The sequence below is a fragment of the Serratia nevei genome (assembly GCF_037948395.1).
GTDB lineage: Bacteria > Pseudomonadota > Gammaproteobacteria > Enterobacterales > Enterobacteriaceae > Serratia > Serratia nevei.
This window is the reverse complement of sequence record NZ_CP149940.1, coordinates 1,320,080-1,375,873: the sequence shown is the minus strand read 5'-3', so window position 1 is coordinate 1,375,873 and position 55,794 is coordinate 1,320,080. Positions and strand designations below refer to the sequence as shown.

At 62.1% G+C, this 55,794-nt stretch carries 55 protein-coding genes and 1 riboswitch (2 of these 56 only partly in view); of the genes, 26 read left to right on the top strand and 29 right to left on the bottom strand.

Annotated features, from left to right (window positions below; all coding sequences use genetic code 11):
- The 3 genes from V8N38_RS06490 to V8N38_RS06480 form a co-directional block, all read right to left on the bottom strand.
- Window positions 1-414, bottom strand: the start of a protein-coding gene (locus V8N38_RS06490; RefSeq protein ID WP_070914071.1) for a TauD/TfdA family dioxygenase. Its footprint begins 591 nt before the window's first position; 414 of the gene's 1,005 nt are visible here — the first part of the coding sequence; it begins with the start codon at window positions 412-414; its stop codon lies off the left edge, out of view.
- 169 nt (window positions 415-583) lie between these two features.
- Complete coding sequence (locus V8N38_RS06485; protein WP_244951297.1) at window positions 584-1,594, bottom strand: alpha/beta fold hydrolase; 1,011 nt, start codon at window positions 1,592-1,594, stop codon at window positions 584-586.
- A 24-nt stretch (window positions 1,595-1,618) separates the two neighbouring features.
- Window positions 1,619-2,023 carry a VOC family protein gene (locus V8N38_RS06480; RefSeq protein ID WP_047728359.1) on the bottom strand — a complete coding sequence of 135 codons (405 nt, stop codon included), beginning with the start codon at window positions 2,021-2,023 and terminating at the stop codon, window positions 1,619-1,621.
- A gap of 76 nt (window positions 2,024-2,099) precedes the next feature.
- On the opposite strand from V8N38_RS06480, the gene V8N38_RS06475 reads away from it, so the two are divergent.
- Complete coding sequence (locus V8N38_RS06475; protein ID WP_033637538.1) at window positions 2,100-2,555, top strand: GNAT family N-acetyltransferase; 456 nt, start codon at window positions 2,100-2,102, stop codon at window positions 2,553-2,555.
- Window positions 2,556-2,589: 34 nt separating this feature from the next.
- Here the strand turns inward: V8N38_RS06475 and pbpG are convergent, their stop codons facing one another.
- The 3 genes from pbpG to V8N38_RS06460 form a co-directional block, all read right to left on the bottom strand.
- On the bottom strand, window positions 2,590-3,519 hold the full coding sequence (pbpG, locus tag V8N38_RS06470) for a D-alanyl-D-alanine endopeptidase (protein WP_147839604.1): 930 nt from the start codon (window positions 3,517-3,519) through the stop codon (window positions 2,590-2,592).
- A 151-nt stretch (window positions 3,520-3,670) separates the two neighbouring features.
- Window positions 3,671-4,774 (bottom strand): adenosylhomocysteinase, encoded by a 1,104-nt coding sequence (locus tag V8N38_RS06465; RefSeq protein ID WP_147839605.1) that lies wholly within the window; start codon window positions 4,772-4,774, stop codon window positions 3,671-3,673.
- 45 nt (window positions 4,775-4,819) lie between these two features.
- The gene (locus tag V8N38_RS06460) at window positions 4,820-5,764 is read right to left on the bottom strand and encodes a GlxA family transcriptional regulator (protein WP_049201103.1); all 945 of its coding nucleotides are present in this window, start codon (window positions 5,762-5,764) and stop codon (window positions 4,820-4,822) included.
- 91 nt (window positions 5,765-5,855) lie between these two features.
- Between V8N38_RS06460 and V8N38_RS06455 the strand changes: the two genes are divergently transcribed.
- Window positions 5,856-6,533: a DJ-1/PfpI family protein gene (locus V8N38_RS06455; RefSeq protein WP_060420976.1), complete on the top strand. Its 678-nt coding sequence runs from the start codon at window positions 5,856-5,858 to the stop codon at window positions 6,531-6,533.
- Between the two features lie 50 nt (window positions 6,534-6,583).
- Entirely contained in the window at window positions 6,584-7,147 is a 564-nt protein-coding gene (locus V8N38_RS06450; protein WP_060420973.1) for a DedA family protein, read from the top strand.
- Window positions 7,148-7,163: 16 nt separating this feature from the next.
- Here V8N38_RS06450 and V8N38_RS06445 read toward each other — a convergent pair whose 3' ends face one another.
- Window positions 7,164-8,057: a LysR family transcriptional regulator gene (locus tag V8N38_RS06445; RefSeq protein ID WP_147839606.1), complete on the bottom strand. Its 894-nt coding sequence runs from the start codon at window positions 8,055-8,057 to the stop codon at window positions 7,164-7,166.
- A 112-nt stretch (window positions 8,058-8,169) separates the two neighbouring features.
- Between V8N38_RS06445 and V8N38_RS06440 the strand changes: the two genes are divergently transcribed.
- Together V8N38_RS06440 and ansP are read left to right on the top strand one after the other, a co-directional pair.
- A complete protein-coding gene (locus V8N38_RS06440; RefSeq protein WP_047728368.1) occupies window positions 8,170-8,607 on the top strand; it encodes a PACE efflux transporter in 438 nt (145 codons plus the stop codon).
- A gap of 436 nt (window positions 8,608-9,043) precedes the next feature.
- Window positions 9,044-10,510 (top strand): L-asparagine permease, encoded by a 1,467-nt coding sequence (gene ansP / locus V8N38_RS06435; RefSeq protein WP_049201110.1) that lies wholly within the window; start codon window positions 9,044-9,046, stop codon window positions 10,508-10,510.
- Window positions 10,511-10,548: 38 nt separating this feature from the next.
- On the opposite strand, the gene V8N38_RS06430 is transcribed toward ansP, so the two are convergent.
- Window positions 10,549-11,328 carry a 2OG-Fe(II) oxygenase gene (locus V8N38_RS06430; protein WP_060420961.1) on the bottom strand — a complete coding sequence of 260 codons (780 nt, stop codon included), beginning with the start codon at window positions 11,326-11,328 and terminating at the stop codon, window positions 10,549-10,551.
- 116 nt (window positions 11,329-11,444) lie between these two features.
- Between V8N38_RS06430 and V8N38_RS06425 the strand changes: the two genes are divergently transcribed.
- Window positions 11,445-12,344: a LysR substrate-binding domain-containing protein gene (locus V8N38_RS06425; RefSeq protein WP_100396147.1), complete on the top strand. Its 900-nt coding sequence runs from the start codon at window positions 11,445-11,447 to the stop codon at window positions 12,342-12,344.
- 197 nt (window positions 12,345-12,541) lie between these two features.
- A complete protein-coding gene (locus tag V8N38_RS06420; protein WP_147839607.1) occupies window positions 12,542-14,362 on the top strand; it encodes a hypothetical protein in 1,821 nt (606 codons plus the stop codon).
- Between the two features lie 32 nt (window positions 14,363-14,394).
- On the opposite strand, the gene V8N38_RS06415 is transcribed toward V8N38_RS06420, so the two are convergent.
- Window positions 14,395-15,147, bottom strand: coding sequence for an SDR family NAD(P)-dependent oxidoreductase (locus V8N38_RS06415; RefSeq protein ID WP_147839608.1), 753 nt, complete (start codon window positions 15,145-15,147; stop codon window positions 14,395-14,397).
- A gap of 151 nt (window positions 15,148-15,298) precedes the next feature.
- Between V8N38_RS06415 and V8N38_RS06410 the strand changes: the two genes are divergently transcribed.
- The 8 genes from V8N38_RS06410 (at window position 15,299) to V8N38_RS06375 (ending at window position 25,274) form a co-directional block, all read left to right on the top strand.
- Complete coding sequence (locus V8N38_RS06410) at window positions 15,299-16,063, top strand: arylamine N-acetyltransferase family protein (protein ID WP_049201122.1); 765 nt, start codon at window positions 15,299-15,301, stop codon at window positions 16,061-16,063.
- A 906-nt stretch (window positions 16,064-16,969) separates the two neighbouring features.
- Window positions 16,970-17,599: a response regulator transcription factor gene (locus V8N38_RS06405; protein ID WP_087762118.1), complete on the top strand. Its 630-nt coding sequence runs from the start codon at window positions 16,970-16,972 to the stop codon at window positions 17,597-17,599.
- Window positions 17,599-19,140, top strand: a complete 1,542-nt coding sequence (locus V8N38_RS06400; RefSeq protein WP_060440479.1) for an MASE1 domain-containing protein — start codon at window positions 17,599-17,601, stop codon at window positions 19,138-19,140. The genes V8N38_RS06405 and V8N38_RS06400 overlap by 1 nt, the downstream gene beginning before the upstream one ends.
- Before the next feature lie 84 nt (window positions 19,141-19,224).
- Window positions 19,225-20,529: an MFS transporter family glucose-6-phosphate receptor UhpC gene (gene uhpC / locus V8N38_RS06395; protein ID WP_147839609.1), complete on the top strand. Its 1,305-nt coding sequence runs from the start codon at window positions 19,225-19,227 to the stop codon at window positions 20,527-20,529.
- A complete protein-coding gene (locus V8N38_RS06390; RefSeq protein WP_060420945.1) occupies window positions 20,526-21,557 on the top strand; it encodes an ABC transporter substrate-binding protein in 1,032 nt (343 codons plus the stop codon). Before uhpC ends, V8N38_RS06390 begins: the two co-directional genes overlap by 4 nt.
- Before the next feature lie 67 nt (window positions 21,558-21,624).
- Entirely contained in the window at window positions 21,625-23,703 is a 2,079-nt protein-coding gene (locus V8N38_RS06385; RefSeq protein ID WP_087762115.1) for an ABC transporter permease, read from the top strand.
- Between the two features lie 11 nt (window positions 23,704-23,714).
- Window positions 23,715-24,761, top strand: coding sequence for a ferric ABC transporter ATP-binding protein (fbpC, locus tag V8N38_RS06380; protein WP_060438023.1), 1,047 nt, complete (start codon window positions 23,715-23,717; stop codon window positions 24,759-24,761).
- A gap of 246 nt (window positions 24,762-25,007) precedes the next feature.
- Window positions 25,008-25,274: a hypothetical protein gene (locus tag V8N38_RS06375; RefSeq protein ID WP_049201133.1), complete on the top strand. Its 267-nt coding sequence runs from the start codon at window positions 25,008-25,010 to the stop codon at window positions 25,272-25,274.
- A gap of 41 nt (window positions 25,275-25,315) precedes the next feature.
- Here the strand turns inward: V8N38_RS06375 and dusC are convergent, their stop codons facing one another.
- The 3 genes from dusC to rhlE all read right to left on the bottom strand — a co-directional run bounded on the left by dusC (window position 25,316) and on the right by rhlE (window position 28,786).
- Entirely contained in the window at window positions 25,316-26,248 is a 933-nt protein-coding gene (dusC, locus tag V8N38_RS06370; RefSeq protein WP_060440482.1) for a tRNA dihydrouridine(16) synthase DusC, read from the bottom strand.
- Window positions 26,249-26,332: 84 nt separating this feature from the next.
- Window positions 26,333-27,292 carry a D-2-hydroxyacid dehydrogenase family protein gene (locus V8N38_RS06365; RefSeq protein WP_147839610.1) on the bottom strand — a complete coding sequence of 320 codons (960 nt, stop codon included), beginning with the start codon at window positions 27,290-27,292 and terminating at the stop codon, window positions 26,333-26,335.
- A gap of 114 nt (window positions 27,293-27,406) precedes the next feature.
- Window positions 27,407-28,786: an ATP-dependent RNA helicase RhlE gene (gene rhlE, locus V8N38_RS06360; protein ID WP_147839611.1), complete on the bottom strand. Its 1,380-nt coding sequence runs from the start codon at window positions 28,784-28,786 to the stop codon at window positions 27,407-27,409.
- Window positions 28,787-29,083: 297 nt separating this feature from the next.
- Here rhlE and cecR point away from each other — a divergent pair, with 297 nt between their 5' ends.
- Genes cecR through V8N38_RS06335 form a run of 5 tightly spaced genes read left to right on the top strand, consistent with a single transcriptional unit; the run spans window position 29,084 to window position 34,802 of the window.
- Window positions 29,084-29,782: a transcriptional regulator CecR gene (gene cecR, locus V8N38_RS06355; protein ID WP_060418310.1), complete on the top strand. Its 699-nt coding sequence runs from the start codon at window positions 29,084-29,086 to the stop codon at window positions 29,780-29,782.
- Between the two features lie 18 nt (window positions 29,783-29,800).
- A complete protein-coding gene (gene hlyD / locus V8N38_RS06350) occupies window positions 29,801-30,787 on the top strand; it encodes a secretion protein HlyD (RefSeq protein ID WP_049201139.1) in 987 nt (328 codons plus the stop codon).
- 8 nt (window positions 30,788-30,795) lie between these two features.
- Window positions 30,796-32,532 (top strand): ATP-binding cassette domain-containing protein, encoded by a 1,737-nt coding sequence (locus V8N38_RS06345; RefSeq protein WP_147839612.1) that lies wholly within the window; start codon window positions 30,796-30,798, stop codon window positions 32,530-32,532.
- Window positions 32,529-33,683, top strand: a complete 1,155-nt coding sequence (locus V8N38_RS06340) for an ABC transporter permease (RefSeq protein WP_070914083.1) — start codon at window positions 32,529-32,531, stop codon at window positions 33,681-33,683. The genes V8N38_RS06345 and V8N38_RS06340 overlap by 4 nt, the downstream gene beginning before the upstream one ends.
- A 12-nt stretch (window positions 33,684-33,695) precedes the next feature.
- Entirely contained in the window at window positions 33,696-34,802 is a 1,107-nt protein-coding gene (locus tag V8N38_RS06335) for an ABC transporter permease (protein WP_147839613.1), read from the top strand.
- Between the two features lie 75 nt (window positions 34,803-34,877).
- On the opposite strand, the gene V8N38_RS06330 is transcribed toward V8N38_RS06335, so the two are convergent.
- From V8N38_RS06330 to moaA, 6 genes are all read right to left on the bottom strand, one after another.
- A complete protein-coding gene (locus V8N38_RS06330; protein WP_033637508.1) occupies window positions 34,878-35,588 on the bottom strand; it encodes a Bax inhibitor-1 family protein in 711 nt (236 codons plus the stop codon).
- A gap of 130 nt (window positions 35,589-35,718) precedes the next feature.
- Window positions 35,719-36,186: a molybdopterin synthase catalytic subunit MoaE gene (gene moaE, locus V8N38_RS06325; RefSeq protein WP_004939764.1), complete on the bottom strand. Its 468-nt coding sequence runs from the start codon at window positions 36,184-36,186 to the stop codon at window positions 35,719-35,721.
- 2 nt (window positions 36,187-36,188) lie between these two features.
- Window positions 36,189-36,434: a molybdopterin synthase sulfur carrier subunit gene (gene moaD / locus V8N38_RS06320; RefSeq protein ID WP_019453985.1), complete on the bottom strand. Its 246-nt coding sequence runs from the start codon at window positions 36,432-36,434 to the stop codon at window positions 36,189-36,191.
- Complete coding sequence (gene moaC / locus V8N38_RS06315) at window positions 36,431-36,910, bottom strand: cyclic pyranopterin monophosphate synthase MoaC (protein WP_049201144.1); 480 nt, start codon at window positions 36,908-36,910, stop codon at window positions 36,431-36,433. The genes moaD and moaC overlap by 4 nt, the downstream gene beginning before the upstream one ends.
- A gap of 3 nt (window positions 36,911-36,913) precedes the next feature.
- Window positions 36,914-37,429, bottom strand: coding sequence for a molybdenum cofactor biosynthesis protein B (moaB, locus tag V8N38_RS06310; protein WP_147839614.1), 516 nt, complete (start codon window positions 37,427-37,429; stop codon window positions 36,914-36,916).
- 24 nt (window positions 37,430-37,453) lie between these two features.
- Window positions 37,454-38,440, bottom strand: coding sequence for a GTP 3',8-cyclase MoaA (gene moaA / locus V8N38_RS06305; RefSeq protein WP_187181537.1), 987 nt, complete (start codon window positions 38,438-38,440; stop codon window positions 37,454-37,456).
- Window positions 38,427-38,571, bottom strand: a riboswitch (molybdenum cofactor riboswitch). (Overlaps the previous gene by 14 nt.)
- A 259-nt stretch (window positions 38,572-38,830) precedes the next feature.
- On the opposite strand from moaA, the gene yvcK reads away from it, so the two are divergent.
- A complete protein-coding gene (yvcK, locus tag V8N38_RS06300) occupies window positions 38,831-39,748 on the top strand; it encodes a uridine diphosphate-N-acetylglucosamine-binding protein YvcK (RefSeq protein ID WP_087762111.1) in 918 nt (305 codons plus the stop codon).
- A 6-nt stretch (window positions 39,749-39,754) separates the two neighbouring features.
- Here the strand turns inward: yvcK and V8N38_RS06295 are convergent, their stop codons facing one another.
- Entirely contained in the window at window positions 39,755-40,021 is a 267-nt protein-coding gene (locus V8N38_RS06295) for a VF530 family DNA-binding protein (protein WP_049201151.1), read from the bottom strand.
- 100 nt (window positions 40,022-40,121) lie between these two features.
- Window positions 40,122-42,134 (bottom strand): excinuclease ABC subunit UvrB, encoded by a 2,013-nt coding sequence (gene uvrB / locus V8N38_RS06290; RefSeq protein WP_087762110.1) that lies wholly within the window; start codon window positions 42,132-42,134, stop codon window positions 40,122-40,124.
- A gap of 1,106 nt (window positions 42,135-43,240) precedes the next feature.
- Between uvrB and V8N38_RS06285 the strand changes: the two genes are divergently transcribed.
- Window positions 43,241-43,951, top strand: coding sequence for an ATP-binding cassette domain-containing protein (locus tag V8N38_RS06285; protein WP_147839615.1), 711 nt, complete (start codon window positions 43,241-43,243; stop codon window positions 43,949-43,951).
- Between the two features lie 129 nt (window positions 43,952-44,080).
- Window positions 44,081-45,715, top strand: a complete 1,635-nt coding sequence (locus V8N38_RS06280) for a hypothetical protein (protein ID WP_142109439.1) — start codon at window positions 44,081-44,083, stop codon at window positions 45,713-45,715.
- A 53-nt stretch (window positions 45,716-45,768) separates the two neighbouring features.
- On the opposite strand, the gene bioD is transcribed toward V8N38_RS06280, so the two are convergent.
- The 4 genes from bioD to bioB are packed head-to-tail and all read right to left on the bottom strand — an operon-like array spanning window position 45,769 to window position 49,381.
- Window positions 45,769-46,449 carry a dethiobiotin synthase gene (gene bioD, locus V8N38_RS06275; protein WP_147839616.1) on the bottom strand — a complete coding sequence of 227 codons (681 nt, stop codon included), beginning with the start codon at window positions 46,447-46,449 and terminating at the stop codon, window positions 45,769-45,771.
- Window positions 46,442-47,209, bottom strand: a complete 768-nt coding sequence (gene bioC, locus V8N38_RS06270) for a malonyl-ACP O-methyltransferase BioC (RefSeq protein ID WP_147839617.1) — start codon at window positions 47,207-47,209, stop codon at window positions 46,442-46,444. The genes bioD and bioC overlap by 8 nt, the downstream gene beginning before the upstream one ends.
- Window positions 47,193-48,344: an 8-amino-7-oxononanoate synthase gene (gene bioF, locus V8N38_RS06265; protein WP_147839618.1), complete on the bottom strand. Its 1,152-nt coding sequence runs from the start codon at window positions 48,342-48,344 to the stop codon at window positions 47,193-47,195. Before bioF ends, bioC begins: the two co-directional genes overlap by 17 nt.
- On the bottom strand, window positions 48,344-49,381 hold the full coding sequence (gene bioB, locus V8N38_RS06260) for a biotin synthase BioB (protein WP_031299723.1): 1,038 nt from the start codon (window positions 49,379-49,381) through the stop codon (window positions 48,344-48,346). Before bioB ends, bioF begins: the two co-directional genes overlap by 1 nt.
- An 88-nt stretch (window positions 49,382-49,469) precedes the next feature.
- Between bioB and bioA the strand changes: the two genes are divergently transcribed.
- Window positions 49,470-50,744, top strand: a complete 1,275-nt coding sequence (gene bioA / locus V8N38_RS06255; RefSeq protein ID WP_060440490.1) for an adenosylmethionine--8-amino-7-oxononanoate transaminase — start codon at window positions 49,470-49,472, stop codon at window positions 50,742-50,744.
- 4 nt (window positions 50,745-50,748) lie between these two features.
- Here bioA and V8N38_RS06250 read toward each other — a convergent pair whose 3' ends face one another.
- On the bottom strand, window positions 50,749-51,150 hold the full coding sequence (locus V8N38_RS06250; RefSeq protein WP_038870940.1) for a YkvA family protein: 402 nt from the start codon (window positions 51,148-51,150) through the stop codon (window positions 50,749-50,751).
- 156 nt (window positions 51,151-51,306) lie between these two features.
- Here V8N38_RS06250 and V8N38_RS06245 point away from each other — a divergent pair, with 156 nt between their 5' ends.
- Window positions 51,307-51,789, top strand: a complete 483-nt coding sequence (locus V8N38_RS06245) for a kinase inhibitor (protein ID WP_060420913.1) — start codon at window positions 51,307-51,309, stop codon at window positions 51,787-51,789.
- 67 nt (window positions 51,790-51,856) lie between these two features.
- On the opposite strand, the gene pgl is transcribed toward V8N38_RS06245, so the two are convergent.
- Entirely contained in the window at window positions 51,857-52,852 is a 996-nt protein-coding gene (pgl, locus tag V8N38_RS06240) for a 6-phosphogluconolactonase (RefSeq protein ID WP_060423698.1), read from the bottom strand.
- Window positions 52,853-53,030: 178 nt separating this feature from the next.
- On the opposite strand from pgl, the gene V8N38_RS06235 reads away from it, so the two are divergent.
- A complete protein-coding gene (locus tag V8N38_RS06235; protein WP_142110730.1) occupies window positions 53,031-53,849 on the top strand; it encodes a pyridoxal phosphatase in 819 nt (272 codons plus the stop codon).
- Window positions 53,850-53,880: 31 nt separating this feature from the next.
- Here the strand turns inward: V8N38_RS06235 and modC are convergent, their stop codons facing one another.
- The 3 genes in view from modC to modA are tightly spaced (each overlapping or abutting the next) and all read right to left on the bottom strand, a layout consistent with a single transcriptional unit that may run on beyond the window.
- On the bottom strand, window positions 53,881-54,948 hold the full coding sequence (modC, locus tag V8N38_RS06230; protein ID WP_016928697.1) for a molybdenum ABC transporter ATP-binding protein ModC: 1,068 nt from the start codon (window positions 54,946-54,948) through the stop codon (window positions 53,881-53,883).
- Complete coding sequence (modB, locus tag V8N38_RS06225; protein ID WP_147839619.1) at window positions 54,949-55,638, bottom strand: molybdate ABC transporter permease subunit; 690 nt, start codon at window positions 55,636-55,638, stop codon at window positions 54,949-54,951.
- Window positions 55,635-55,794, bottom strand: partial view of a molybdate ABC transporter substrate-binding protein gene (gene modA / locus V8N38_RS06220; protein WP_038870956.1) — the end only. The gene runs 614 nt beyond the window's last position; the window shows 160 of its 774 coding nt (coding positions 615-774); the start codon falls outside the window, past its right edge — the gene reads right to left on this strand; it ends in the stop codon at window positions 55,635-55,637. Before modA ends, modB begins: the two co-directional genes overlap by 4 nt.

The window sequence follows — 55,794 nt, the reverse complement described above, 5'->3', positions numbered from 1 at the left end:
CAGACCGGTATACTCTTTTTTGGCTTCGCGTTTGGGGATCAGATTATTAATCAGCTCCTTCCCCTCGAAATACATCGAATAGGGCTCACCGATTAGCGAAGAAATACCCACCAACAGGTTTTCGCTGATATTCCCGGATTTGGCCGAAGGCGTGTATTGGTTCGGACAAGGGGAAAAGAAAACTTCTTTATCCACCGGCACATTTTTTAAAATAAGGTAAGGCCGTGGTTTGATTGACGCCTTTTGCTGGCTTAATGCGGCGCTTAATCTGTGGGGCAAATGGGTAATCATCGCCGTTCGTATAGCGTGAATATACGCATCACCGCCGGCGGGATCGTAAGCAATTTTATCTAATGCCGAAAATAACTCGTTTCGTTCCTGATCCGTCAATTGAAAGACGTTTTGGTAATCCATCCTGAGCATTCCTTGACAATAAGAATATCATTAGCAAGCCTAATGAAAGCGGCAGGATGTTAACACTTTGCAATCAAATTCATAAAGATTTATTAACTAATTTCGTGATCTTAATCACCACTCCTCCGTCCAGTTAATGGCGGAGAAGAAGTGATTAAGAAACAAACAGCTACGCGGATGCATCTTCATCAGACGCGCCAGCGAATACGCGCGAGAGGTAGCGCAGAACATGATCGTGGGCCTCAAAGACGCACGATAAATGCGTACTGCCCTCAAGCAAGCCAAAGGCAACATGCACGCTGCCATGCTGTTCGACGAAACGCTGCAAGGATTGCGCGCTGAACAACTCATCCTGCACCGCCGCCAGCAGCAAGGTCGGTAATCGCAGCGCCGCCAGTTGCTTTGCCGGGGTGCGTGGCGTCAACGCGTTAGCCATATTAACGCTGTATTGGCAGACAAAATCGGGGGCGGCGGCCAGCACGGCCGGGGGAAAATTCAGGCTGACCGCCCGAGACTGCCCAAACCACCGTCCACCGCTGAGTGCATTGGCCACAAAGGGCCATTGGCGCACCTGGGCAAAACGGGCCGCCACCGGCAAATCGCGGGCCATCCCGGAAAATGGCCCCAGCTCGGGCGCCAGCAGGGTCAGGCTGTCCGCCTGCTGTTCACAAGGATAGCGGGTCAGGTAGTTGAGCAACATCCCGGCGCCGCTGGAATGGCCAAGCAGGTGCCTGCGCGCTAACGGAAAACGCAGGCGCATTTCCGCCAGGATGACATCGACATCGCGCCAAATACGCTCAGGCCGCTCAACCGTCCCCCGCTCTCCCGTGGAATCGCCATGCCCGCGAATATCGACCAGGCACACCGCGAGCGTTGGCTCGGCAGCCAGCTGGCGCGCAAGAATGTCATACCCGGCGGCGCTGTTAACCCCGCCGCCGTGATAAACCACGATCACGTCTTCGCTCTCGGCAGTTTGCCGATACAGGCGGTAGCTCAATCCCTCAACGCTGCCGGACGACGTGCCCACCTGTGCCCCCGGCCACTCGCCGTAAGACTTCGCTTGCTCAACATAACGGTCAAAATCAATCAATTCGCACCTTTCCATGATGTTGTCGGTATTCCCCACGGCAGAGCCGCTGCCCCGGCGATAAGCATATGAAACAACAGCAGGAACTGCCATGCCTTTTGCACGCTCCCCTTAGCCTCAGGGCAAATCCCCCGCCGGGACATTGAGCTGCCAGGAGAGCCCAAAGCGATCGTTGAGCCAGCCGAAGCGGGCGCTGAAGCCGTAGTCGTCGAGCGGCATCAGCACCTTGCCGCCCTCCGCCAGGCGGTGGAAAGCCTGCTCCAGCGCCTCTTCGTTAGGCAGGTTGATGAACAGCGACACCGCCGGGGTGAAACTGAAATCATGGCTGATCGGGCTGTCGATAAACACCAGGTTCTGCCGGTCGAAATCGATGGCGGCATGCTTGATCAATCGCCGGCCGTCCGGCGTCGGGTCGTAATGCTGTACCTGCATGAGCCGAAAACGCGCAAACACCTGGCTGTAGAGGTCGATCGCCTGCTGCGCCTCCCCCTGGAACATGACAAAGGTCGAAACCTGACTCATAACATCCTCTCCGGCAATCGTTGTGGTATTAATGGAGGATAGCGGATTACCGTTGAAGCGGCGGAAAGGAGCAACCATGAGCATCATTCATCGCCTGGCGCAGCCGGACGATCTCAACGGCCTGTTGGCTCTGTATCGCGAGCTGCGCCCACAGGATGCGCCGCTGCGTACCGACGACGCACGCCGCACCCTGCAACGCCTGCTGGACGATCCGGCGATCCGTCTGGTGGTGGCGGCAGACGAGGAACAGCCGATCGCCACCTGCATGCTGGCACTGATCCCGGGGCTGGCGCACCAGGCGCAGCCGTTCGGCGTCATCGAGCACGTGGTGACGGCAGAGCCCTATCGCGGCCACGGCGTGGCGCTCGCGATGATCGAATACGCGCTGCAGCTGGCCTGGCGCAAGGGCTGTTACAAGGTGATGCTGCTGTCGGGGCAGCAACGCACCGGCGCGCACCAGCTTTATCTCAAAGCGGGTTTCGACGGCGATCGCGAGCGGGGATTTGTCATCAGGCGGCCCGAGGGCCGATAGCGGCCTGCTGCAAACGAGCAGGCCGCCAGGCGGGTCATTCGGTGGCGTTTCTCGCCAGACTGGCGTCTTTTTGCCGACGATAGTCGCGGGCGGCGGCCGGGATCGGCGTCACCTTGCCGGTTTCAATCCAGCTGCGCAGCCGGTTGGCGTCGGCGAAGTGGGTATATTTGCCGAAGGCGTCCAGCACCACCAGCGACACCGAGCGGTTACCGATTACCGTACGCATCGCCAGGCAGTGGCCCGCCTGGTTGGTGAAACCGGTCTTGGTCAGCTGGATGTTCCATTTCGGGTTATACACCAGATGGTTAGTGTTGCGGAACGGCAGCGTATAGTTCGGATCTTTGAAGCTGGCCATGCGCTCGGTGGTGGTGCTGAGCTGGCCAATCAACGGGTATTGCTTGGTGGCGATCAGCAGCTTGGTCAGATCGCGCGCCGTCGACACGTTATGGATAGAGAGCCCGGTCGGTTCCACATAATGGGTATTGGTCATGCCCAGCGCCCTGGCCTTGGCGTTCATCGCTTTGATGAAGGCGTTGTAGCCCCCCGGATAGTGGTGCGCCAGGCTGGCGGCGGCGCGGTTTTCCGACGACATCAGCGCCAGCAGCAGCATATCCTTACGGCTGATTTCGCTGTTCAGCCGCACCCGCGAATATACCCCTTTCATCTCCGGCGTCTGGTGGATATCCACCGCCAGCATCTCGTCGAGCGGCAGGTGCGCGTCCAGCGTGACCATGGCGGTCATCAGCTTGGTGATCGAGGCGATCGGCACCACCTCATCCGGGTTGCGCGCGTACATCACCTTATGGGTTTGCATATCGACGACCATCGCACTGCCGGAGGCCAGCTCTGGCTGGGTGGCGTGCAGGGCGGCGGCGTTGTCGCTGGCCAGCGCGCGCGGCGCAAAGCCTGCGCCCGCCTGCAAAGCGAGCAGGGTCAGAACCAAAACACGTATTTTCACAGGCATTACTCTGAAATGGGGGCTTGAACTCAGCGAATTATATGTGAGGGTTCAGCGCTTGGCACTGGGATTATAGGGCGGATTTGTGACAAATTCTGTCGGCCGAAAAACGACGCAGCCCGCGGGCGCTCTGGGATGAACGCCCGCGTAGAAAAAGTTACAGCGCCGGCTGCCAGGCCGACTGCGGCAGTAGGTACAGCCCCGGCGTTTGCCGCGCCCCCGCGCCGACGATATGGCCGATGCCGGCCGCCATCACCGCCAGCGTCACGTCGAAGGCGTTGAGGCTGTCGCCGTAGCCGGCGGTCAGGTTGAACATCGAACCGTTGGCCAGCAAATAGACCGTCTTCTCATTGAGTTGGTAAGCGTTCACATAAGGCATCGGCTCGTGGTGCGGCAGGCCCTTGAGGAAGCCGACGTCGATCTCTTCCGCCACGTGGCCGACGTTGAGGATAAACACGCCGTCCTGCGCCTGTTGCAAATGCTGCGCCGAGAGCACGTTTTTCGCGCCGGTCGCGGTGGCGATCACGTCCGCCTGCGCGACGGCGCTCGCCAGATCCACCACCTGCCAGCCGTCATAACGCGCCTGCAGCGCGCGCGCCGGATCGATTTCCGCCACCATCACCTGGCCGCCGTAAGCCCTGGCCGCCGCCGCCGTCCCCTGCCCGACCAGGCCGTAGCCGATCACCAGCACGCGCTTTTCGTGCAGCGTCAAATGGGTGGTCTGGAAGAAGGTGTGCCAGGCGGTCAGCCCAACCATATGCCGATTGTGCAGCCCCTCTTTCACCGGCAGATCGTCCCAGTTGAAGATCGGATAGCGCGGCGCCACGCCGTTCAAACGATTGATGCCCGATCCGGTGGCTTCCAGCCCGGCGACGATCTGCGGGCCGTTCGGCGATTGGTGCAAACGGGTGGTCAAGTCCGCCCCCATTTCGCACAGGTGAGTCGGCTGCCAGGCCAACGCGCGGTCGAAAGATTCCGACCACTCGCCGGCGCTCATGTCACGCCAGGCATAGGCCTGCGCGCCCCGTCGTTCGAGCCAGGCCACCACGTCGTTCTGCACCGTGGTGGGATTGCAGGTGGTCAGAAAGATCGCCGCGCCCTTGTCCAGCAGGCCGGCCACCAGCGGCGCCATTTTCAGATCCAGGTGCATATTGCACGCCAGCCGCACCCCGTGCAGGTCCGGCAACGCCGCCACCGCCGCCCGGGTGCGCGGCATATGGCGCATCGCCCAGTTCAATTCGCTCTCGAAATCCTGATACATCCGTTGCTCCTCTGGTGCGCCCCGCCGCCAGGCGTGGCAAAAAAGTTATCCCGCGCGGCCGAGCCGGCGGATCGCCTGCGGCGACAGGCCAAATACCCGGATAAACGCCCGCCTCATGCGCTCCGGATCGCTGAATCCCACCGAACGGGCGATCGCCTCCAGCGGCTCGGCGCTCTCTTCGATGCGCACCCTGGCCGCCTCCACCCGCAGCTGTTCGATCACCTTGGCCGGCGTCTGCCCGGTTTCGGCGCGGAACAGCCGACCGAACTGGCGCTCGCTCAGGCAGGCGGCGTCGGCCAGATCCGCCACCGACAGCGGCAGGTGCAAGTGCTCGCGCGCGAACGACAGCGCGGCGCGCATGCGATCCGACGACGGGTTCAACGCCAGCAACAGCGAGTACTGCGACTGCCCGCCGGGGCGCCGGTGGTAGACCACCAGCTGCCGCGCCACGCCCGCCGCCATCGTGGCGCCAAGGTCGTCTTCTATCAACGCCAGCGCCAGATCGATGCCGGCGCTGATGCCGGCCGAGGTCCAGATATCGCCGTCGCGAATGAAGATACGGTTGCTGTCGACGCGGATGCGCGGATAACTCTGCTGCAGCCGCGCCGCATGATACCAGTGGGTGGTGGCGCGCTTGCCGTCCAGCAAACCGCAGGCCGCCAGAATAAACGCGCCGGTACACACGCTGGCGATGCGCCGTGCCCGCCGGCTGTGGGTCGTCAGAAACGCCACCAGCGCCGGCGACTGCGCCGCCATCACGTTGCCGCTGCCGCCGGCCACCACCAGCGTATCGAAACGCTCGTCGCCGCATGGCTGCGTGGCGATCTCCACCCCGGCCGAGCTGGCGACCATCCCGCCCTGCGGCGAGATCGCCACGCAGCGGTAGGCCGGCGGATCGGTAAACTGGCTGACGTTATCAAACGCCGCCAGCGGGCCGGCAAAGTCCAGCAGGTTGAAACCGGGAAAAACCACAAAACCGATCGTTTTCATGATGGCGCTTTTTGAGGGTTATCTGTCATAACAGCCAAAAACAGGGCGGCTATTATGGCCCAGGTCCAACGATAAAAATGAGGCGAATGTCATGTCTGAACCACTCGTGATTGTATTTCCCATCTATCAAGGCGTCACCCAGCTCGATTTCACCGGCCCACTGCAGTTTCTGCGCCACATGCCGGGCGCGGAAATCGTCGTCGCTTCGGTAGACGGCGCGGATGTCGAATCGGAAGGCTTGCACTTCACCCAACTGCGCCCGCTGCCGGAGATCGCGCGCTGCGACGTGCTGTGCGTGCCGGGCGGCAGCGGCTGCACCCAGGCGCTGCAGGATGAAGCGTTCATGCGGCAAATCCGGCGGCTGGGCGCCGATGCCCGCTACCTGACCTCGGTGTGCACCGGTTCGCTGATCCTGGCGGCCGCCGGCTTGCTGCCGGGCAAACGCGCCGCCTGCCACTGGTCGATGCGCGACAGCCTGGCGCTATTCGGCGCCATACCCAGCGCTGCACGCGTTGAGCGCGACGGCAACGTGATCAGCGGCGGCGGCGTCACCGCCGGCATCGACTTTGCGCTGGCGCTGATCGCCGAACTGCACGGCGAAGACACTGCCCAGACGATCCAACTCTATCTGGAATACGCCCCGGCTCCGCCGTTCACGGGCGGCACGCCGGAACTGGCCCCGCCGCACATTTACGCCAAGGTACAGGCACAAATGGCGGAAAGCCTGGCGCAGCGCAGAGCGTTGGTGGCCCAGATCGCCCAAGGCTAGCGATCGGGCGTATACTTGCCCTTATGCGTCAGTCACATAAGGAGTAAGGAATGACCGATTTGGCCCACTACATTACGGACTACGGCTACTGGGCGTTGTTTATCGGCTGCCTGGCTGAGGGAGAAACCATCACGCTGCTGGGCGGCATCGCCGCCCACGAAGGGCTGCTGCACTGGCCGTGGGTGATAGCGGTGGTGGCGCTCGGCGGCACGTTGGGGGATCAGCTGCTGTACTTCACCGGCCGCCGGTTCGAAGGCCGGGTCATCTCGCGGCTCAAAGGGCAGGAAAAGCGCATCGCGCGCGCCAGAAGGCTGATCGCTCGCCACCCGATGCTGTTCGTTATCGGAGTGCGCTTTATGTACGGCTTCCGCATCATCGGCCCGGTGCTGATCGGCGCCAGCCGCCTGCCGCCGTCGCGCTTTGTGCCGCTCAACATCCTCGGCGCCATTCTGTGGGCGACGATCTTCGTCATGCTCGGCTATTTTGGCGGCCAGGCGATCGAAAGCTTCTTTACCGGCTTCAATAAAAAACTCTCCAGCCTGCTGTTTGTCGCGCTGGCGATTGCCGCCATCCTGCTGGTGCGCTTCTGGTGGCGCAAACGCCACGCGGAATAAGCCAGCGCGCCTGGCGTCAGCTCTCCTGCGGCGCCGCGCGCATCAGCTCGACCAGCTCGCGCGCCGCCTTGTCCAGCGGGCGGCTCTTCAGCCAGATCAGATGCATCGGCAAGCGCAGCTCGTTCTTGGTATTTTTGAATTTCAGCCGCACCAGCCGCCCCTGCGCCAGCAGCGGCTCGGCCAGCGACAGCGGGAAATTGCCCCACCCCAGGCCCGCTTCCACCATGTTCAGCGCCATCGGCAGGCTGTCGGTGCGCCAGTAGGCCTCCGCCACCTGCGGGCGCAGATCGCCGATCGGCAGATCGCGGCTGGCCACCATGATCTGCCGCACGTTGATCAGATCCTCGAGAAACAGCTCGCCCGCCGCGCCCTCCAGCGCCGGATGCTGCGGCGATACCATCGCCACCAGCGACTCCGCGCCGACGGAGTGGAACTGCTCCGCGCTGTTGATGTTGAGCCCGCCGAACGCGAGGCAGACGCCAATGCGCCCCTGATGCAGCATATGCAGCACGTCGTCCTGCGGCGCGCTGAGCACTTCGATGTTCAGCAGCGGATAACGTTGCGACAGCGTTTTCACCGCCGCCAGCAGGCCGGCGCCGTTGATGTCCGACGCCACGCCGATCGAAAGCGTGCTTTCCAGCCCTTGGGAAAGTTCGATGGCGTGCACCTGCAGCTGCTTGAGCTGCCCGGCGATCAGGCGGGCGTGCGGCGCCAGGGCCAACGCCAGCGCAGTCGGCGTCGGTTCGCGGTGCGAGCGATCGAACAGTACGAAACCGAGCTCCGCCTCCATGTTGGCGATGCCCATGCTGACGGCGGAGGGTACGCGCCGCAGCGCGCGGGCGGCGGCGGAAAACGAACCGCGATCGAGCACCGCCAGAAACAGTTCGATATTGTCGCTGGAAAAGTTCATCGTTTAACCTGTCAGTAAAACTGACAGCTCCTGACTTTTTCTATCAATGTGATTGACGCTATCTTAGCCGCCGTCGCCACAGAGGCAACTAAAAACAGATCGGGAGAAAACAATGCAAGGCGTCAAACGCAAACTGGTGTATGTCACCGCTTATGAACTTATCGGCATGACGATCTCGGCGCTGGGGCTGGCGCTGCTGTCGGGCCACGCGCCGAGCAGCACCGGGCCGCTGGCGGTGGTGATCACCACCCTCGCGGTCAGCTGGAACTTCATTTACAACTACCTGTTCGAGTGGTGGGAAAGCCGCCAGGCGTCGCGCACCCGTACCCTCAAGCGCCGCATTTTGCACGCAGTGGGCTTTCAGCTGACGCTGGTGGTGTATCTGATCCCGCTGATCGCCTGGTGGATGGGCATCACGCTGTGGCAGGCGCTGCTGCTGGACATGGCGCTGATCGTCATCATTCCTTGCTACACCTTCCTGTTTAACTGGGCGTTCGACAAGCTGTTCGGCCTGCCGGCTTCGGCTCTGCCGGCCGGTGAATCCGCCTAAAAAACCCCCTCGCCCCATTCGCCTGCGCACGCCCATCGCCGCGCAGGCGCCACCGCTTTATTTTCCGCCCGCCTTTGCCCCCACGCGAAATAACCTTCAAATCCCTTTAGTTTGCACGGTAATTATTATTCTGTGATTTCAATCACTTTTATCGTTCGATATTTCCGTGTTGATAATGAGACTCATCTTACTGAATAATATGCGCTTTTGTTTTCAGTTTAAAAAATACACACAATTGCTCACGCTTTGCGCACAGGTTTTTTTGCCACATTTATCGGGAAACGGTAGCATGCCACGCCGTTATTTAACGGCAGCTGTATACACAATAAACAGCGGAATGATGCTACGACCTCATTCTCATTACGATTGCTGATGGCAATCGTTTGCCCTGCAGCTCAGGGCGGAGTTCATCATAGACAGGTAAACAGGACGGATAATGCACTCACAAAAAAAGTCGGCGGACGATAAACACGCCGCCAGACGACGCTGGCTAGACTCCCATGAATCCGGTTATCACAAAAGCATGGGTAACCGGCAGATCCAAATGATCGCCATTGGCGGTTCGATCGGCACCGGCTTGTTCCTCGGTACCGGCGGCCGTCTCGAACTGGCCGGGCCGGCGCTGGCGCTGGTCTATCTGGTGTGCGGGATCTTCTCTTTCTTCATCCTGCGCGCGCTGGGCGAACTGGTGCTGCATCGCCCTTCCAGCGGCAGCTTCGTTTCTTACGCCCGCGAATTTCTCGGTGAGAAAGCCTCTTACGTCGCCGGCTGGATGTATTTCCTCAACTGGGCGATGACCGGCATCGTCGACATCACCGCGGTAGCGCTGTACATGCACTACTGGGGCACCTTCGCCGACGTGCCGCAATGGCTGTTCGCCCTCGGCGCGCTCGGCATCGTCGCCACCATGAACATGATCGGCGTGAAATGGTTCGCCGAAATGGAATTCTGGTTCGCGCTGATCAAGGTCGCCGCCATCGCGCTGTTCCTGATTGTCGGCGTGGTATTCCTCGGCACCGGCACCCCGGTCGCCGGCCACACCACCGGCATGCACCTGATCACCGAAAACGGCGGCATGTTCCCGCACGGCCTGCTGCCGGCACTGGTGCTGGTGCAAGGGGTGATCTTCGCCTTCGCCGGCATTGAGCTTATCGGCACCGCCGCCGGCGAGTGTAAAGATCCGGCCAAAATGATGCCCAAAGCGATCAACAGCGTGATCTGGCGTATCGGTCTGTTCTACGTCGGCTCCGTGGTGCTGTTGGTGCTGCTGCTGCCGTGGAACGCCTATCAGGCCGGCCAAAGCCCGTTCGTCACCTTCTTCAGCAAGCTGGGTGTGCCTTATATCGGCACCATCATGAACATCGTGGTGTTGACCGCCGCGCTGTCCAGCCTCAACTCCGGCCTCTACTCTACCGGCCGCATCCTGCGCTCGCTGGCGATGGGCGGCTCCGCGCCGAAGCTGATGGCCAAAATGAGCAGCCAGCAGGTGCCTTACGCCGGCATCCTGGTCACCTGCGGCATCTACGTGATCGGCGTGGTGCTCAACTATCTGGTGCCGTCGCAGGTGTTCGAGATCGTGTTGAACATCGCTTCGCTGGGCATCATCGCCTCCTGGGCATTTATCATCGTTTGCCAGATGCGTCTGCGCAAAGCCGTGCGCGAAGGCCGCGCGCAGCCGGTCTCGTTCAGAATGCCGGGCGCGCCGTTCACCTCCTGGCTGACGCTGGCGTTCCTGCTGATCGTGGTGGTGATGATGGCGTTCGACTACCCGAACGGCACCTGGACCATCGCCACCATTCCGGTGCTAGCGGTGCTGCTGACGCTGGGCTGGTTCGGCCTGCGCAAGCGCGCGCAGGAAGTGAAGCTGGAACAGCAGGCTCACGAAGAACAAAACCCGCACTGATTCGACAAACCGCCCTCCGGGGCGGTTTTTTTTATCCGCTATAATCGGCCGTAGAACGTCATTCTGGCGCTTTCCGACAGCATCACGTCCGGCTGCGCATTGTAGGCTAGCACCACCAGCATGCGCGTGATGTCGCCTTCGGTCGGCGTCACCCGGTGCATGGCGTTGCGCCCGCGAAACAGCACCAAATCCCCCTCCTCCATCGCCAGCCGTTTGGCCGCCCGCTCCCCGTCCAGCACCTGCGTGACCCCGGCATAGTTCATCTCGCCGCGATCGGCATCGCGCAGGTTCTCCACGTACTCGAAACGCCCGCCCGCCGCCGGTTTCTGGATCAGCAGCGTGATGGCGAACGACGAGTTGTCGAAGTGCCAGCCCAGCTCCTGGCCGGTGTGGGCGTAATGCAGGTTGATCGACGACAGCCGATCGGCGTAGGGATACAGCTGCGCCTCATCCAGCACCGCACAGAGGAACGCGCGAAACGCCGGAGCGTCGTACAGCGCACGCAGCGGCGACTGCGGCGGAATATCTTCGTCGGTAATGCAGCCCTTGGACGACACCACCAGCCGGTTGCGCGCGTGATCGGCCGGCAGCGCGTCGTCCTGCGGCCGCAGATACACGTTGTGTTTGCTGGTGGCGTAAAACGCCGCGTGGTGCTGTTCGGCGCCTTCCAGCCGCACCGTCGCCAGCGCGGCGGCGCGCAAAAATCCCGGCAGTACTAACGCACCGCTGCGTTCCAGCGTTTGCCGGCAACGGGCGCGGAACTCGGCGTCGTCGATGGGATGGGCGGACAGATCGATAATATCGGCAAGTTGCGGCATGACGTTCCCCTCGTGTGCGATAGCCGGATGCCTCTCACTGTAGCGAATGGCGCATTGCCGCCATAACAAAAATACGTTATGGATAAGCTAACCAATTCTTAGCGATAGCCCTGCCCATGCACTCACCGTCCCGCGCGCGCTTGCCCAAGCTGAGCGCCATTCTGGCGTTCGAAACCGCCGCCCGCACCGGCAGCCTGGCCCGCGCGGCGGATACGCTGGCGCTGACCGCCGCCGCCGTCAGCCAGCAGATCCGCCAGCTGGAGCAACATCTGGGGATCACGCTGTTCATCCGCGCCAAAAGCGGCGTCACGCTGACCGAACAGGGCGCGGACTACCTGGCCTACGTGCAGGAGGCGTTCGAAACGCTGCGCGTGGCGCAGCAGCACGTCGAGCGCCAGCGCGGCAAACAGGCGCTGACGGTATTCGCCCTGCCGGCGTTGGCCTCCAAGTGGCTGAACCCGGCGCTGGGCGACTGGCTGGCGCAGTGCCCCGACGGCGATCTGCGGCTGCACGCGACCCATGCGGCGGTCGATTTCGCCCATTCGGCGGCGGACTTCGCCCTGTGCTTCGGCGATCAGGACTATCCGCTGCTGGAAAAGGTGCGGCTGTTTCAGGATCGGGTGCAGCCGGTGTGCAGCCCGGCGCTGCGCGATCGCGGCGACTGGACGCAGCTACCGCTGATCCACGTCGACTGGGGCAAGGAGAGCCAGTTTCTGCCGGGCTGGCACGAGTGGTTCACCGCCGCCGATCGAATGCCGCCAGCGCGGCGCGGACTGACCTATAACCTGACTTCGCTGGCTATCGACGCCGCCGTGCAAGGGCGGGGGGTGCTGCTCGGCCAGCGGCGGCTGATCGCCCGTGAACTGGCGGAAGGCCAGCTGGTCACCCTGGCCGAACCGGCGCTGCCGCTCAGCAAACCCTACTACGTGGTTTACCCACCGCGCACGCTGGAAAAACCCGGCGCAGCGGCGTTTCTGGCCTGGTTGCAAACCCTCACATCTACAGACCAAACCTGAACCCCGGCGGCGATGTTTGCTGGCGTCAGGCACAACCCTGAACGCTTAAACCTCTCACCTCAGCCTGTTAATTTATCTCTGCCGACCGGGATCGCGAACCGATTCGCCCTTCGGCCACAATGCCACTTCCCTATGCCACCGCCCCTGCAATCGCCATATTGCATCGGCCTCTTATTGTCCAAAACGAGGGCTATTCCATGATTTCATTAAATGATTACGCCAACCTGCGCAGCTATGCCGGTAGCGAAACCGCGGTGATGCTCGAAAACCGCTACCACCACGGCGTATTTACCCGAGACGATGCGGATACCGCCAGCCAGGACAACGGCGTTACCCTGCTCGTCGATGCGCAAAACCGCCGCTGGAAGCGCATCATCAATGATGGCGATTACAGCATCGATTGGTGGCACCTGCCGGGCGATGAGCTGGATTACTCGCTGACCATTACCCGCGCGTGCAACTTCTTGCAGGTCAAAGGCGAAGAGTGGTGGCAGTTGCCTATCCCAACTACCCCGGCGGGGATTACCCTGGTGGGCCCCGGCGGCATTCGCCCTTGTAAAACCACCGCCAACCTGAAGCTATGGAAAAATTCCGTCGATTTTAAGGGCACCATTCTGGACTTCAGCGGCGCCACCAACATCGAGTGCGTACGCGTGCAATATTCGCTGGGAGCGCCGGCGATTTACAACCTGCGCATCGTGGGGGCCCCTGGCGCGGCGGCCAACCTGCGCGGCCTGTGCGTCTACAGCGATGCCTCTAACATGCACGGCTTGCCGGCCTGTCAGCTGCTGGTGCAAAACGTCTGGCTAACCAACCTGTACAAAGGCATCGTCTTCGGCAATAACGCCTATATCCAGAGCTGGCACAGCATCATGGTGCGCGGCTGTTTCTGGCCGATCTGGTCTGAAACCACCGCCAACGCCGGCGAAAAAATCGTCTTCTACAAATGCCTGTTCGGCGACAGCAGAAACTATTATCAGGGGGTGCATGCCCTGGCCTTCCGCGATTGTTCGTTCGACTACAGCGGCTTTAGCAATGAAACCGAACAGTTGGCCAATACCGACTATGGTTTGTTCGACCTTAAAGGCGGCACGCTGGACTTTAAAAATTGCCACTTCGAATGGGGCAACGCCAACTGCCGCAACTACCGGCCGGTCTTTACCAGCAACAACGGCGGTACGGTAAAAATCAAAGACAGCCAATGGCACAGCGTGATGACCAACAACACCGATGCCGGCAGCAGCGTGCCCTATCAATACGTCGAGTATTTCTTCTTCGATAAGTCCAGCGATCTGAGCGGAAAATGTTATATCGACGGTTTCGATCTGGTGAACGCCGACATTAAAAAAGGCTGGTCCAACAACCACATCGAGATGAAAAAGATCGTCGCACCCGGCTACGTCAACATGTGGCGCCTGCTCTATCTGGGTGATGGCGTCAACCATCTGCCGGAGCCGAGCTGGAAAGAAAGCGGCGCGCTGGCGTTGAATAACGTCTACGCCTTCGGCGGCGCACGTCTCTCACAAACGGCGACCGCCGATCTGGCGGTAACGCTGCAAAACGGCGTGCTGACCGCCACTACCAAAACGGCAACGACGGCGGACAAACGCGTCGAGATCTACTTCCCGATCGCGAAAAACGATCTGGTGCTGTGGCGCGCCACGCTGGCCAACCTGAAAGGTCAGAACAGCCTTGATGTCATCATCGGCACCTACCAAGGCAAGTATGTCCTGAACGGCGATGCCGGCGTCACCACCGTGCTGGAAAAAGCCTGCCAGTGGGGCCGCACCGGTACGGTAACGCCGACCACTTCGGCAACGATGACCTCGGATCGCATTACCGCACTCGACGTCGCCGAGTATTTGCCGCTGCCTGAGGGCTACGTCAATTACGCCCGTATCGCCATCGTGCTGAAAAACTTTGTCGGCAGCGCCGCTCAGCCCACCTCGGTGGATCTGACCCAACTGCTGTGTCAAAAGATCGACATCGTCTCACGCAACCCACATAAATCCTGGTAACCGCACAGGCCCCGCAAGGGGCCTGTTTTCCATTAACGCGCGGTATAACCGCCGTCGATGCTGTAAAACGCGCCGGTGGTGAAACTGCTGTCGTCCGAGAGCAGGAAAGCCACCATTTTCGCCACCTCTTCCCGCGTCGCCATTCTCCCCATCGGGTGCGAAGCGGCCATCTGCGCCCGCGCTGACGCCGGCAGCGCCCCCATCGCCGGCGTATCCACATAGCCCGGCCCGACGACGTTGATGCGCACGCCGCGCGTGGCGAACTCCAGCGCCGCCGAACGCGTCAGCCCCAGCACGCCATGCTTGGCGGCGGTATAAGGCGCAATCCCGGCAATGCCCACCACGCCGTTGGCGGAAGAGAGGTTCACTACCGCCCCGCCGCCGCCAGCGACGATCGCCGGCAGGCCGTACTTCATGCCGAAAAACGTGCCGCTCAGGCAGGTGGCGATCACCTCATGCCAGTCTTCGACCGCGTATCGATCGATGTCCACCTCGTGCGGGCCGGTGATCCCGGCGTTGTTGACCAGCAGATGCAGCGCGCCGCAGCGCCGCACCGTCTCTTCAATGCCCTGCTGCACCGACAGCGCATCGCGCACGTCCATCCGCAACGTCATCACCCGTCGACCCTCGGGATCCAGCCGCGCGGCGGCTGCGGCGAGAGGCGCAGCGTGGCGGCCGGTCATTACCACCGTGGCGCCGCGCCGAAACAGCTCGGCGGCGATCGCTTCGCCGATGCCGGTGGAAGCGCCGGTCACCAGCGCCACCCGATGTTTGAAATCTTGCATAGCCGTTCTCCTGCAACGTTGAACTCAGGGGAACAGGCTAGCGCCGACCGGTGACAGTTTGCGGCAGCAGCGACAGCGCAGCACGTAATGCGCTCACAAAAGCTGCAAAGCCCGCTATTTTATGCCTACTTTTTCTCATGCGAGACACCCTGTGGATACCCAACGCTACCTGCAGCATATCGGCTTTACCGGCGCCGCCCGCCCTGACCTCCCCACGTTGCAACAGCTGCACCATCGCCACATGCTGAGCGTCCCGTTCGAGAATCTGAGCATTATTTATCATCAGGGCATCCGGCTGACGCCGGAGGCGCTGTTCAGCAAGGTGGTCGAGCGCAACCGCGGCGGTTTCTGTTATGAGCTGAACACGCTGTTTGCTCTGCTGCTGCGCGAGATCGGTTTCAAGGTGAGCTTCATCTCCGGCGAGATCCGCGCGCGCGACGGCCATTTCGGCCCGCCCTACGACCACCTGGCGCTGCGGGTGGATCTGGAAGATCAAGCATGGCTGGTAGACGTCGGTTTCGGCGATTCCTTCCTGACGCCGCTGAAGATCGTCGTCGCCGAGCCGCAACCGCAGGCCAGCGGCACCTTCCACCTGGAACGGGAAGGCGAGTATTACCTGCTGGAGCGCCGCAACGGCGACCAACGTTCGCATGCCAAAACCCTGTATCGCTTTACCGTTCAGCCGCGCGAGCTGCATGAGTTCGACGAGATGTGCCGCTTCCACAGCACCTCGCCGCAGTCGCATTTCACCCAGCGCCTGGTGTGTTCACGGCCGACGGACCACGGCCGGGTGACCCTCAGCGACATGAAGCTGATCGTGACCGAAGATCACCAGCGCCACGAAACGACGTTGCATTCGGAAGAGGAACGTCGCGCCGCGCTGTGGCAGCATTTCGCCATCGATTTGGATCGTTGAGGGCGCCGGCGGCGTAATGCTGGTCAGTTAGCGTTTTTCTGAACGTATTTGTGCAGTTTTCGGTCGATAAAGGTGAGATGCGCCATGAGGCTCATACGCCTCGACCGAGCCAGGGGCCGAAGGCGCGGCCCCTGGCAACCCGCGCCTTTTCCCTATCAGACGGTTGGCTTTGCCAACTCCCCTCCCTCCGCCATACCGCATTGAGGCCGGTTGCGACAGGCGTCCCTGCCTGTCTCACCTGAAACCGCCGTCCATGGCGGTTTCTCCTAATGCGCTATGCCTGCGTTCGGCGTCTTCAAGGGCGCCTTACACTGTGCTCATCTCCGACTTCTCTTCTCTGCCATAACCTCATAAAGGACGGGTTGCCCGGTAGCCGCCAGCTCGGGTGTTGACCTTTGGCGCGCATCACTGGCTGCCGAGCAAGACAGCGTTGTCAGGGGCAACCGGCCAGGGAAGGCCGGTTGAGGCGAGACTAACAGGGACGTTTGTCGCAGCCGACCCGCCCGACAATGCAGACGCGGCGAGGACAAATCTGCCGGAAGCAGATTTGAACGCTGCTTGCAGCGGCCCCGAAGGGGCGAGGCCCAGGATGGGCCGAGTAATTTCCGCACAGCGGACAGACGGTGTTAAGCAAGAGCGCGGGTGGAGGGGCCGCGCCTTCGGCCCCTCCAATTGCCGTTCATTGTAGTAACAGAGAAATTCTGGGCATTTACGGCAATTCATCCTGCACGCCACGTACAGAGACTGGATAAAAAATGCCAGTCAGGCTTAAGTGACCAGCATTACGCACAGCGGCGCCCTTTTATTACGATTCTGTTACACCGATTGCATAACCGCGCTTGGCTGATTGCCAGCACCGCGGCGGCAGGCATCATAGGGCCATGATTCGGCAACAGAGTGCGAAAAATGATCCGTGTGATACTGGTGGATGACCATGTGGTGGTGCGCTCCGGCTTTGCGCAGTTGCTCAACCTCGAGGACGATCTCGACGTGGTGGGGCAATACAGCAGCGCGGCGGCGGCCTGGCCGGCATTGCTGCGCGACGACGTCAGCGTCGCGGTGATGGACATCGCCATGCCGGATGAAAACGGCCTGAGCCTGTTGAAACGCCTGCGGGTGCAGAAGCCGCAGTTCCGCGCGATCATCCTCAGCATCTATGACTCCCCCACCTTCGTGCAGAGCGCGCTGGACGCCGGCGCCAGCGGCTATCTGACCAAACGCTGCGGGCCGGAAGAGCTGGTGCAGGCGGTGCGTTCCGTCGATATGGGCGGCCATTACCTGTGTGCCGACGCGCTACGGGCGCTGCGCGGCGGCGAGCGGCCGGCCACCGCGCTGGAAGTGCTGACCCCGCGCGAGCGTGAAATCTTCGATCTGCTGGTCAAAGGCGACAGCGTAAAGGAGATCGCTTTCAAGCTCGATCTCAGCCATAAAACGGTGCACGTGCATCGCGCCAACGTCTTGGGCAAGCTGCAGTGCAACAGCACCATCGAGCTGGTGCATTTCGCTCTCGACCATCAGCTGCTGGCGGGGCATTGATGTCGCCCCGCTTCCGGCCCTGGGTTATCTCGCTGTTTATCCTGTTGGCCTGGGGCAGCGGCTGGCTGATGCTGTGGACGCTCGGTTTCTATCTGACCCGCAACGGCAACCAGGCGGCGCTGTTTCTGCCGCACGGCGTCTATCTCGCGCTACTGATCCTGCTGGCGCGTCGCTATTGGCCCGCCTTGATCGTGCCGCCGATCCTGCTGCTGTTTTGGCTGCACGGCGAACGCCTGCTGAGCGGCTACGGCCTGCTGGCCGCGCCGTTTATCACCCTGTTTCCGGCTGCGGTCGCGCAACGACTTTGGCACCGTTTTCCGCTCTACTGGCAGCGGCTGACGCTGCTGCTGGCTGCGGTGACCGCCGCCTCGCTGCTCAACACCGCCCTGCTTTCGCCGTTTGTGCCAAGCCCGGCGATGCTGCTTGGCCTGGCGTCGTTTACCGGCGGCGTCTTGCTGACCCCGTTCGTCTATCTGATCTTTGAATTTCTGCGCCAGCAGCACCGTTACCACCTGCTGGGGCTGGACACCCCCAACCCGCCGCTGCGCGCGTCCTTAATCATCTGGTGCAGCCTGTTTTTCGTTATCGGCATCGGTACGCAGATGGTGCTGTCGCCGGAAATCGAGCGCCTGCTGCTGATCGTGGTGTTTCTGCCGAACGTGGTGATGGCGTGGAAGTTCGGCTGGCAGGGCGGTGTGCTGTCCGGCCTGCTCGGCAGCATGATGATCACCCTCGCCCGGCAGGTCGGCGTGGGGTTCGGCAACTTGGTCGAGCTGGAAATCTTTCTGGCGACGCAGGCGCTGCTCGGCATCGGCCTGGGCATCGCCATCAGCCGCCAGCAGCACCTGGCGCAAAACCTGCACCACTATCAGCGTCGCCTGGAAGAAGAGCTGGCGGCGCGGCGGGCGCTGACCGAAAAACTGATCCACACCGAAGAAGACACGCGGAAAAACCTGGCGCGCGAGCTGCACGATGAAATCGGCCAGAACATCACCGCGATTCAAATCCAGTCGCAGCTGGTCAAACGGGCGCACGATCCGGCGCAAACCCAGGCCGCCGCGCACCAGATAGGCGAGCTCGCCCGGCGCATTCATCACTCCACGCGCCAGCTGCTGCGCCAGCTTCGGCCGCCCGCGCTGGACGAGCTGGCGTTCAAAGAGGCGCTTCACCACCTGCTAAGCGAATTCGCCTTTGCCGAACGGGGCATCCACTGCCGTTTCGATTACCGGCTGAGCGACACGCCCGCCGGCGAAACGGTGCGCTTCACCCTCTACCGCCTGCTGCAAGAGCTGCTCAACAACGTGTGCAAACACGCCGAGGCCAGCGAAGTCGCCATCGTTTTGTATCAACAGGGGCCGCTTTTGCACCTCGAGGTACGGGACAACGGCATCGGCATCCGTGCGGACAAGGTGCCCGGCCTCGGCATTCAGGGGATGCGCGAGCGGGTCAGCGCGCTGGGCGGCGAGCTGACGCTGGAAACGCAGTGCGGCACGCGGGTAATTGTTAACCTGCCCACAAATTTGCAACAAACCGCCGGCTAACTAGGAAAAAGTCTTAGCCACTCCGGACTTTATCTCATCCCCTTTCCCTTTCACCTTCTTATAGTCACCACCAGGGAGGCGGCTATGCAGGCACGCTCGGCATCTGAAATCGATCATCGTTACCGCGCGCTGCGCCCGCGACTGCTGCTGTACATGGTCATCGGGTACGCCGCCTTTTACCTGACGCGCAAAAGCGTGAATTACGTGCTGCCGGCGTTGCAAACGGATTTGGGCCTGGATAAAGGGGACATCGGCCTGCTCGGCTCGCTGTTTTACCTGAGCTACGGCCTGTCGAAATTCGCCGCCGGGCTGTGGCACGACGGCCACGGGCAGCGCAGGTTTATGGGGATCGGCCTGCTCGCCACCGGCTTGCTGAACGTGGCGTTTGCCTTCGGCGAATCGCTGACGCTGCTGCTGGCGGTCTGGGCGCTGAACGGCTTCTTTCAGGGCTGGGGCTGGCCGCCCTGCGCGCGGCTGCTGACCCACTGGTATTCGCGCAACGAGCGCGGCTTCTGGTGGGGCTGCTGGAACATGTCGATCAACCTCGGCGGCGCGATCGTGCCGCTGATCAGCGCCTTCGCTGCCCAGCGCTGGGGCTGGCAGGCGGCGATGCTGATCCCGGGCACCGTCAGCATGGTGTTGGGCCTCTGGCTCACGCAGCAGCTGACAGGCACGCCGCAGGAAGAAGGCCTGCCGTCGGTCGGCCAGTGGCGCCACGATCCGCTGGAGCTGCGCCAGGAACAGCAAAGCCCGCCGATGGGGCTGTGGCAGATGTTGCGCACCACGATGCTGAAGAACCCGATGATCTGGCTGCTCGGCGTCTCTTACGTGCTGGTCTACCTGATCCGCATCGCGTTGAACGACTGGGGCAATCTCTGGCTGACCGAAAGCCACGGCGTCAACCTGCTCAGCGCCAACGCCACGGTGATGCTGTTCGAGATAGGCGGCCTGCTCGGCGCGCTGTTCGCCGGCTGGGGTTCGGATGTGCTGTTCGGCGGGCAGCGCGCGCCGATGATTTTGCTGTTCACGCTCGGGCTGATGGTTTCCGTCGCCGCGCTGTGGCTGGCGCCGGTGCATCACTACGCGCTGCTGGCGGGCTGTTTCTTTACGGTGGGCTTTTTTGTCTTCGGCCCGCAGATGCTGATTGGCCTCGCCGCCGTGGAATGCGGGCACAAAGGCGCAGCGGGCTCCATCACCGGTTTTCTCGGCCTGTTCGCCTACCTGGGGGCAGCGCTGGCGGGCTGGCCGCTGTCGCAGGTCATCGAAGGCTACGGCTGGTCAGGCATGTTCAGTTTGCTGTCGATCGCCGCCGTTCTTATGGGTTTATTGCTGATGCCGCTGCTGATGGCGAGCGTCGCCACCTCTACCGAGAGAAGGATAAAACAATGAAAAAAATGTGGGTCACGACTCTGATAGCTTCCGGCATCGCGCTGGCCACGCTGAGCGGCGCCGCGCACGCCAAGGGCCGCCTGGTGGTTTACTGCAGCGCCACCAATGAAATGTGCGAAGCGGAGACCAAAGCCTTCGGCGAGAAATATGACGTGAAAACCTCGTTCATCCGCAACGGCTCCGGCAGCACGCTGGCGAAAGTGGACGCCGAGAAGAAAAACCCGCAGGCGGACGTCTGGTACGGCGGCACGCTCGATCCGCAATCCCAGGCCGGTGAAATGGGGCTGCTGCAGCCCTACAAATCGCCGAACCTCGAACAGGTGATGCAACAATTCCGCGACCCGGCGAAGCTGAAAGGCAACTACTCCTCGGCGGTCTACGTCGGCATTCTCGGCTTCGGCGTCAATACCCAGCGCCTGAAAGAGAAAAACCTGCCGGTGCCCAAGTGCTGGAAAGACCTGACCAAACCGGAATACAAAGGCGAGATTCAAATCGCCGATCCGCAGAGCTCCGGCACCGCCTATACCGCGCTGGCGACCTTTGCCCAGCTGTGGGGAGACGATCAGGCCTTCGATTACCTCAAGCAGCTGAACGCCAACGTCTCGCAGTACACCAAGTCCGGCATTGCCCCGGCGCGCAACGCCGCCCGCGGTGAAACGGCGATCGGCATCGGTTTCCTGCATGACTACTCACTCGAAAAAGAACAGGGCGCGCCGCTTGAGCTGATCTCGCCTTGTGAAGGCACCGGCTACGAAATCGGCGGCGTCAGCATCCTCAAAGGCGCACGTAACCTCGACAACGCCAAGCTGTTTGTGGATTGGGTGCTGTCGAAAGAGGCGCAGGAATTGGCATGGCAGAAAGGCAAGTCCTATCAGATCCTGACCAACACCACCGCCGCTACCTCGCCGAACTCGCTGAAGCTCGACGACCTGAAGCTGATCAACTACGACATGGACAAGTACGGCTCGACCGAGGTCCGCAAGGCACTGATCAATAAATGGGTCAGCGAAGTCAAGATGGGTAAATAAGCCCACATTCTGCGCCTGTTGCCGGGTAAGCCTCACGCCTTACCCGGCCTGAACATCCGGGAAACTTATGTCACATACACATGCACTCCATCTCGTGAAAAAACGAGATGCGATATTCCTTTGGGTCTTGCTTGGCTGGCTGGCGTTCGCCCTGCTGCCGAGCTGGAGCCTGGATTACGGCCTGCTGGAGTCCACCGGCGATGAAATCCTCGCGGCCTACGGCTGGTCACACCGCAATGTCAGTTGGCTATGGTGCCTGTTGCCGAGCCTGCTGCTGCTTCGCCCTTACGCCCCGGCGGGCGGTGAACGGCGGCGGCGCCACGCGTTCGATGCCGGCTGGGCGCTGCTGTGCATGGCCTTTATCGTCGTCAGCGCCACGGTGGCGGGGCGCGGTCTAGGCTACGCCACTCTGGTGCAATTGACCGCGCTGGGCGCCATCATGACGCTGGCGCTGACCCGCCTCGAATGGCTGGGCGGCGACCGTTTCGTTATCGGTGCGCTGGTCACCATCGTGGCGCTGATCGGCGTCTTCATCGTCTGGCCGAGCATCGCGATTTTCATTCCGATGTTCACCGACCAGGCGGGGGCATTCGCGCCGCTGGCGTTTATGAACGTGCTGTCGCAGGCGCATATCGTTCAGGTGATCCTCAACTCCATCGCCCTGTCGATCGCGGTCGGCGCCGGCTGCACCTTCTTCGGCCTGGTGCTGGCGATTTACACCACCCGCATCGCCAAGCGCAGCGCCATTATCGGCCGCATCTTCTCCATCCTGCCCATCGTCACGCCGCCGTTCGTCGTCGGCCTGGGCGTCACGCTGATGATGGGGCGCTCCGGCTACGTCACCGAGTGGATGGTGGCCTGGTTCGGCCTGACCAACACCAACTGGCTGTACGGCTTTACCGGCATCTGGCTGGCGCAGGTGCTGGCGTTCACGCCGATGGCGTTCATGATCCTCGACGGCGCGATCAAGACCATTCATCCTTCGCTGGAAGAAGCCTCCTACACCCTGCGCGCCAGCCGTTGGCAAACCTTTAACGGCGTGTTCGTGCCGCTGCTGAAACCGGCGCTGGCCAACGCGTTTCTGATCGTGGTGGTGCAATCGCTGGCCGACTTCAGCAACCCGCTGGTGCTCGGCGGCAACTTCGACGTGCTGGCAACGCAAATCTATTTCTACATCACCGGCTCGCAGCTCGACTATCAGGCCGCCAGCACCCTCGGCGCCTTCCTGCTGCTGTTCTCGCTGCTGGTGTTCTGCATCCAGTACCTGTGGATCGGCAAGCGTTCCTACGTCACCGTGTCCGGCAAATCCTATCGCGGCGACGTACAGCCGCTGCCGGTCACGCTGGTGTGGGGCGTGATCGCGTTGCTGGCGGTGTGGATAGCCTTTAACGCCCTGCTCTACGGCAGCATTTTCTACGGCAGCTTCACCGTCAACTGGGGGGTGGATTACACGCTGACGCTGGATAACTTCATCAAGCTGTTCGGCCAGGGCATGAGCGACGGCGCGTGGCCTTCGCTGCTCGACACGCTGCTGTACGCCGGGATCGCTGCGCCGATCACCGCCGCCTTCGGCCTGCTGATCGCCTGGATCGTGGTGCGCCAGCAGTTCAGGGGCAAAAAGACCATCGAGTTCACCACCATGCTGTGCTTTGCGGTGCCGGGCACCGTGGCGGGCGTCTCTTACATTCTCGCCTTCAACAGCGCGCCGGTGTACCTCACCGGGACGGCCGCCATCGTGATTATCTCGATGGTGATGCGCAACGTGCCGGTGGGCATTCGCGCCGGGATCGCCGGGCTGGGCCAGATAGACAAATCGCTGGACGAAGCCTCGCTCAGCCTGCGCGCCGGCTCGCTGCGCACCATTACGCACATTCTGCTGCCGCTGCTGCGCCCGGCGATCCTGTCGGCGCTGATCTACAGCTTCGTGCGCGCCATCACCACCGTCAGCGCCATCGTTTTCCTGGTGACGCCCGATACCCGCGTGGCCACCGCCTACATCCTCAACCGCGTGGAAGACGGCGAATACGGCGTGGCGATCGCCTACGGTTCAATTCTGATCGTGGTGATGCTGGCGATTATTTTCCTCTTTGACTGGCTGATCGGCGAGGCACGCATCTCCCGTTCAAAAGCCAAAAACCAGGCGTAATGGAGCCCATGATGAGCCAGAAAAATTTCGTTGAACTGCGCAACGTCTCCAAACGGTTCGGCAGCAACACGGTGATCGATAACATCACGCTCACCATCCCTCGGGGGCAGATGGTGACGCTGCTCGGCCCTTCCGGCTGCGGCAAGACCACCATTTTGCGCCTGGTCGCCGGGCTGGAGAAACCGAGCGACGGGCAAATATTCATTGATGGCGAAGACGTTACCCATCGTTCCATCCAACAGCGTGACATCTGCATGGTGTTTCAGTCTTATGCCCTGTTCCCGCACATGTCGCTGGGAGAAAACGTCGGCTATGGGCTGAAGATGCTCGGCATTCCGCGCGCCGAAGTGAAAGCGCGCGTGCAGGAAGCGCTGGCGATGGTGGATCTGGCGGGGTTCGACGATCGCTATGTCGATCAGATCTCCGGCGGCCAACAGCAGCGCGTGGCGCTGGCGCGCGCGCTGATCCTCAAGCCGAAAGTGCTGTTGTTCGACGAACCGTTGAGCAACCTCGACGCCAACCTGCGCCGCAGCATGCGCGAAAAGATCCGCGAGCTGCAAAAGCAGTTTGATATCACGTCGCTGTACGTCACTCACGATCAGAGCGAGGCTTTCGCGGTCTCAGACACCGTGCTGGTGATGAACAAGGGGCATATCATGCAGATAGGCTCGCCGCAGGATCTCTATCGGCAGCCGGCGTCGCGCTTTATGGCGAGCTTTATGGGGGACGCCAACCTGTTCCCGGCCGGCTTCAGCGCGGACTATGTCGATATCAGCGGCTATCGCCTGCCGCGCCCCGCGCACTTTGCCACCGAAGGCGCCGGTACGGTGGGCGTGCGGCCGGAAGCGATCACGCTGAGCGAGCACGGCGAGGAAAGCCAGCGCTGCGTGATCCAGCATGTCGCCTACATGGGGCCGCAGTATGAAGTCACGGTGGCGTGGCATGGGCAGCAGATTTTGCTGCAGGTCAACGCCACCCGCCTGCAGCCCAACGTCGGCGAACAGTATTATCTGGAAATTCACCCCTACGGCATGTTTATGCTGGCGGACGCGGCATAATAAGCATCACTCTTAAGCGTTAGAATAACGGTCATTCCGCATGGAATGACCGTAAATAACCGCCCAAAAAACCGTATTTATCTATTTTTACAATTCCTTCCAAGTCCTTGTTCAGCCGAGAAATAAATATATCTGTATTCATTAAAAAATAACCACCTGGGCCACCAAGGATGATATTTTTATTTAGATGGGGTAAGCTTAATCCCGCAGTCGAAATTATTTAACGGCCAACTCAAGGAGAAATTCATGAGCAACAATGCAAACGCACAGGCGCAGCTGGATAATTTACGCAACGTCGCTTCCCAGCTGAAGGAAATGCGCCACTATGCGCAGTCGAACACCGAAACGCTCTCCGCACACTGGCTGGCCTTCGATCAGGGGGAATGCAAAAATAAGGCATTCGCCGAAGCCATTAACGACCTGTTGAATAAACAGGGTGCCTGCCTGGAAGGGCTGGAAAAAACCATTCAGGATATCGAGATAGAATTGAACCGTCTCGACAAAGCCGCCTGATAATACCGATTTAAATAAACCCGCCGCGTGCGGGTTTATTTTTAGCTACGGCAGATGACGCGCGCAATATCCCCCGATGTCGTCAGCGCGCGTATTTCGCTGAACAGTTCGGTGGCTTCGTCATATTCTTTGCGCAAATAGCCCAGCCACTGTTTGATGCGCGCCACGTGATACAGGCCGGTGTCGCCCTGCTTTTCCAGATGGACGTATTTTTGCAGCAGCTCAACCACCTGCGGCCAGGGCATGCGCGGTTCGTTGTACTTCACCACCCGGCTCAGGTTTGGCACGTTGAGCGCGCCGCGCCCCAGCATGATGGCGTCGCAGCCGGTCGCCTGCAGGCAATCCTGCGCGCTCTGGTAATCCCAGATCTCGCCGTTGGCGATCACCGGGATGCTCAGCCGCTGACGGATCTCGCCGATCGCCGCCCAGTTGATGCGATCCGCCTTGTAACCGTCCTCTTTGGTGCGGCCATGCACCGTCAGCTCGCTGGCGCCCGCCTGTTGCACCGCATCGGCGATTTCAAAACTGCGGCTGGAGGAGTCCCAGCCCAGGCGCACCTTCACCGTGACCGGCAGATGGGCCGGCACCGCCGCGCGCATCGCTTTGGCGCCCTGGTAGATCAACTCCGGATCTTTGAGCAGCGTCGCCCCGCCGCCGCTGCCGTTCACCAGCTTGGACGGGCAGCCGCAGTTGAGATCGACGCCGTAAGAACCCAATTCCACCGCGCGCGCGGCGTTCTCCGCCAGCCACTGCGGGTACTGCCCCAGCAGCTGTACGCGCACCAGCGTGCCCGACGGCGTGCGGCTGGCGTAGCGCAGTTCCGGGCACAGCCGGTAGAACGATTTGGCCGGCAGCAGCTGATCGACCACGCGCAAAAATTCGGTGATGCACAGATCGTAGTCGTTCACGTCGGTGAGCAACTCACGCACCAAAGAATCGAGAACGCCCTCCATCGGAGCCAATAATACGCGCATGACCAATCCCAGCTAAAAAAAGACCCGCAATGATACGGGTGAATGCCCGCGCCAGACAAGCCTCTGCGGGCATTAAAAGCGCCGTCAGCCCAGCCGGCGGATCGGTTGGCCGGCGAGGAACGCCGCAATGTCCTCGACCGCCTCGGTGAAATAGGCGCGGTAGTTGTCGTCCGCCACGTAGCCCACGTGCGGCGTCGCCAGCACGTTGGGCAGCTGACGAAACGCATCGTCGGCCGGCAGCGGCTCCGTCTCGAACACGTCCAGCCCGGCGCCGGCGATCTTCCGCTGTTGCAGCACGTCCACCAATGCCGCCCGATCGACGATCGCCGCACGCGAGGTGTTGATCAGATAAGCAGTGGGCTTCATCGCCGTCAATTCGTCGCGCCCCACCAGCCCGCGGCTGCGATCGCTCAGCACCAGGTGGATAGAGACAAAATCGCTCTGCTCGAACAGCGCCCGTTTGGACGGCGCCAACAGGGTCCCCTCCTGCGCCGCCCGTTCCGCCGTCAGGTTCTGGCTCCAGGCCAGCACCCGCATGCCGAACGCCTGCGCCACCTTGGCCATCTGGCCGCCGATCTTGCCCAGCCCCAGCAGCCCCAGCGTTTTCCCCTGCAGGGTAACGCCGAGATCCCGCTGCCATGGGCCGTTGTTTTTCAGCCCGACGCTTTCCGGCACGATATGCTTCGCCAACCCGAGCAGCAGCGCCCAGGTCAGCTCCATCGGCGCCGCCGACCCACTGCTGGTGCCGCATACCACTACGCCGCGCTCGGCGGCGGCAGCCAAATCGATAGAAGCGTTGCGCATGCCGGAGGTGATCAGCAGCTTCAGCTTCGGCAGCCGCGCCAACAGCGAGGCGGTCATCGGCGTGCGCTCGCGCATGATGACCAGAATGTCGCACTCCTGCAGATGCACCGCCAGCTCCGTCTCATCGGTAAAGTGCGCGCTGATGGCGGACACCTCCACCCGATCGGCCAGCGCCGACCAGTCCGCCATCTTGAGCGCCACCTGCTGGTAATCATCGAGAATTGCGCACTTCAATTTCATCTCCGTCTCCTGGAATGTAGGGTTAGCCACCGTCCAGCCTAGTACGAAAATGCCGTTCCGCCAGGCAAAAAAAAAGCCGCCCGTATCGGCGGCTTACTCTTTGAGCAATCAGGCTTATTCAGCCGGTTTGCGGTTGCGTGGGCGACGCGAAGCCGGTGCGCCGGAACGGCGCTGGCCATCACCCTGCGGGCGGGCGTTACCGTTGCCGTTGCCGCGGTTTTCACGCTGGCCGCCGTTCGCGTTGCCGCTGCGCTGACCGCCGCCGTTACCGGAACGCTGGCCACCGCCGTTGCCGCGCGGGGCGCCGCGTCCGCCACCCTGGCGGCCGTTGATGATCGGCTCGGCCTTGATGGTCGGATCCGGATCGTAACCCGGCAGCGCGATGCGTGGAATTTCACGCTTCAGCAGCCGCTCGATGTCGCGCAGCAGCTTGTGCTCATCCACGCACACCAGCGAGATAGCTTCGCCGGTGCGCTCCGCGCGGCCGGTACGGCCGATGCGGTGCACGTAGTCTTCCGGCACGTTAGGCAGCTCATAGTTCACCACGTGCGGCAGCTGGTCGATATCCAGGCCGCGCGCCGCGATGTCGGTCGCCACCAGCACGCGGATGCGGCCGTCTTTGAAGTCGGCCAGCGCACGGGTACGGGCGCCCTGGCTCTTGTTGCCGTGGATCGCCGCTGCGGTGATACCGTCTTTGTTCAGCTGCTCCGCCAGGTGGTTGGCGCCGTGCTTGGTGCGGGTAAACACCAGCACCTGCTTCCAATCGCCTTCGCCGATCATCTGCGACAGCAGTTCCCGCTTACGCTTCTTGTCGACGAAGTGCACGCTCTGCTCGATCTGCTCAGACGCGGTGTTGCGGCGCGCCACTTCTACCGAAGCCGGGTTGTGCAGCAGCTTGTTGGCCAGCGCCTTGATGTCGTCGGAGAAGGTCGCGGAGAACAGCAGGTTCTGACGCTTGGTCGGCAGCTTGGCCAGCACGCGGCGGATGTCGTGGATAAAGCCCATGTCCAGCATGCGGTCCGCTTCGTCCAGCACCAGAATTTCGATTTTGGACAGGTCAACCGCGTTCTGATGTTCCAGATCCAGCAGACGGCCCGGCGTTGCCACCAGGATATCGACGCCGCCGCGCAGCTTCATCATCTGCGGGTTGATGCTCACGCCGCCAAACACCACCAGCGAACGCAGGCGCAGGTGTTTGCTGTAGGCATCGACGTTTTCGCCGATCTGCGCCGCCAGCTCACGGGTTGGCGTCAGGATCAGCGCGCGCACCGGGCGACGGCCCTTGACCGGATGGTCATGCTTGCTCAGCAGCTGCAACAGCGGCAGGGTAAAACCGGCGGTTTTACCGGTGCCGGTCTGGGCGCTGGCCATCAGGTCACGACCTTCCAGCACGACAGGGATAGCCTGACGCTGAATTGGCGTCGGTTCGCGATAGCCCTGTTCTTCAACAGCGCGCACAATTTCAGCACTTAAGCCGAGGGTTTCAAATGACATAAAGAGAAAAACTCCAGATCCCCCCTAACCTAACGGTGTTCGGTGCAGTTTCCTGGGAGGATGATCAGACGGGGCATTAAGCATGACCACGAGGGATTGGCACAAACTGCAGTGCACCAGGCGGCGATTGTAACAGAAGTCGCGCAATAAAAAGCACTTTTACGCACCCAGAGCACAATCTGCCGTAAATTCAGCATTGTCTGAAGCCGATCACATAACTCATTGTGATTAGCGGTTGCGTTTTAAACAATCTGGCATAAAGTTAATCATATGATTGATTAACTTTGAGCGTGCCCCATGCCAGCTTCCGTCCCTCATCAGGCCGCCGGCCGAGCGCGCGGCGAGCAAACGCGCCGGCAGCTGCTCGCCGCGGCGACCGAACTGTTCGGCGAATGCGGCCTGCAGGGCGCCACCACCCGCGACATCGCCCAACGCGCCGGCCAGAATATCGCCGCCATCACCTATTACTTCAACTCCAAAGAGGGGCTGTACCTGGCCGTGGCGCAGTCGCTCGCCGATTTCATCCAGCAGGCGTTCGCCCCGCTGGCCGAGGAGGTCGATCGCTTCTGGCAACAGTCCGCCGCGCAGCGCTCACCCGACGCGGCGCTGCGTTTGCTGCAGCGTGGCCTGCTGGCCTTCAGCGAACTGATGACCCAGCCGCACACGCTGAACCTGAGCAAAATCATGTCGCGCGAACAGCTCGCCCCGACCGAGGCCTACCCGCTGATCCACAGCCAGGTGATCGCGCCGATGCACGCGCGGCTATGCCGCCTGCTGGCAGCCGCGACCGGCATCGACGACCAGGCGACCCGCCTCGTGCTGCATACCCACGCGCTGATCGGCGAGGTGCTGTCGTTTCGCGTGGCGCGCGAAACCATCCGCCGCCAGGCCGGCTGGCAAGCCATTGGCGAGGACGAAGCGGCGCAGATCGGCGCCGTGCTGAGCGAACATATTGAGATTCTGGTTACCGGGCTGCGCCAACGTCACGGCGCGTAAATTCAGGCAGGGAGTGTTATGAACAAAAAACGCAGTGCCTTGATCGTGTTGTTAATTCTGCTGATCGCGGCCGCCGCTTACGGGGTATGGCATTACCAACAACAGCAGGATAAGCCGCTGACGCTGTACGGCAACGTCGACATCCGCACGGTGAACCTCGGCTTTCGCGTCGATGGCCGCCTGGCGTCGCTGACGGTGGATGAAGGCGATGCCGTTCAGCCGGGCCAGCTGCTCGGCAAACTGGACGACGCGCCCTACCGCAACGCGCTGCAGCAAGCCGAAGCCAACGTCGGCAGCGCGCGCGCCAAGCTGTCGCTGCTGCAGGCCGGCTACCGCAGCGAAGAGATCGCCCAGGTACGGTCGGAAATGGCGCAGCGCCAGTCCGCCTTCGCCTACGCCGACAGCTTCCTGAAACGCCAGCAGGGGCTGTGGGCGAAAAACGCCACCTCCGCCGACGCGCTGGAGGATGCGCGCACCGCCCGCAATCAGGCGCAGGCCAACCTGCAGGCGGCGAAAGACAAGCTGTCGCAATACCTCAGCGGCAACCGCCCGCAAGAAATCGAACAGGCCAAGGCCGACGTGGCGCAGAGCGAGGCGGCGCTGGCACAGGCGCAGTTGAACCTGCAAGACGCCACGCTGGTCTCCCCTTCCGCCGGTACGGTGCTGACCCGCGCGGTGGAGCCGGGCACCATGCTCGGCGCCGGCGGCACGGTCTTCACCCTGTCGCTGACCCGGCCGGTGTGGGTGCGCGCCTACGTCAACGAAACCAGCCTGAACCAGGCGGTCCCCGGCACCGAACTGGAGATCTACACCGACGGCCGCCCCGACAAGCCTTACCACGGCAAGATCGGTTTCGTCTCGCCGACCGCGGAATTCACGCCGAAAAGCGTTGAAACGCCGGATCTGCGCACCGATCTGGTGTACCGCCTGCGGGTGATCGTCACCGACGCCGACGACGCGCTGCGCCAGGGCATGCCGGTCACCCTGCGCTTCGCCAAACCCTGAGGCCGGCCATGGAACAGGCGCACACCATTGAGCTGGAAGGGCTGGAGAAGCGCTTCCCGTCGCTTGAGAAACCGGCGGTCGCCAGCCTGACCACCACCCTGCGCAGCGGCGCGGTGATCGGGCTGGTCGGCCCGGATGGCGCCGGCAAAACCACCCTGCTGCGCATGCTGGCCGGGCTGCTGCAGCCCAGCAGCGGCAAACTGCGGGTCGCCGGGCTGGATCCGATCGCGCAGGATCGTCAACTGCACGCGATCCTCGGCTACATGCCGCAGAAGTTCGGGCTGTATGAGGATCTGACGGTGATGGAGAACCTGACGCTGTACGCCGATCTGCGCGGCGTCACCGGCGATCTTCGCCGCCAGACCTTCGAGCGGCTGTTGAAATTCACCGATCTGACCCGCTTCACCGAGCGCCTGGCGGGCAAGCTGTCCGGCGGTATGAAGCAGAAACTCGGCCTGGCCTGCACGCTGGTGGGCGAACCTCAGGTGCTGTTGCTGGATGAGCCGGGCGTCGGCGTCGACCCGATCTCGCGCCGCGAGCTGTGGCGCATGGTGCACGAACTGGCCAACGACGGCATGTTGATCCTGTGGAGCACCTCTTATCTCGATGAGGCCGAACAGTGCCGCGAAGTGCTGCTGCTCAACGAGGGCGAGCTGCTATTCAGCGGCGCGCCGCAGGAGCTGACCCGCCGTATGGCCGGGCGCACGGTGTTGATCGCCGCGCCCCCCGGCAGCCATCGATCGCTGCTGCAGCGGGCGATCTGCCTGCCGGCGGTCACCGATGGGGTGATCCAGGGCAAGTATCTGCGCCTGATTCTGAAGGAAGGCGAAGATCACCGGCAGCTGTTGCAGGCGCTGGATCTGCCGGAGGCCGAACTGGACGAAGCGGATCCGCGCTTCGAGGATGCGTTTATCGATCTGCTCGGCGGCGGCCCCAACCACCGCTCGGCGCTGGCGGAGATCATGCCGACCGTCAACGGCGAAAGCGGTGAAACGGTGATCGAAGCGGTGCAGCTGACCAAAAAATTCGGCGACTTCGCCGCTACCGATCACGTTGATTTCCAGGTGCGGCGCGGCGAAATTTTCGGCCTGCTCGGGCCGAACGGCGCCGGCAAGTCCACCACCTTTAAAATGATGTGCGGCCTGCTGATCCCCTCCAGCGGTAAGGCGCTGGTGCTGGGGATGGATCTCAAGACCAGCTCCGGCCAGGCGCGCCAGCGCCTCGGCTACATGGCGCAAAAATTCTCGCTGTACGGCAACCTGACGGTGGCGCAGAACCTGAAGTTCTTCTCCGGCGTCTACGGCCTGAGCGGCAAGGCGCAGCGCGACAAAATCGACGAGATGTCGCGCGCCTTCAACTTCGCGCCGATCCTCAATCAGACGCCGGACGCGCTGCCGCTCGGCTTCAAACAGCGCCTGGCGCTGGCCTGCGCGCTGATGCACGAACCGGATATCCTGTTCCTCGACGAACCGACTTCCGGCGTCGATCCACTGACGCGGCGCGAGTTCTGGTTGCACATCAACGGCATGGTCGACAAGGGCGTCACGGTGATGGTGACCACCCACTTTATGGACGAAGCGGAGTACTGCGACCGCATCGGCCTGGTGTACCGCGGCAAAATCATCGCCGCCGGCACGCCGGACGATCTCAAACAGCAGGTGGCGCGCGACGACAATCCCAACCCCTCGATGGAGCAGGCATTTATCGAGCTGGTGCAGGGTTACGATGAGGAGGAATCACGGTGAGCGATAACCGCACCCCAATCGACGACGGCGGCTTCTCCTGGCGCCGGCTGCGCGCGCTGTGCCTGAAGGAAACGCGGCAGATACTGCGCGATCCCAGCAGCGGCCTGATCGCCTTCGTCATCCCGCTGATGTTGCTGTTTATCTTCGGCTACGGCATCAACCTGGACTCCAGCAAGCTGCATCTGGGCATTCTGATGGAGCAGCAGAGCGAAGACGCGCGCGATCTGGCCCAGGCGTTCGCCGGCTCGCCCTATATCGAACCGACCATCAGCGACAACCGCCAACAGCTGATCCAGCAGATGCAGGCCGGCACGATCCGCGGCCTGGTGGTGATCCCGGTGGATTTCGACCAGCGCATGGCGCGCCCGCACGACAGCGCCCCTATCCAGATCATCACCGACGGCAGCGAGCCGAACACCGCCAACTTCGTGCAGGGCTATGCCCAGGGCGTATGGCAAATTTGGCAGCAGCAGCGCGCCATCGATCGGGGGAACAGCGACAAACCGCTGATTGACGTACAGATGCGCTACTGGTTCAACCCGGCGGCCATCAGCCGGCACTACATCATTCCCGGCGCCATCACCATCATCATGACGGTGATCGGCGCCATTCTCACCTCGCTGGTGATCGCCCGCGAATGGGAGCGCGGCACCATGGAGGCCCTGCTGTCCACCCAGGTGACGCGCAGCGAGCTGTTGCTCTCCAAGCTGATCCCTTATTACTTCCTCGGCATGGCCGCGATGGCGCTGTGCATGGCGGTGGCGGTATGGGTGCTCGGCGTGCCCTATCGCGGCTCCCTGCCGATCCTGCTGCTGATCAGCAGCCTGTTTCTCGCCAGCACCCTCGGCATGGGTCTGCTGATCTCCACCCTCACCCGCAATCAGTTCAATGCGGCGATGGTGGCGCTGAACGCCGCCTTCCTGCCTTCGATCATGCTGTCCGGCTTCATCTTCCAGATCGACAGCATGCCGGCCATCGTGCGTGCGGTGACCTATATCATTCCGGCGCGCTACTTCGTCAGCACGCTGCAAACGCTGTTCCTGGCGGGCAACGTCGGCACCGTGCTGCTGATCAATCTGCTGTTCCTGATCGCTTCCGCCGTGGTGTTCATCGGCCTGACGGCCTGGAAAACCCAGCGCCGGCTGGATTGAGGAGAAAGAGCGATGTTTCATCGTCTGTTGACGCTCATCATCAAGGAAATGCAGGCGCTGCTGCGCGATCCGCAAACCCGCGCCATTTTAATCATGCCGGTGATCCTGCAGGTGCTGCTGTTCCCGTTCGCCGCGACGCTGGAAGTCACCAACGCCACCATCGCGGTCTACAGCGAGGACAGCGGCCAGGCCTCGGTGGAGCTGACCCAGCGCTTCGCCAAGGCCAAGGCCTTTCAACACGTGCTGCTGCTGCGCAGCCCGCAGGAAATAAAGACCACCATCGACAACCAGCGGGCGCTGCTGCTGATCCGCTTCCCGGCGCAGTTCTCGCGCGATATCGCCACCGGCAACACCGCGCCGCTGCAGCTGCTGCTCGATGGGCGCAACTCCAACAGCGCGCAGATCGCCGCCAACTACGTGCAGCAGATCGTGCAGCAATATCAGAACGAGCTGCTCGGCAACCGCGCCAAACCCAACAACAGCGAGCTGGTGGTGCGCAATTGGTATAACCCGAATCTGGACTATAAATGGTTCGTGGTGCCGTCGCTGATCGCCATGATCACCACCATTGGCGTGCTGATCGTCACCTCGCTGTCGGTGGCGCGCGAACGCGAACAGGGCACGCTGGAACAGCTGCTGGTCTCGCCGCTCACCACCTGGCAGATCTTTATCGGCAAGGCGGTGCCGGCGCTGATCGTCGCCAGCTTCCAGGCCAGCATCGTGCTGCTGATCGGCATCTTCCTGTACCAGATCCCGTTCGCCGGATCGCTGCTGCTGTTCTATGCCACCATGCTGATCTACGGGCTGTCGCTGGTCGGTTTCGGCCTGCTGATCTCGTCGCTGTGCGCCACTCAGCAGCAGGCGTTTATCGGCGTGTTCGTGTTCATGATGCCGGCGATCCTGCTCTCGGGTTACGTCTCGCCGGTGGAGAATATGCCGGTGTGGCTGCAGGATCTTACCTGGGTCAACCCGATACGCCACTTCACCGACATCACCAAGCAGATCTACCTGAAGGACGCCAGCTTCGACATCATCTGGCACAGCCTGTGGCCGCTGCTGGTGATCACCGCCACCACCGGCAGCGCCGCCTACGCGCTGTTCCGCCGCAAAATCGCATAAAAAAAGCTCTGCATGTCACATGCAGAGCCCGGTAAGTCCTGTGGATTTCAAGCTACTGCTTGAAAGGCCACGGGTTTAGCGACGGTTGCCGAAGATACGCAGCAACATCAGGAACAGGTTGATGAAGTCGAGATACAGCGTCAGCGCGCCGACGATGGCGTACTTGCGGAAGCTGTCTTTATCATCGGCGTTCAGCTGCTCGCCCATCGCCTTGAGTTTTTGCGTGTCGTACGCGGTCAGGCCGACGAACACCACCACCCCGATGTAGGTAATCGCCCACATCAGCGCGGTGCTTTTCAGCCAGATGTTCACCAGCGAGGCCAGCACGATGCCGATCAGCGCCATGAACAGCATGCTGCCGAAGCCGCTCAGATCGCGCTTGGTGGTGTAACCGTACAGGCTCATGGCGCCGAACATGCCGGCGGTGACCACGAAGGTGCTGGCGATCGAGCTGTAGGTGTAGGCGATGAAGATGCTCGACAGCGTCAGCCCGGTCAGCGCCGAGTACAGCATGAACAGCGAAGTGGCCACCGCGCCGCTCAGGCGGTTGACCATGCCGGAGATCACGAACACCAGCGCCAGTTGGGCGATGATCAGACCGAAGAAGGTGATCTGGCTGGAGAAGATGAAGTTGAGGATCGCGGGCGTGTTGGCCGCATACCAGGAAACGAACGCCGTCAGCAGCAGACCGCAGGTCATCCAGCCGTAAACCTGCGCCATGTAGGCCTGAATGCCGCTGTTGGCACGTTCGACGATTGAACCATTAGAGCGTGGATATCGGTCCATGACGGTTACCTTTTGCGTAGTAAACAAGATTCCGAAGCCCCGCGAACGGGGCTTCGCCTGCTATAAGCGTACCACAGAATATGCCGGGCGAAAGCGGCAAAGGTCTTGATTTGTTTCCGCTGTTGACGCGTTATTTAGCCGCGTCGTGCCAGCGCTGCGCGGCCTCGCGATCGCTGTCGCGGGCATCGACCCAACGATCGCCCTGGCCGGTGGCTTCGCGCTTCCAGAACGGCGCGCGGGTCTTCAGGTAGTCCATGATGAACTCGCTGGCGGCGAACGCCATGCTGCGGTGCGCGCCGGTCACGCCGACGAACACGATCTCGTCGCCGGGATACAGCGCGCCGACGCGGTGGATCACCGTCACCCGCTGCAGCGGCCAACGGCTGCGCGCCTCGGCCACGATCTCCGCCAGCGCCTTCTCGGTCATGCCGGGGTAGTGTTCCAGCGTCAGCGCGCTGACGTCGTCACCCAGATTATGGTTGCGCACCTTGCCGGTGAAGGTCACCACCGCGCCATCGGCGTCGCACTGCGCCAGCCACTGGTACTCGTCGCCGACGTTGAACGGCGCCTCGCCCACGCGAATGCGGGTATTTTCCATGCTTACCCCCCGGTGACCGGCGGGAAGAAGGCCACTTCATCGCCGGCGCGCAGCGGATGGTCCGCCGCCACCAGCGACTGATTGACCGCCGCCAACAGCTTGCCGGACTCCAGCGCCAGCGCCCAGCGATCGCCGCGCGCGCACAGCGCCTGGCGCAGCGCCTCGACGGTCGGGTAATCCGCCGGCATCGACAGGCCGCCGGTGCCCACCAGTTCGCGCACCTGCGCGAAGAAAAGAATATCGATCATACGTTCACCTTAAAATCGCCGGATTTGCCGCCGCTTTTCGCCAGCAGGCGCACCGGGCCGATCACCATGTCTTTCTGTACCGCTTTGCACATGTCGTAGATGGTCAATGCCGCCACCGAGGCGGCGGTCAGCGCCTCCATCTCGACGCCGGTTTTGCCGGTCAACCGGCAGCAGGTTTCGATGCGCACCCGGTTGTGCTGCGTTTGCGCCTCCAGCTGCACTTCGACCTTGCTCAGCATCAGCGGGTGGCACAGCGGGATCAGCTCCCAGGTGCGTTTGGCCGCCTGAATGCCGGCGATGCGCGCCGTGGCGAACACGTCGCCCTTGTGATGGCTGCCGTCGACGATCATCGCCAGCGTGGCGGGCAGCATCTCGACGAAGGCTTCGGCGCGCGCCTCGCGCACCGTTTCGGCCTTGGCGGAAACGTCAACCATATGGGCTTCGCCGGCGGCGTTAATGTGGGTTAGCTGTGTCATGACTCAGGGCTTCTTCAAATGGGGCTGGAAGTTGCACGGGCGATGACGCGCGTCCAACTGCTCTTCGATAATCCGCACCCAGGCGGTGCGGCAGGCGCGGGTGGAGCCCGGCATGGCGAAGATCACCGTGCGGTTGGCCAGGCCGGCCAGCGCGCGCGACTGGATCGTCGCGGTGCCGATCTCTTCGTACGACACCATGCGGAACAGTTCGCCGAACCCTTCCACCTCTCTGTCGAACAGCGGCAGCAGCGCTTCCGGCGTATTGTCGCGGGCGGTAAAACCGGTGCCGCCGGTGATCAGCACCGCCTGCACGTTGTCATCGGCGATCCAGGCGGAAACCCGCGCGCGGATCTGGTAAATGTCATCTTTGACGATGGCGCGATCCACCACCTGATGGCCGGCTTCCTGCGCCGCTTCCTGCAGATATTGGCCGGAGGTGTCTTCCGCCGCGCCGCGGCTGTCGGACACGGTCAGGATGGCGATATGCGCCGGAATAAACTCGCTGCTCGCATGGCTCATGGTTCAATAGGCTCCTATTGGCTGTCAGCCGCCGATAAACGACAGGTTCTGGGTGATCCCGCTGTTGCCCTGATGCAGGAAATGGGTCTGCTTCTTGCTCAGCAGCCCGCTCTGGATGCGCGCCTTCAGCGCGTCGAGCTGGCCGTCCTCTGCCAGCAGATCGCGCAGGGGCAGCCCCTGCTCACCGAACAGGCACAGGTGCAGATTGCCGATGGAAGAAACGCGCAGCCGGTTGCAGCTGGCGCAGAAGTCTTTCTCATACGGCATGATAAGACCCACCTCACCCTGGTAGTCCGGGTGGCTGAACACCTGCGCCGGGCCGTCGCTGCGGCCGCGCGCCTGGCGCTGCCAGCCCTGCTGCTCCAGCTGCCGGCGAATCACTTCGCCGGAAACGTGGTGTTTGCGAAACAGCTCGCCGCCCTCGCCGGTTTCCATCAGTTCGATAAAACGCAGCTGGATAGGCCGGTCTTTGATCCAGGCGAGAAAGGCGCCGAGCTGCTGGTGGTTAACGTCGCGCATCAGCACCGCGTTGACCTTAACCTTGCTGAAACCGGCGCTGAAGGCGGCGTCGATGCCGTCCATCACCTGGCGGAACTTGTCCTGACCGGTGATGGCGTGAAACTGGCGGGGATCCAGGCTGTCGACGCTGACGTTAATCGCCGTCAGACCGGCGTCACGCCAGGCGGCGACGTCGCGCGCCAGACGGTAGCCGTTGGTGGTGACAGCCAGGGTACGGATGGCCGGGTTTTCCCGCACGGCGGCGATGATCTCGGTAAAATCGCGGCGCAGCGAAGGCTCGCCGCCGGTCAGGCGCACCTTTTCGGTGCCCAGTTCGGCGAACGCGCGGCTGACGCGGCGGATTTCATCCAGCGACAGGAAGCTTTTCGGGCTGCCGCTCGGCTTGTAGCCGTCGGGCAGACAATAGGTGCAACGAAAGTTGCACACGTCGGTGATCGACAAGCGCAGGTAATAGAACTTGCGCTCATAAGCATCAATGAGTTGCGGCACCATAACACCTTTCCAAAGTCGGGAGATGCGAGCGTTTCCCCTCTGCACCCTGGTGGCTGACTTCGCCACGGCCCAGGCGCCATATCGTTCCGGATGAACAACGTAGGCGCAGGGGCTAGGAGTTTGATTTCTCTTCCCGCTACCTTGAGTAGCCGGAACGAAACCGTGGTTTTCAGCAGAATTCTAGCGCTAATCGGCAACGATAGCCAACGCGTAAATTCGCTATATAATTGTCTATACAGCGTTTTTAGACGCCGCGTATTCTGGTAAACCATGATAAACATCACTTGCGCGGACGAATTGACCGGAATCACGCAAATGACACTCTTATCGCGTTTTTATGCCGGATCCGCTACCTTATGCGGGCAGTTCAGCCCCTTTGTAAGGAAATTTATGCGTAATCGTACCCTGGCCGATCTCGACCGCGTGGTGGCGTTAGGCGGCGGACACGGCCTGGGCCGTGTGATGTCGGCCCTGTCGTCCTTAGGCTCCCGCCTGACCGGCATCGTCACCACCACCGACAACGGCGGTTCCACCGGCCGTATCCGCCGTTCGGAAGGCGGCATTGCCTGGGGCGATACCCGTAACTGTCTCAACCAGCTGATCACCGAACCAAGCGTCGCCTCGGCGATGTTCGAATACCGCTTCAGCGGCAACGGTGAGCTGGCCGGCCACAACCTCGGCAACCTGATGCTGAAAGCGCTGGATCACCTGAGCGTGCGCCCGCTGGAAGCGATCAACCTGGTGCGCAGCCTGCTGAAGGTGGACGCGGCGCTGATCCCGATGTCGGAGCAGCCGGTGGATTTGATGGCGCACGATCACGAAGGCAACCATGTTTACGGTGAAGTGAATGTCGACCAGCTGACCCATATGCCGCAGGAGCTGATGCTGTCGCCGCCGGTCAACGCCACGCGCGAAGCGCTGGACGCCATCGCACAGGCCGACGTGATCCTGATCGGGCCGGGCAGTTTCCTCACCAGCCTGATGCCGCTCCTGCTGCTGGACGATCTCACCCAGGCGCTGCGCCGCAGCAGCGCCAGCATGATCTATATCGGTAACCTCGGCCGCGAGCTGAGCGTGGCCGCCGCGGCGCTGTCATTAAAGGATAAGCTGACGCTGATGGAAGAGAAGATAGGGCGCCGGATGATCGATGCGCTGATCGTCGGCCCGTCGGTGGACGCCAGTGAAGTGCAGGATCGGGTGGTGATTAAGGAACCGCTGGAAGCGAGCGACATTCCCTACCGCCACGATCGTCAGCTGCTGCGCCAGGCGCTGGATCACGCACTGGTGGAGCTGGCCGCGCGCCGCTGACCGAATTTAACCGTCCCGCCCACGCAGCCAGGGATTATCGCTGGCTGGGGCGGGATGGCTGACCATATCGATATACAGATCTTCCACTTCTTTGCGCGCCCAGGGCGTACGACGCAAAAACTTCAGGCTGGACTTGATGCTCGGATCGCTGCGGAAGCAGTTGATGCGAATGCGCGCGCCCAGCTCGGACCAACCGTAGTGATCCACCAGTTTAGTCAGCAGTTGCTCCAGCGTCACGCCGTGCAGCGGGTCTTTGGACTGGTGTTGGCTCATGTTCGGTACTCTTCGTGGTCAAATCGGGCCGCACACCATAACAGCTTTGGCGCAGCCGACAAGGAATTTTGACGCCCGCGGCGCGGGCGCCATCCAACGGTCAGGAAATCGCGATGAACTGCTCGCGCAGCTGGTGGATCTCGTCGCGCAGCGCAGCGGCCTGTTCGAACTCCAGGTTTTGCGCGTGGGTGTACATTTGCGCCTCCAGATCGCGAATTTTCTGATCCAGCGCTTTCGGCGTGAGGTTCTGAAGCGGCGCGGCGCCGTCCAGCGCCTTGCCTTTGCCTTTGTTTTTGCCGCGGTTGACCGGCTGGCCGATCTGCAGAATATCGCCGATCTTCTTGTTCAGCCCCTGCGGCACGATGCCGTTGGCTTCGTTGTAGGCCTGCTGCTTGGCGCGGCGCCGCTCGGTTTCGCCGATCGCCTTGGCCATCGAATCGGTGATGCGATCGCCATACAGGATCGCCTTGCCGTTCAGGTTACGCGCCGCGCGGCCGATGGTCTGGATCAGCGAACGCTCGGAACGCAGGAAGCCTTCCTTGTCGGCGTCCAGAATCGCCACCAGCGACACCTCAGGCATGTCGAGCCCCTCACGCAACAGGTTGATGCCCACCAGCACGTCGAACTCGCCCAGACGCAGGTCACGGATGATTTCGACCCGTTCCACGGTATCGATGTCCGAGTGCAGGTAGCGCACGCGCTCGCCATGCTCTTCCAGATATTCGGTCAGGTCTTCCGCCATGCGTTTGGTCAGGGTGGTCACCAGCACGCGCTCGTTGATCGCCGCGCGCTTGCGGATCTCGGAGAGCAGATCGTCCACCTGGGTGGCGACCGGCCGCACCTCCACGATCGGATCCAGCAGCCCGGTCGGCCGCACCACCTGATCGATCAGATCGCCGCCGGATTTCTCCAGCTCATATTTGCCCGGCGTCGCGGAGACATAGATGGTCTGCGGCGCCAGCGCCTCGAACTCCTCGAAGCGCAAGGGGCGGTTGTCCAGCGCCGACGGCAGGCGGAAGCCGTACTCCACCAGCGTTTCTTTACGCGCGCGGTCGCCCTTGAACATCGCGCCGATCTGCGGAATGGTGACGTGGGATTCGTCGACCACCAGCAGGCCGTCCGCCGGCAGGTAGTCGAACAGCGTCGGCGGCGGCTCGCCCTCGGCGCGCCCGGACAGGTAGCGCGAGTAGTTTTCGATGCCCGAGCAGTAACCCAGCTCGTTCATCATTTCCAGATCGAACTGGGTGCGCTGCGTCAGGCGCTGCTCTTCCAGCAGCTTGTTGTTGGCCAGCAGCACCTTGCGGCGGTCCGCCAGATCGACCTTGATCTCTTCCATCGCCTGCATGATCCGCTCACGCGGCGTCACGTAGTGCGATTTCGGGTAGATGGTAAAACGCGGCACCACCTGCTCGATCTGCCCGGTCAGCGGATCGAACAGCGACAGCCGTTCCACTTCATCGTCGAACAGCTCGACGCGCAGCGCCAGCTCGTCCGACTCCGCCGGGTAAATGTCAATCACCTCGCCGCGCACGCGGAAGGTAGCGCGCTGGAAGGCCTGATCGTTGCGGGAGTACTGCAGCTCCGCCAGCCGGCGCAAAATGGATCGTTGATCGATGATCATACCCTGGGTCAGGTGCAGCATCATCTTCAGGTAAAGATCCGGATCGCCCAGGCCGTAGATCGCCGACACCGACGCCACCACCACCACGTCGCGCCGTTCCAGCAGCGCCTTGGTGGCGGAAAGACGCATCTGCTCGATGTGCTCGTTCACCGAAGCGTCTTTTTCAATGAAGGTGTCGGAGCTGGGCACATAGGCTTCCGGCTGGTAGTAGTCGTAGTAGGAGACGAAGTATTCCACCGCATTCTCCGGGAAAAACTCTTTCATTTCACCGTACAGCTGCGCCGCCAGCGTCTTGTTCGGCGCCAGCACCATGGTCGGCCGATTCAGATCGGCTATCACGTTGGCGATGGTGAATGTCTTGCCCGAACCGGTGACCCCCAGCAGCGTCTGGTGCGCCAGGCCGTCTTCCAGCCCCTCTTCCAGCTTGCGGATGGCTTCCGGCTGATCGCCGGCCGGTTTGAACTCTGAATGCAGTTTGAAAAGTTTACTCATTGCTCGGCTACCCTGTGGAGATGCGCGCGCTCAGGCGGCCAGCCGGCTCTGCGCCGGGCATGGCCCCTAATTATGGAAAGTGTCGGCGATTTGCGCCAGTGCCCATGATACTGGATATAAAACCAGCTTCAAGCGGATTCGTCGCTGGGATCGACGCCGCAGCAACGCCGCTGCACCGTGGCGTTACAGCCCGGTGACATTTTTATTGTCAATAACAGATTTATCCCCAGAACTTGCCGCGAATTAACTTATTGATAGCACCGCGTCGAAAAATCATACATAGAGGCCTGATCAATACCCCTGCGTCTTGATTTTAATTAAATTATTGATATTTAATAATATTAATAAAAAGACGAGAATGCGGACAAAGCGAACAGAACCCGCGTCGGCTCTCGCTTTACAGCGTTTTTCTAAATCTAATACACAAGGTTATCCACAGGAATAGTGGATAACTCTCACCGCCCCGCCCGGGGCGGGAGTTACAGAAAGAAAGCTTTTCGCCCTTTACACTCGCCAAAATGCCTTTTTTAGTTATTTTTTCATAAAAATATCGCTTTGTTTATGCCGATTAATACTAAAAATCCCCATTGCCAAAATCGCATTGGCCCCTTTCACGCGGATCGCTCTTGACGGCAGGGCAACGCCTTGCACCATGCCCTGACCAAAGAGCACCACAAGAGTGCAAAAAACGTCCGGGTTAACTTCCCCGCGTATTTTCGGGCCGCCACGGCAGCGCCTGTCAGGCCTGACGCGTGGTTAACAAGGCGATAACAATCCCCGTTTTCACCCGGCGGCAAAACTGGCCTGAGAGTTGCTTTATCTTCCTGCGTATAAACGCGGTGCGACAGCATGATGCGCTGCCTGCCGCGACGCGTAATCTCCGCGGCGCTATCGCCCGTAAAAGCGCAAGAACGACACCAAGTCGTCACAAGCGTCGTTTTTAACGACATATTGACTGTCATTCCGTCTACCGCAGACCTTGCTCTGGCTCATTAGACGGACGGCATTTTGTTCCAGACATTGCCACACTCGGGAAATTCGCCGCGCATGCGGCCTTTGCAGTCCCCGCCAACGAGTGAAACGGGCGTCTATGAGGAGAATGCCAAATGCTGAGCCTGAGATCGGTCAATCAATTTTACGGGCAGAACCACACCCTGTGGGACATCAACCTGGAGCTGCCACGCGGCCAGTGCACCGTGCTGCTCGGCCGCAACGGCGTGGGCAAGACCACGCTGGTCAACTGCATTATGGGGCATGTGCCGGTGGTGAGCGGCAGCATGACCTGGCAGCCGGCGGATCAGCCGCCGCAAAACCTGTTGCTGCAGCCGATGGAGCGCCGCGCCGCGCTGGGCATCAGCCACGTGCCCCAGGGGCGGCAGCTCTTCTCGCAGCTGAGCGTGGAGGAGAATCTGCAGGTGGCGCAAATGGCCGGGCGCGGCGCCCCTCGCCGCATTCCGCCGCTGATCTACAGCCTGTTTCCCCATTTGCGCCAGATGCGTGCGCACCGCGCCGGCGATCTTTGCGTGGGCGCCCAACGCCAGCTGGCGATTGGCCGGGCGCTGGCCCAGGAGCCGGCGCTGCTGATCCTCGACGAACCGACGGCGGGCGTCCCCCCCTCGATAGCTGCCGACATCGGCAACGTGATCCGCCGACTCAACCGCGAATGGGGCATGACCATTTTACTGGTGGAACATCAGCTGCCGTTCGTGCGCCGGGTGGCGGACCGTTTTTGCCTGTTGGACAGCGGGCGCACGGTGGCGCACGGCGCGCTGGCGCAGCTGGATGAGGCGTTGATCGGCGCAGGGCTGGCAGAGTGAGCGCTCAGGTTAGCGATTAGGTTGCTGTTGTATCAGTCACGGCCGGTCTGCGCCCAATAGGCATGGGCCCGCCGTCTTTTCATACTCGATAGGGGTCACACCGACACCACAATATCGAGGGATGTAAGCATGACAGACAACAACGCGGCATTTATTCAATACGCGGATTTGCGCAACAAAAACTGGAGCCTGCAGGAACGACTCAATGTCGAAGGTATTTATGTCAGCTCACGTGATGAACTGGTCAGTGCGCAGGATTTCATCATCAACACGTTAAAACGCCCGACGATCGTCAGATTCGCCGCGCCTTTTGCCACCTGGACCGCGCCGAAAACCGATATCAATGTCGGCTTCGTTTATCTTGACGGCAACGGCGTCAGCATCAACGCCATCATCCCCAACGGCACGGAAAGCGACCATAACTATTTCCTGCGTTGCTATACCAGCAGCGGCGCACTGGATAACAACGTTCCTATTCGACCGGCGCCGATCTTAAAAGATTTCACCGTCAAAGGCATTGGCGCCAAAATTAACAAAGGCAAGGATGAAACCCCGACCGAATACAACTACACCGATGGTATCCGTTTCCATTCGCCTGAAGGGCCGCTGGGCAACTTCTCGGTCAATAACGTCTATGTTTCCGGCTTCTACTACGGCCTGTACTATGGCACCAATGCCTATATCGCCCACCACTATGCTTGTGAAGTCATCCGCTGTTTTGAAAGTCTGCATATGCCCTCAACGAGCAGCGGAGCCCAAAACTTCGGTGAAGGTATCAACTTCTTCGGTGGCACCCTCGGCAATTCCCAGGGGTTGGCCGTTCGCAACGCCAACCCCAACGGCGCCTTCCGCCTGTTCGGCACCTCGATCGACTATGCCGGTTCGATAGCCTACGTCGAAGCCGGTAGCATTGAGCTACATGGCTGCCATATGGAATTCAACAACGGCAATAGCCCGCTCACAGATATCCCCTTCCGCTGCAGCGCCAATCAAAACGCATCGCTGTTGATTCACGGCGGCGAAATCATCGTCGCCGGCGGCCGACTGGCGCAAGCGTCGCTGTTTTATGCCGAGACCGGCAGTAGCGGGATTATCGTCGACAGCGTGAAGTTCTATGGCGTAAGAACCGCCAGCGGTCGCTATTTCAGCGGTACCGGTGACTTTGTCATCGCCAATAGCCGACTGGATGGCGGTGGGGGTGGCGCCGGGATCCAGACGCTGGTCGGCGCCGTGAATAACAAACTCAAAGACGGCGATTTCGCCTTTTCCGCCAAACCGTTCGGCTGGGAAGTGACCGGCGGCACGATCGACGATCCCTTTACCTCAGACGCGGTGACTATCGGTATCGAAGCCGGCGCGGGCATCGGCGGCGGCAACGCCCTAAAAGTGAGCAAATTGGGCAACGCCAATACCAACGCCGGGGTGAGAGTGAGCGTGCCCGTCGCGCAATATGAACAGCTGGGCGCCTGTTTTATCCTGAAAACGGTCAACGGCGGCACCGGCAATCTGTTTGCGACGCTACAGTACGCCTGTATTCAGGAGCATGCGGACAACGGCATCTCGATCGTCGCCAAAGCCGCGCCGGCAGCCTGGGATGCCGTCATGAAAGCCGATGCTTACACCGAGTACACAGAATATCGTTTCAACGCCAATCGGCGAAAAGTCCCGGTCTGGGCGACCCATGTCATCCTGACGTTCAACCTGTTTGCCCTGGCGAAAAATGGCGTGCTTTATCTCGATAACGTCTGCATTACCGCCATGTAAAAGCCAACGCCGGATCATAAGACCCGGCGTTGTTACCAATCAGTCAAAACCTCTCACTGTGCCAGCAGGCTGATATCCAGATACTGCCCCAGCGGCGCCCGCTCGGCCTGCGGCAGGTGCGGGATTTCGCCCAGCAGCGGCGCCGGCAGCATGCGGCGCAGCGTGGCCAGGTATTCCTGATGCCGCCGCCCCGGCGGCGTCACGTCGTTGGCGATCCAACCGGCCAGCGTCAGCCCCGCCTGTTGCACCGCCTGCGCCGTCAGCACCGCGTGGTTGATGCAGCCCAGTTTAATACCCACCACCAGGATCACCGGCAGTTGCTCCTGCTGCACCCAATCGGCGAAGGTGTACTGCGCCGACAGCGGGGTAAACCACCCGCCCGCGCCCTCGACCAGCACCCAGTCGGCGCGCTGCTCCAACCGGCGCAGGCCGTCGGACAGCTGCGCCGCCTCGATCGGCCGGCCTTCATCGGCGCTGACGATATGCGGCGAGGTCGGTTCGGCAAAAACGTAAGGGTTCACTTCGTCGTAGCGGAGCGCCACGCCGCTGTTGGCCTGCAGCGCCAGCGCATCGCCGTTGCGCAGCCCCTCGGCGGTCATTTCGCTGCCGGAAGCCACCGGCTTATAACCGGCGCTGCGGTAGCCCGCCCGGTTGGCGGCCTGCAGCAAGGCGCTGCTGGCGACGGTTTTACCGACTTCGGTGTCGGTGCCGGTCACGAACCAACGTTTAATCACGATAAATCACTCCATAAACCAGATGATAGCTGAGTGGGAACTGCCCCTGCCGGCACGGGTAAGCCGCCTGCAGCGCGGCGAGACGGCCACGCGACATCAGGCCGCCCTCGCGCCCCTGATGCAGGTGCGTGGCCCCGATGCCCTTGAGCGAACGCATCAGCGTCATCACGTCCGGGTAGTTCAGGGTGCGCAGCTCCGTGATCAGTTCGTGCCGATAGTCAGCACAGGCGGCGCGGATCTGCGCCAGCGGCAGAAAGGCGTTCACGTGGCGCTCGCCGTCCACCTGTTGCCAGGCGTCCCCCAGTTCCTGCAGCGATCCCGCCGCCAGCGTGGAAAACAAAATTACTCCGCCGGGGCGGGTCACGCGATACAGCTCCGCCAGCGCGGCGGGCAGATCGCTGCACCACTGCACTACCAGGCTGCTGAAACAGATGTCCATCGCCGCATCGGGCAGCGGCACCTGTTCGATATCGCCCAGCAGATAATGGTGCGCCGCCTGCCGTTGACGGGCAACGTCCAGCATGCCCGGCGCCAGATCGAGCGCGGTCACCTGCTTGCCGCGCTCGCGCCACAGGCGGCTGAAATAGCCGGTGCCGCAGCCGGCATCCAGCAGCCGTTCGCCCGGATGGGCACTCCCCATCCCCAGTAAGCGCTCGCCAACGTCTCGCTGCAGCGCGGCGGCGGCGTCGTAGCTGCCGGCGGCGCGGCTGAAGGCCGAAGCGACCGCCTGTTTGTTCACCGCGTCATTGGCTGACGTCATGCAATACCTCCAGCAGGCGATCGATGTCCTGCGGCTGATGCGCCGCCGTCAGGGTGATGCGCAGCCGCGCGCCGCCCGGCGGCACCGTCGGCGGGCGGATGGCGCTCACCCACAGCCCGCGCTCGCGCAGGCGGGTCGCCAGATCGAGCGCGCGTTGATTGTCCCCCACCAGCAGCGGCTGGATGGCGGTGTCGGAATCCGTCAGGGTTAGCGCCAGCGGCGCCGCGCCCTGGCGGAAACGCCGAATGTTGTCCTGCAGCCGGGCGCGCAGTTCATCGCCCTCTCGAATGCAGGCCAGCGCCGCCTGCAGCGCACAGGCCTGCGCCGGCGGCATCGCGGTGCTGTAGATCAGATGGCGGGCGAACTGCAGCAGATACTCGGCGGTCGCCTCATCGCACAGCACCGCTGCGCCGCTGACGCCGAACGCCTTGCCGAAGGTCGCCACCAGCAGTTCAGGGCGCACGCCCTGTTGCCAGCAGCTGCCGCGGCCTTGCTCGCCGCGCACGCCGACGCCGTGGGCATCGTCCACCATCAGCCAGGCGCCCGCCGCGCGGGTTAAGCGATGCAGTTCCGCCAACGGTGCGCCGTCGCCGTCCATGCTGAACACCCCTTCGGTCACCGCCAGCCGCTGCCCTTCACAGGGTTTGGCCAGCAGATCCGCCAGCGCCTGCGGCTGATTGTGCTGGAAGCGGCGCAGCTCGGCCGGCGACTGCGCCGCCGCCTCCAGCAGCGAGGCGTGGCTGAGGCGATCGGCTAAAATGCGATCGCCTTTCTGCATCAACGCCGCCAGCACCGCCTGGTTGGCGGCGTAACCGGAGATGAACAGCAGCGCGCGCGGATAGCCGAGCCACGCCGCCAGTTGCTCCTCCAGCGCCTGATGCGCCGCGCTAAAGCCGGTGACGTGGCCCGACCCGCCGCTGCCGACGCCGTAACGCTGCGCGCCCTGCTGCCAGGCGGCGATCACCCGCGCATCCTGGCTCAGCCCCAGGTAGTCGTTGCCGGAGAAGTTCAGGTAGAGACGATCGCCCAGCCGGATCTGGCGGCCGTTGCCGCCCTCGGTGGTCTGTCGCCGACGGTAGGCGGCGTTGAGGTGCCGTTCTGCCAGCGCCTGCTCGATGCGTTGTTGCCAGCTCATCACGGCGCCGCGTTGTAAAACTCGGCGGTATCGGCGTTCAGCAGCTGCTTAGCCAGCACCTGCTGTTGCTGGTTGTCGCCGTGTTCGGTGGCGGTCTGCTGCGGGTTCAGCCCCAGCTTGCGGAACAGTTGCAGATCCTTGTCTTCTTCCGGGTTCGGCGTGGTCAGCAGCTTGCAACCGTAGAAGATCGAGTTGGCGCCGGCCATAAAGCACATCGCCTGCGTCTGTTCGTTCATCTGTTCACGGCCGGCGGAGAGGCGGACATAAGAAGACGGCATCATGATGCGCGCCACCGCGATGGTCCGGATAAAGTCGAACGGATCGACGTCATCATTATCCGCCAGCGGCGTGCCTTTTACCTTCACCAACATGTTGATCGGCACGCTCTCCGGCGGCTTCGGCAGGTTGGCCAGCTGCACCAGCAGCCCGGCGCGGTCGCGCACCGTTTCACCCAGCCCGACGATGCCACCGGAGCATACTTTGATGCCGGCGTCGCGCACTTTGTCGAGCGTATCCAGGCGTTCCTGGTAGCTGCGGGTGGTGATGATGCTGCCGTAGAACTCCGGCGAGGTATCGAGGTTATGGTTGTAATAATCCAACCCGGCTTCCGCCAGCCGCTCGGCCTGAGTGCCGTCAAGCGTGCCCAGCGTCATGCAGGTTTCCATGCCCATCGCTTTCACGCCCTGCACCATCTGCTGCAGATAAGGCATATCGCGCTCGTGCGGGTTCTTCCACGCCGCGCCCATGCAAAAACGGGTCGAGCCGTTCGCCTTGGCCTTGCGCGCCGATTCCAGTACCTGTTCGACCTGCATCAACCGCTCCGACTCCAGGCCGGTCTTGTAGCGCGAGCTTTGCGGGCAGTATTTGCAGTCTTCCGGGCAAGCGCCGGTCTTGATCGACAGCAGCGTGCTGACCTGCACCTGACGCGGGTCAAAGTGCTGGCGGTGTACGGTTTGCGCTTCGAACAGCAGTTCAAGCAGAGGTTTATCAAACAGGGCCTGGGCTTGCCCTACTGTCCAGTGAATGCGATCGGCCATCATGGCGTCTCCAAAACGAAAAAGTGTCGCCAGTTTAAATATTGTGGATATACTGTCAACCAATCTTAACTCAATTTGGTTTACAAGTATGTCTGTGACCGCTTCCGACCTGGCGTTTGACCAACGTCATATCTGGCACCCCTACACCTCCATGAGCCGCCCGTTACCCTGTTACCCGATCGAGTCGGCCAGCGGCGTCGAGCTGCAGCTGGCGGACGGCCGGCGTCTGGTGGACGGTATGTCCTCCTGGTGGGCGGCGATCCACGGTTACAACCATCCGCACCTGAATCAGGCCGCCAGCCGGCAGCTGGAGAAGATGTCGCACGTGATGTTCGGCGGTATTACCCATCCGGCCGCCATCTCGCTGTGCCGCCGGTTAGTGGCGATGACGCCGGAAGCGCTGCAGTGCGTGTTCCTGGCGGATTCCGGTTCGGTGGCGGTGGAAGTGTCGCTGAAGATGGCGCTGCAGTACTGGCAGGCGCGCGGTGAGCGGCGGCAGCGCATCCTGACGCTGCGCCACGGCTATCACGGCGATACCTTCGGCGCGATGTCGGTCTGCGATCCTGACAACTCGATGCACAGCCTCTATCAGGGTTACCTGGCGCCGCACCTGTTCGCCACCGCGCCGCAGTGCCGCTTCGACGAGGAATGGCGCGAAGAGGACATCGCGCCGTTCGCCGCGCTGCTGGAGCAGCACGCCGGTGAAGTGGCGGCGGTGATCCTGGAACCGGTGGTGCAAGGCGCCGGCGGCATGCGTATCTACCACCCGACCTACCTCAAGCGGGTGCGCGAGCTGTGCGATCGCCATCAGGTGCTGCTGATCGCCGACGAGATCGCCACCGGCTTCGGCCGCACCGGCAAGCTGTTCGCCTGCGAGCACGCGCAGGTGGTGCCGGACATTCTCTGCCTGGGCAAGGCGCTGACCGGCGGCTACATGACGCTTTCCGCCACCCTGACCACCCGCCACGTGGCGGAGACCATCAGCAACGGCGCGGCCGGCTGCTTTATGCACGGCCCAACCTTTATGGGCAACCCGCTGGCCTGCGCGGTGGCGGACGCCAGCCTGGCGCTGCTGGCGGAAAATCGCTGGCAGGCGCAGGTGAGCGCCATCGAAGCCCAGCTGAAACAGGAACTGCTGCCGCTCGCGGCGCTGCCGAAGGTGGCGGACGTGCGGGTGCTGGGCGCGATTGGGGTGGTGGAGATGCGTGAACCGGTGGACGTCGCCGAGCTGCAGCGCGGATTCGTCGAGCGCGGGGTGTGGATCCGGCCGTTCGGCAAGCTGATTTACCTGATGCCGCCTTACATCATCGAAGCGGAACAGCTCAGCCGCCTGACCGCCGCCGTCGCCGCCGCCGCGCGTTAATGGCTTACCAATGCTGGTCCAGATAGCGGGCCAGCAATCCCAGACACAGCAGCCAAAGTAAAATGATCATCGCTGCCGCCATGCGGCCGGTGGGGTTATCGACGCGCTTTTGCGCCTTCTCGCGCAGCTCGGCCATCAGCGGCTTGGGGATCAGGCGCACCGCCAGCATGATGCCCAACGGCACGATGATGACGTCATCCAGATAGCCCAGCACCGGAATGAAGTCCGGGATCAGATCGATCGGCGAGATCGCATAGCCGGCCACCAGCAGCGCGATCAGTTTGGCGTACCACGGGGTGCGCTTATCACGGGCGGCCAGCCACAGCGCGTAAATATCGCGCTTGATGCTTTTGGCCCAACGGCGCAGCCAGCCGAACCACGGCGTGCGTTTTTTCAGTGAGATCATGGTGGCGTTATTTGGCTATCCGGCGGTCTGTAGGAAGGAAGATGCGGCCATGGTAACCGATCCGCGCCGCCGTTGGCGAATGGCAATCCCACTTGTATTGTCACGGCGAAACGATCTAGCTTAAGGGTCCGCGTTTACCGACAACTGGGAGTCACTATGGCTTTTCGTTTGTACAGCAACGATCTGCAGGACGGCGGCAAGCTGCCGCAGGCGCAGGTCTTCAACGGCATGGGCTACCACGGCGATAACCTGTCGCCCCACCTGGCCTGGGACGGCGTGCCGGCCGGCACCAAGAGCTTCGTAATCGCCGTTTACGATCCCGATGCCCCGACCGGCTCCGGCTGGTGGCACTGGATCGTGGCCAACATTCCCGCCGACGTGCGCGAGCTGCCCCAGGGCGCGGGCTCCGGCAAAGCGCCGCTGCCCGCCGGCGCACTGCAGACCCGCACCGACTTCGGCTCGGCTGGCTACGGCGGCGCGGCGCCGCCAGAGGGCGAGAGCCACCGCTACCAGTTCACCGTGCATGCGCTGGACGTGGAGCGTATCGAAGTGGATGAGGGATCCAGCGGCGCGCTGGTGGGCTTTAACGTCCATTTCCACAGCCTCGGCAGCGCCACGCTGACGGTGACGTTCAACTGATCCCCCGCCAATAAAAAAGCGCGATTCAACCGAACCGCGCTTTTTCCATACTCATCTGACCGCCGAATTACTTCGCCAGCACGCTCACCCACATCGGGCCTTTGCCCACCGGATAACGCGCCAGCGTGGTCAGCTCACCGCTGCGCTGATCAATCTCATGCACCGCGATGTGATCGGACTTCTGGCCGGACGAAATCACGAAGCGGCCGCTGTGATCGATATTGAAACCGCGCGGCTGCGCTTCGGTCGGGTGATAGCCGACCACGCTCAGCGTGCCGCCGTCTTCGGAAACGCTGAAGATGGTCAGAATGCTGGCGGTGCGATCGCTGGTGTACAGGAAGCGGCCGTTCGGCGTGATATGAATGTCCGCCGCCCAGCGGGTGCCGTCGAAGTCGGCCGGCATGATGTCCAGCGTCTGCGTCACGGTGTAGTGGCCGCCGTTTTCCGAGATGGCCAGCACGTCCACCGTACCGTCCAGCTCATTGACGCAGTAAGCGAACTTGTCGTTGTGGTGGAACGCCATATGACGCGGCCCGGCGCCGGCGGCGGTCGCCACCGCTTCCTGCGCGTGTGGCGTCAGCTGGCCCGCCAGGCTCAGGTTGAACAGGCGGATGCGGTCTTCTTTCAGGCAAGGCACCAGCACCAGCTGGTTGGTCGGATCGATGTTCGCCGAGTGCGGCGCGGTCAGGCCGTCGATCTGCTGAATAGGCGCCGTCACCACGCCGTCGTGGCCGATCGGGCTGATGCTGGCGCAGTTGCCGCTGTAGGAGGCGGAGAACAGGTAACGCCCCTGCAAATCGGTGGAGATATGGGTCGGGCTGCCCGGCAGCGGCGCCATGCCGGCCTGCTGCAGCGTGCCGTCCGCCTCGATGCGATAGCTGACGATGCCGAACGCCGGACGTACGCCGACGTACAGGTGGGTCTTGTCCGGATGAAGGGTCATCGGCTGCACCTGGCCCGGCACATCAACGGTTTGCAGCAGCGCCAGCGCGCCGGCATCGTCCAACTGCCAAACGTGGATCTGCTGGCTCTCCGGGCTGGCGACATAAACGATTTGCTTCATGTGTTCTCCTTGCAAAGGGTAAAAGAGGAACCGGTTTCAGGCCGTTCGATTGCCCCTAGCTTACCGCACATCCGTCGCATGGCAACCCCGCTTAGCACCGGAAGCTCACGCGGTTTTCTCCGTTGGCTATCCGGTGTACCATCGGATTAATTTTATGGCTAACGATAACGAGAACCCTATGAGCTACCGCGTCATCGCCCTCGATCTTGACGGCACCCTGCTGGACAACCAAAAACGCATCTTACCGCAGTCGCTGGAAGCGCTGGCGCAGGCGCGCGCCGCCGGCATCCAGGTGGTGGTGGTCACCGGCCGCCACCACGTCGCTATCCATCCGTTCTACCAGGCGCTGCAGATAGACACCCCGGCCATCTGCTGCAACGGCACCTACCTGTATGATTTTCAGCAGAAGAAGGTGCTGGCGGCCGATCCTCTGGCGAAAGATCAGGCCAAGCAGGTGCTGCAGATGCTCAAACAGACCGACATTCACGGGCTGATGTATGTTGACGACGCCATGCTCTACCAGGAGCCGAGCGGCCACGTGACCCGCTCGCTGGCCTGGGCCGAAACCCTGCCGGTAGCGCAGCGCCCAACGCTGCTGCAGGTCGGCAGCCTGGCGCAGGCGGCCGACGACGCGCAGGCGATCTGGAAATTCGCCACCTCGCACGCCGATACCCTGGCGCTGCGCGAGTTTGCCGACACGGTGGAGAAAGAGCTGGGGCTGGCATGCGAATGGTCCTGGCACGATCAGGTGGATATCGCCAAAGGCGGCAACAGCAAAGGCAAGCGCCTGCGCCAATGGGTGGAGTCGCAGGGGCTGAGCATGGATCAGGTGGTGGCATTCGGCGACAACTACAACGACATCAGCATGCTGGAAGCGGTCGGGTTGGGCGTGGCGATGGGCAACGCCGATGACACGATCAAGGAACGCGCCGATCTGGTGATCGCCGATAACCTGCAGCCGGGCATCGCCGAGGTGATCCGCACCCGCGTGCTGTAATCTTTTCGCCCTCCCGCCGGGAGGGCCTGTCTTAGCGGCTCTCGCGGCTGATCGACACGCTCTTCACCTGCGCGTACAGCCACTGCCCAGGGCGGATCGCCAGTTCGTCTCGCGCCCACGGCGTGATCCGCGCCCACAGCACGTGCTCCCCGACCGCCAGCTTCACTTCCACCTGCCCGTCCACGTCCAGACACTCGCTTACCTTGGCCGGCAACACGTTGCGAATGCTGCTGTTGACCGGCGGCTGCAGCACCAGCGAGACGTCGGCGGCGTTGATGCGAATGCGCAACTGGGTGCCCAGTTCGGCGTCGATACCGCTGACCCACAGCCTTTGATCGCCGAGCGCCAGCGCGGTCATGGCATAGCGCTGATGATGCTCAATCACGCTGACGCGCAGCACGCTGCTCTGATCTTCACGCTGCAGCCACGGCCGCAGCGCGCTGCTGGCCCAGACGGCTTCCAGCCCGCCGAACGCACGCACCTCGCCGCGATCCAGCACCATCACCTGCTCGGCCAGGCGCAGGATCTCGTCCAGGCTATGGCTGACGTAGAGGATGGGGATGTTGACGTCCTGCGCCAACCGCTCCAGATACGGCAGCAGCTCGCGTTTGCGCGGCAGATCGAGCGAGGCCAGCGGCTCGTCCATCAGCAGCAGTTCCGGCGCGGTCAGCAGCGCGCGGCCGATCGCCACCCGCTGTTTTTCACCGCCGGAGAGCGTCAGCGGCAGCCGATTGAGCAACGGCCCGATGCCCAGCAGCTCGACGATAGTGTTGAACTGTGCGCGCATGCCGGCCGCCATGCCGTACTGCAGGTTGCCGCGCACCCGATAGTGCGGGAACAGCCGTGCATCCTGAAACACGTAGCCGATACGACGCTTTTCCGGCGGCAGGCAAAGGCCCGCGGCGGTATCCACCAGCGTGCGGCCATTGAGCGCGATGCGCCCCTGCTGCAAACGGGTCAGGCCGCCAATGGCGTTGATCAGGGAAGTTTTGCCCGCGCCGGACAGGCCAAAAATCGCGGTGATGCCCTGCGCCGGCAAATCGGCGCGGACGTTGAGATTAAGGTCGCCCAGCTGCTGCGAGAAATCCAGCTCCAGCATTTACACCCCCATCCGTTTGCGGCCCCAGCGGGCCAGCCATTCGGACACCATCAGCGAAGCCAGCGACAGCACGATGGCGATCGCGCACAGCCGCGCGGCGGCGGCTTCCGCCCCCGGCGTTTCGATCAGCGTATACATCGCCAGCGGAATGGTGCGGGTTTCACCGGGAATGTTGGAGACGAAGGTGATGGTGGCGCCGAACTCCCCCAGCGAGCGGGCGAAGGCCAGCACCACGCCGACAATGACGCCGGGCAGCGACAGCGGCAGCGTGATGGTGAAAAACACCCGCCACGGGTTGGCGCCCAGCGTGCTCGCCGCCTGCTCCAGCCGGGTATCCACCGCCTCCAGCGCCAGCCGGATGGCGCGCACCATCAGCGGAAACGCCACCACCGCCGATGCCAGCGCGGCGCCGCGCCAGCTAAAGCTGAAGCTGAAGCCGAACCAGTCGTACAGCCACTCGCCGATGACGCCGCGCCGCCCCATGGCGATCAGCAGCAAATAGCCGACCACCACCGGCGGCAGCACCAGGGGCAGGTGAATGACGCCGTCCAGCAGCGCCTTGCCGGGAAAGCGGCAACGCACCAGCACCCAGGCCATCAGAATGCCGAACGGCAGGCTGCAGACCACCGCCAAACCGGAGACTTTCAGGCTCAGCTCAACCGCCTGCCACTCGTACTCACTCAGAATCATTTACGCGGGGTGAATCCATAATGTTCAAAAATAGCGGCCGCTTCCGGGCCCTTCAGATAGGTATAGAAAGCGCTGACCGTCGGATTTTGACGATCTTTCACAATCGCCATCGGATATTCAACCGGTTTGTGGCTGTCTTCCGGGAATACGCCCACC

Excerpts from the sequence above, each read along its gene's own strand:
- V8N38_RS06465 (WP_147839605.1), bottom strand. The coding sequence starts at position 4,774 with ATGTATCAGGATTTCGAGAGCGAATTGAACTGGGCGATGCGCCATATG.
- V8N38_RS06345 (WP_147839612.1), top strand. The coding sequence starts at position 30,796 with ATGGAACAGGCGCACACCATTGAGCTGGAAGGGCTGGAGAAGCGCTTC.
- V8N38_RS06475 (WP_033637538.1), top strand. The coding sequence starts at position 2,100 with ATGAGCATCATTCATCGCCTGGCGCAGCCGGACGATCTCAACGGCCTG.
- cecR (WP_060418310.1), top strand. The coding sequence starts at position 29,084 with ATGCCAGCTTCCGTCCCTCATCAGGCCGCCGGCCGAGCGCGCGGCGAG.
- V8N38_RS06480 (WP_047728359.1), bottom strand. The coding sequence starts at position 2,023 with ATGAGTCAGGTTTCGACCTTTGTCATGTTCCAGGGGGAGGCGCAGCAG.
- V8N38_RS06250 (WP_038870940.1), bottom strand. The coding sequence starts at position 51,150 with ATGATCTCACTGAAAAAACGCACGCCGTGGTTCGGCTGGCTGCGCCGT.
- bioF (WP_147839618.1), bottom strand. The coding sequence starts at position 48,344 with ATGAGCTGGCAACAACGCATCGAGCAGGCGCTGGCAGAACGGCACCTC.
- moaB (WP_147839614.1), bottom strand. The coding sequence starts at position 37,429 with ATGAGCCATGCGAGCAGCGAGTTTATTCCGGCGCATATCGCCATCCTG.
- V8N38_RS06460 (WP_049201103.1), bottom strand. The coding sequence starts at position 5,764 with ATGAAAACGATCGGTTTTGTGGTTTTTCCCGGTTTCAACCTGCTGGAC.
- V8N38_RS06425 (WP_100396147.1), top strand. The coding sequence starts at position 11,445 with ATGCACTCACCGTCCCGCGCGCGCTTGCCCAAGCTGAGCGCCATTCTG.
- V8N38_RS06455 (WP_060420976.1), top strand. The coding sequence starts at position 5,856 with ATGTCTGAACCACTCGTGATTGTATTTCCCATCTATCAAGGCGTCACC.
- V8N38_RS06285 (WP_147839615.1), top strand. The coding sequence starts at position 43,241 with ATGCTGAGCCTGAGATCGGTCAATCAATTTTACGGGCAGAACCACACC.
- fbpC (WP_060438023.1), top strand. The coding sequence starts at position 23,715 with ATGAGCCAGAAAAATTTCGTTGAACTGCGCAACGTCTCCAAACGGTTC.
- V8N38_RS06420 (WP_147839607.1), top strand. The coding sequence starts at position 12,542 with ATGATTTCATTAAATGATTACGCCAACCTGCGCAGCTATGCCGGTAGC.
- V8N38_RS06295 (WP_049201151.1), bottom strand. The coding sequence starts at position 40,021 with ATGAGCCAACACCAGTCCAAAGACCCGCTGCACGGCGTGACGCTGGAG.
- V8N38_RS06235 (WP_142110730.1), top strand. The coding sequence starts at position 53,031 with ATGAGCTACCGCGTCATCGCCCTCGATCTTGACGGCACCCTGCTGGAC.
- V8N38_RS06280 (WP_142109439.1), top strand. The coding sequence starts at position 44,081 with ATGACAGACAACAACGCGGCATTTATTCAATACGCGGATTTGCGCAAC.
- V8N38_RS06430 (WP_060420961.1), bottom strand. The coding sequence starts at position 11,328 with ATGCCGCAACTTGCCGATATTATCGATCTGTCCGCCCATCCCATCGAC.
- pbpG (WP_147839604.1), bottom strand. The coding sequence starts at position 3,519 with ATGCCTGTGAAAATACGTGTTTTGGTTCTGACCCTGCTCGCTTTGCAG.
- yvcK (WP_087762111.1), top strand. The coding sequence starts at position 38,831 with ATGCGTAATCGTACCCTGGCCGATCTCGACCGCGTGGTGGCGTTAGGC.
- pgl (WP_060423698.1), bottom strand. The coding sequence starts at position 52,852 with ATGAAGCAAATCGTTTATGTCGCCAGCCCGGAGAGCCAGCAGATCCAC.
- V8N38_RS06400 (WP_060440479.1), top strand. The coding sequence starts at position 17,599 with ATGTCGCCCCGCTTCCGGCCCTGGGTTATCTCGCTGTTTATCCTGTTG.
- hlyD (WP_049201139.1), top strand. The coding sequence starts at position 29,801 with ATGAACAAAAAACGCAGTGCCTTGATCGTGTTGTTAATTCTGCTGATC.
- rhlE (WP_147839611.1), bottom strand. The coding sequence starts at position 28,786 with ATGTCATTTGAAACCCTCGGCTTAAGTGCTGAAATTGTGCGCGCTGTT.
- V8N38_RS06245 (WP_060420913.1), top strand. The coding sequence starts at position 51,307 with ATGGCTTTTCGTTTGTACAGCAACGATCTGCAGGACGGCGGCAAGCTG.
- V8N38_RS06415 (WP_147839608.1), bottom strand. The coding sequence starts at position 15,147 with ATGCAAGATTTCAAACATCGGGTGGCGCTGGTGACCGGCGCTTCCACC.
- moaA (WP_187181537.1), bottom strand. The coding sequence starts at position 38,440 with ATGGTGCCGCAACTCATTGATGCTTATGAGCGCAAGTTCTATTACCTG.
- V8N38_RS06375 (WP_049201133.1), top strand. The coding sequence starts at position 25,008 with ATGAGCAACAATGCAAACGCACAGGCGCAGCTGGATAATTTACGCAAC.
- moaC (WP_049201144.1), bottom strand. The coding sequence starts at position 36,910 with ATGACACAGCTAACCCACATTAACGCCGCCGGCGAAGCCCATATGGTT.
- ansP (WP_049201110.1), top strand. The coding sequence starts at position 9,044 with ATGCACTCACAAAAAAAGTCGGCGGACGATAAACACGCCGCCAGACGA.
- V8N38_RS06485 (WP_244951297.1), bottom strand. The coding sequence starts at position 1,594 with ATGGCAGTTCCTGCTGTTGTTTCATATGCTTATCGCCGGGGCAGCGGC.
- moaD (WP_019453985.1), bottom strand. The coding sequence starts at position 36,434 with ATGATCGATATTCTTTTCTTCGCGCAGGTGCGCGAACTGGTGGGCACC.
- V8N38_RS06335 (WP_147839613.1), top strand. The coding sequence starts at position 33,696 with ATGTTTCATCGTCTGTTGACGCTCATCATCAAGGAAATGCAGGCGCTG.
- uvrB (WP_087762110.1), bottom strand. The coding sequence starts at position 42,134 with ATGAGTAAACTTTTCAAACTGCATTCAGAGTTCAAACCGGCCGGCGAT.
- moaE (WP_004939764.1), bottom strand. The coding sequence starts at position 36,186 with ATGGAAAATACCCGCATTCGCGTGGGCGAGGCGCCGTTCAACGTCGGC.
- V8N38_RS06390 (WP_060420945.1), top strand. The coding sequence starts at position 20,526 with ATGAAAAAAATGTGGGTCACGACTCTGATAGCTTCCGGCATCGCGCTG.
- V8N38_RS06445 (WP_147839606.1), bottom strand. The coding sequence starts at position 8,057 with ATGAACTTTTCCAGCGACAATATCGAACTGTTTCTGGCGGTGCTCGAT.
- uhpC (WP_147839609.1), top strand. The coding sequence starts at position 19,225 with ATGCAGGCACGCTCGGCATCTGAAATCGATCATCGTTACCGCGCGCTG.
- V8N38_RS06405 (WP_087762118.1), top strand. The coding sequence starts at position 16,970 with ATGATCCGTGTGATACTGGTGGATGACCATGTGGTGGTGCGCTCCGGC.
- V8N38_RS06450 (WP_060420973.1), top strand. The coding sequence starts at position 6,584 with ATGACCGATTTGGCCCACTACATTACGGACTACGGCTACTGGGCGTTG.
- modC (WP_016928697.1), bottom strand. The coding sequence starts at position 54,948 with ATGCTGGAGCTGGATTTCTCGCAGCAGCTGGGCGACCTTAATCTCAAC.
- V8N38_RS06365 (WP_147839610.1), bottom strand. The coding sequence starts at position 27,292 with ATGAAATTGAAGTGCGCAATTCTCGATGATTACCAGCAGGTGGCGCTC.
- bioB (WP_031299723.1), bottom strand. The coding sequence starts at position 49,381 with ATGGCCGATCGCATTCACTGGACAGTAGGGCAAGCCCAGGCCCTGTTT.
- V8N38_RS06385 (WP_087762115.1), top strand. The coding sequence starts at position 21,625 with ATGTCACATACACATGCACTCCATCTCGTGAAAAAACGAGATGCGATA.
- bioC (WP_147839617.1), bottom strand. The coding sequence starts at position 47,209 with ATGACGTCAGCCAATGACGCGGTGAACAAACAGGCGGTCGCTTCGGCC.
- V8N38_RS06330 (WP_033637508.1), bottom strand. The coding sequence starts at position 35,588 with ATGGACCGATATCCACGCTCTAATGGTTCAATCGTCGAACGTGCCAAC.
- dusC (WP_060440482.1), bottom strand. The coding sequence starts at position 26,248 with ATGCGCGTATTATTGGCTCCGATGGAGGGCGTTCTCGATTCTTTGGTG.
- V8N38_RS06440 (WP_047728368.1), top strand. The coding sequence starts at position 8,170 with ATGCAAGGCGTCAAACGCAAACTGGTGTATGTCACCGCTTATGAACTT.
- modB (WP_147839619.1), bottom strand. The coding sequence starts at position 55,638 with ATGATTCTGAGTGAGTACGAGTGGCAGGCGGTTGAGCTGAGCCTGAAA.
- bioA (WP_060440490.1), top strand. The coding sequence starts at position 49,470 with ATGTCTGTGACCGCTTCCGACCTGGCGTTTGACCAACGTCATATCTGG.